We start from the raw sequence: 57671 nt of genomic DNA, 5'->3' as shown, positions 1-57671 counted from the left end.
GGCCACGGCGGCATGCACCATTCCCTGCTCATTCCTTCCCTGGTAGACCATCAAGTCTCCTGGGGCGCTCTCCAGTGCCTGACCGAGTCCCAGCACATTGCCGTGGCCAAACACGGTGAACACTCCTTTTACAAAGCGTTCGGCCCCATCCTCATGCACAGCATGCTGCTGAGCAGCTGCATTCGTCTGTGTATGTCCCTGATCCGTCTCAACATATTGGTTGTTCAAAAATCTGACCAATGCCTGCGCTGTTGTCAATCGAATCGTTTCCAAGGAACTACCGCCTTTCATCCGAATTTGCATTAAGTGATTCCTAGCCAGCAATCCAACAGGCTATCAATCTACAATCTATCAATGACCTTCCAATGCTGCTTTATCTTACTGCCAGCGGGCCGTAACCATCTTCTTGCGAGTATAGAATTCCACCCCATCTGTGCCGTTCGCATGGAGGTCACCATAGAAGGAGTCCTTCCAGCCAGAGAACGGGAAGAAGGCCATCGGTGCTGGGACACCCACATTCACACCCAACATGCCAGCCTCTATATTCTCACGGAAATAGCGAACCTTGCCGCCGTCATTCGTGAAGATACACGCCCCGTTCGCAAAGCGTGAGGCATTGGCAATGTCTACAGCCTCCTCTACGTCCTTGACCCGAATGATCGACAGTACAGGAGCAAACACCTCTTCCTGCCAAATCTTCATCTGTTGTGTAACCTCGTCAAAAATCGTCGGGCCGACAAAATATCCATCCCCTGCCACGGCCTTGTCCTTGCGGCCATCTCTCAGCAGTCTCGCTCCTTCCGCTACACCTTGTTCAATATAGGAAATGGTTCTGTCTTTATGACTTTCGCGAATCACCGGGCCGAGGAAGGTATCCTCATGCAGACCGTTGCCAATCGTCATGGTGTCACATGCCTGCAGCAGCAGCTCCAGCAGCCTGTCGGCCACTTCCTCCTGCACCGTTACGACGGAGCAAGCCATACAACGCTCGCCAGCCGAGCCGAAGGCTGCGTTGACGATCTGGGTAGCCGTCGCTTCCAGTTCAGCATCCTGCAGGACGATGGAATGATTTTTGGCTCCGGCAAGCGCCTGTACACGCTTGGCATGAGATGTGCCTTTTTGATACACATACTCAGCTACAGGCTGCGAGCCGACGAAGGAAATCGCCTTCACATCCGGGTGCTCCAGCAGGCCATTCACGACATCCTTTGCCCCGTTGACGAGGTTGAATACCCCCGCGGGCAAGCCCGCTTTCTCCAATAGTTCTACAAGTCTTGCTGCCAGCAGCGGAGTACGCTCGGAGGGCTTCAGCACGAACGTATTGCCACAGGCGATCGCAAGCGGGAACATCCAGCAGGGTACCATCATCGGGAAATTAAACGGGGTAATTCCCCCCACGACGCCTACGGGGTAACGGTACATTCCGGATTCAATACCTGTAGCAATGTCCGGCAGCTGTCTGCCCATCATTAATGTCGGGGCTCCGGCAGCGAATTCCACACATTCAATCCCGCGCTGTACCTCACCATAGGCTTCGTTGTAGCTTTTACCGTTCTCCAGCGTAATCAGCCGGGCTAGCTCCTCCCAATGCTCTACCAGTAGCTGCTGGTACCTGAACATGATCCGAGCGCGACGTGGCACCGGCGTGCTGGACCAGCCTGTGAATGCTTCCTTCGCTGCCGCTACGGCGCGATCCAGCTCCTCCCGCGTAGACAAGGGTACCTCTCCCAGTACTTCTCCGGTAGCGGGGTTGAATACGGTCTCGGTCTGCGATGCCTCTGCTTGCACCCATTGTCCATTGATATAATTCCTGAGCACCTCTACTCCCTGCTTCTCCATGTCCTCTCTCCTCCGGTTCGTGTATTGGTTATATAGAATCACACAAGCTCTTTTATCTCCTCATTCTCCTGCAGAAAAGTGTTCAGCTCTTCCAGCGTAGGCATGGCATCCGAGCAGCTATGCCTTGAAATGACGATTGAGGCTGATGCACTGCCGCGCTTCATGGCCTCTCCAACTGTCTCGCCTATCATGAGTCCGTAAATGAAGGCTGACGCATAGGAGTCACCAGCTCCGAATGTCTTCAGTACCTTCGTGCGGAAGATCCCGCTACGGTGTGACTGTCCGTCTGACGTGTAAGCGATGGAGCCACTGCCACCATGCTTGATGACGACCAGCTTCGCCCGATGCCCGAACCAGCGTTCGGCTGTCACCTGATCATCCGATGCCGCTTCATTGAACAACTGCTCCATCCTATCGAATTCCTCGCGAGTACCAATGATGCAGTCGCATTTCTCGGCAGCCAGATTGTAGTACATGGCCGTCTCCGCATCCGACTTCCAGGTATAGGAGCGATAGTCAAGATCAAAGAACACCGTAACCCCATGCTTGACTGCTAGCTCCAGTGTCAGAAATACCGCTTCCCTGGATGGACTCTTCGCGAGCGCGGTTCCGGATATGAGCAAGGCTTTGGTCTGGCGAATGTAGTCCTCGGAGATATCCGCCGTAGTCAGCAGCAGATCAGCAACATTGTCACGATACATCAAAATGCTGCACTCCTGTGGACTCTTGATTTCGGTGAAGGCTAATCCAGTTACGGCTCCCGTATGATCATCTACAACCTGACTATCATCCACATAGTTCACTTGCAGATAGCGCCGGATGAAGCGGCCCATCTGGTCGGAAGCAATTTTGCCGATAAATCCACTCTTCAAGCCCAGCCTTGCCGCACCGATCGCAATGTTCGCCGGGGAGCCTCCTACATATTTCGTAAAAGTCATCGTATCCTCCATGGGACATCCTGTCTCATTGGCATTCAGATCAATGCAGAGACGGCCCACGGATACCAGATCCATCGGGCGTGTAGCATCAAAAGCAAGCGGTCGTACCGGATCAAATGCAGGCTGCCCATTGTGAAGTAATGCCTCTCCATTCATAGTGCTTCCTCCTTGAAGGTAGAATCAACTAGCTACTTAAAGAATCACGTGACATGCGAAAGTAGACCAGACTCATAATATATTTCTCCCAAGTAAATTTCTTGCACAATATCTTGGTTAACTACCTTGCTAATAGCTTGAATTTTGGAGTCAGGCTCAGGATCAAGGTCAGGGTCAGGGTCAGGGTCATGCTCTTGCTAAAGATTTGGTTAACACTTTAGGTTAAGCGCTTAACCTAACTGTAAAGCCTATTATAGTAGAGATGTAAGCGCTTATCAATTACATTTTTCGGAATCCTGCAAGTGAAAAATAGTGCGTAGTAGCGCATGAGGAAAAAGGTCCCTTTCTCCCGGAGAACAGTCATATTAATCGGGAGCGGGACCTGTGGATTGACGGATAACGAGTTCTGGCTGGATCAGCACCTTATCCTTAGCAGCATCGGGATCAGCGATGCAGTCCATTAGCTGCTGCATGGATTGTCTGGTCATATCGCGCAGGGGTTGAGCGATACTGGTGAGAGAGGGATGGCAAATATCTGCCAGCAATGTATTATCGAAGCCGACGACAGACAAGTCCCGGGGAACATCCAGCCCAACGTAGCTGGCCTCCTGCAGTACGCCGATGGCCAACAGATCGTTGCAGGCAAATATGGCAGTTGGCCGTCTATCTGTAGGGATGGATAACATCGTGCGTGCCGCAATCCGACCATTCTCCAGCGTGGCAGAGGTCTGGATCATGCATTCAGACTCATCCGGCTGCAGTCCCGCTTCGGTTAATGCCTCTATGAAGCCTTGCTCCCGCAAACGGCTACCAGACAGACTGTCCGAAATAATCCCTAGCCGGCGGTGCCCAAGTGACAACAGATATTTCGTGGCCTCATAGCCCCCCTGATAATCATCAATGGTGACGCTGTTACAGGCTAGCGAACGAATATCCGCAGAGAACAGTACCGTCGGAATTCGGTCGGTCAGCAGACGGGCTACCCGCTCCGGCGGACCTGTGTGCGAGGCGATGATCAACCCGTCTACACGCTTACGCAGCAGAGACGAGATATATCGCTCCGCCTTCGTATCATCACGATCGGTGCTACAGATCACCAGATCATTTCCCGCTTGCTGGGCATGATCCTCGAAATGACGGGCTGCTTCTGCGAAGAAGGGATTGGCAATGTCCGGAATCATCAGGCCAATTGTGCCTGTTCGCTGGCTCGTAAGCGCGGAAGCCACCATACTCGGCTGATAGTTCAATTGCTCCATGATGCGCGTCACCTTCTGCCGTGTCTTGTCACTGATACGACCGTTATGATTCAGCACTTTGGAGACGGTAGCAATCGAGACGCCTGCTTCTCTGGCTACATCGTAAATGGTTGGTTTGCTCATTTTTATATTCACCTTTGCTTAAAATAACCGCCTTGTATTTACTCCTTTTTTTGCTTCTTCCCTGCTTCTTCTTTGCTTCTTCTTTGCTTTTCTATTTTTCAATCTATTCTTTTTCTGATGCTATGATTTGACGCTATTATAAGTAATTTATCTGGATATGGCAAAGACAGGCGCTCACTACGGAGATTGCAGCCTGTCTTTGCCATTGTGACAACGGAGCCGGCTCCAGTCACCAATATATTGTTCTATCTTACGGATATCAACCGAGCCTAGTCATCCCCACGTGCTCAACTAGTCTTCAGGCCAGCCCTCCAGAACCATGTTCTCGCTATCTGTCAGATCAACAGCTTGGGCATAATCTGGCAGAGCTCCGCTATGGAGCAGCCAGAGCTCATGCAATGCCCGCGTACAGCCTACATACAGTAGCTTCGCATCTCCGGCATTGCTCAGATAATGCTCTGTATCTGCATCCGCAACAACGACCGCGTCGAATTCCAGCCCCTTAGAGAGATAGACAGGAAGGACAGAGTGACCGCCTGTGTACTGCTTTTTGCTGCCGTCAATCAGATTCAGCTCCCAGCCTTGCTTGGCAAGCTCCGCATGCAATTCAACGGCCTCGCTTAATGTACGTGTCAGAATGGCAACGGTGCGGTAATCCTTCCCGGTCAAATGTCGCAACGCACGTTCCAGATCCATACTGCGCTTCTGCGTCGGGTGAGCAATGACCCGGACCGGATCACCACTACGAAACACCGGGATCGCAGTAATACCGCTCTTCACGCCGCGCTCCAGAATAATGTTGGCATAATCTATGATCTCCATAGTCGAACGATAACTGCGTGTCAGTGCATAATAAGCATGATGCTCAGCAGGAAAGAGACTGCTCATCTCATCCCAGGTGTGGACCCCGCGATACTCATGAATGCCTTGGGACAGGTCTCCCAGGATCGTGAAGGAGTGCCCTTTGACGAACAAATCCAACAAGGCTACATGAAATGGAGAGAAATCCTGTGCTTCATCAATGACGATATGGTCGAACCGCTGTCCACCATCAATATCATGGATTAACGCATGGATGTACACCAACGCAGGCAGATCCTCCTCACGGATGATATTCTGCTTCAAATCCGTAGCCGTCTGCTTCACGATCGAGCGTGGAAGCTGAGCATGGATCTCGTCAGGGACACTCCCTCCCTTGACAGTCTTAAATAGCTGCTTGTACATCGTTAGCGGCTCATATTGTGGCCATTTCTTGGCATAGGCCTTCTCGCGCGTGGCTGCCTTCTTCTTACATTCCTTGCGCAGGGCTTCCGATTTCAGCTGCTTCAGCTCCATCTCAATCCAGCGATGAATCCGTGCCATGACGCGCTCCTTGCGCTTCGCAAGAGGATAATGTCTATATTCCTCGCTGAACCAGCGCTCAATCTCGGATCTGGTCAGCACAGCCCCATCCCACGGTATGAAGTCTGCCTCTGGTACAGCGTCACTCTCCAGTCCGGATAGCCATTCCTTCAGCAAAGTCATGAATCGGATCGAGCCCTTGTAGCGTCCCGGCACCTCATCACTAAGCTTCGGACGGTTATTCGGGTCCTCGAACCAGAGATTCAACGTCTCACTTGCATTTGCAATCGGAAGCTCAATCTCAAGTAGCTGGACAGCCCAATCCGTGAATGTGCTCTGCTGAATATCTCCAACACCCAGCTCAGGCAGCACATCCGAAATATAGTCCAAAAACATATGGTTGGGGGCAAAAATGATCATACGCTCAGCCGCAACCTGCTCCTTGTACTGATACAGCAGGAAAGCAAGCCGATGCAAGGCCACAGTCGTCTTACCCGAGCCTGCTACACCCTGAATAATCAAGGCTGTATCCCGCTGCGCCCGAATAATCTGGTCCTGCTCGGCCTGGATCGTGGAGACGATATCACGTAGCTTGTTGTCCTTATTCTCCCCGAGTCGGTATACGAGAAATTCATCGGACACCGCTGGTTGGTCACTATCCCGGTTGAAGGTATCCGCAATCCTCTCCAGCATTCGCTGGCGAATAACCACGTTCCGCTTCAGGTATACCAACCCTTCAATCAGACCCTCCGGAGCTTCATAGGTGGCTGGGCCCTCACCCCCAGTGAAGGAGTAGAACAGGCTGGCTACGGGCGCACGCCAGTCAATGACCAACGGATGATCCCCTACCTCTTCCCGATCCACACCGACCTTACCGATGTAGAGCGGCTTTCGGTTATCCGTTCCCGATTCTTCAAAATCCAGCCGCCCGAAATAAGGCTCCTTAGAGCTTTTCGCCAAGGCAACTCGTCGTTCTTCACGCTGGGCCTCAAGAACCTGCTCCGTGAAGTCATGACCTGTATAGATCGGTATTCCTCGCAGTCGTTCCAGCTGCTGGTCCACTGTCTCCATGGTCCGCTTCAGTCGATCAACTTCTTCTTGATAGGCACTTTGAAAGCTTTGTGACATGTTTCAGTTACCTCCTAAGAATATTCTCTTATGGTCAATCGCTGACAACACAAAAGGATTACCAATATACCACATTCCTCCAACGAAAGCTATAAGAAGCCCAACATGAACCCGCTTTCCCGAACCCTGCAGTTCCCCATAAGAACAGCCGATCATTCCTTTTGGTGCCACATCATTTTTTCGGCAAGAGCTTTTGACTGTCCAGTGGTTTTAATACATTATCATTCTAAAAAAGATGCCGTAAGCTCAGCTAATTCCTTTGATTTAGTATGATGTAAATAGTGTCCTCCCTCTATGATTTGAATAGCTGACTTGTCACTATTCTTAACCATGTCTTGATGAATCCTCAACCAGTTATCATTAGAATCCATGCTTTCTGTTGCCAAGAAATACATAACGGGCAGACTTTTAGGGTACTGTATCTCAGCCGTTTTATTAAAATTCTCCAGCATGGATTTGCCTTCATTCATTGTTGCTTTTGATCCTATATTTTTTAGAGACAAATATTTATATTGCTCGGCTAATTTATCTCCCACATCTGGAATGTTCAGCATGTCGGTGTTCATATTTGAGAGTACACGATACAGTCCCGATTTACTTAAAAGCTCAATGGCCCCCGCTATATTATCATCGGCTCCCCCTTGTGAAGGAAGGCTGCTATCAATTCCTATAAAGGCTTCAACCTCATTAGGATATTTTTTAATATACTCAAGAGAGTAGACCCCCGTAATTGAATGGCCCATAATCGTATACTTTTTGATTCCCTGCTTAACCAACACCTCATGTATTTCGTCGGTTATATTTTCAACAGATCTTTCCTTATCCGTATCATCACTTAGACCATATCCAAAGGGTTCTATCGCAATAACTCGATAGTTTTTTTCTAACTCACTAATCAGTTGCTTGAAATCAATGATCGGTGCAGCTGTCATATAGCCCGGTAATAAAACGATTGTCTTTTCACCTGTCCCGGAGATCTGGAAGTTCATGTTTTCTCCATCTATAGCAACAGTTTCGCCGTAAGAAGCTATCTTCTTTTCTTCACGACTTAGTTGAATTTTATTGTTAATAAACACTCCTGCAAAAAACAAGACAATAATGATTAGTATGGATAGTAAAATAATCCCCGTAATTTTCAATGTTTTTTTCATTACTTGCTCCTTTTTGTAGTAGCACCTGTTAGTTCTTTGACAATCGTTGAGAAGACTTCATCACTTATAACGTTTACTCCACTTTCCTTTAACACATACTGAGCAGCTTTTAATTTTTCAAAAAACGTCTCCATTGTATTTGGGAATAATGCTTGGATGAACCAGGTACTTGTTAATAAAATAATGATTTCAGCCATTTGTTCTGGATATGCTACCTTAATAGAGCCATCCTCATTACCTGCATGAATGTAGTTTACTATTTTGGGAGCCAGAATTTCGCATATTTGTGTGTTATAAATCGAGCTGAAAGTGGGATCGTTTAGTAAGGCTAATGAAGCTGCTGTGGATTGAGTAATATCCTCATTAAACATCGCTTCAAGTAAAATATTTTGAATTTTTTCTAGACCACTTAAATCCTCTCGTTCATCAATAGAATCTAATAAATCCTGATCCGGTATAAACCTTTTTGCGATTCCTACAATAATCTGATATTTGGATTCAAAATGATGGTAAATCGCACCGCGAGTAAGTCCATCCAATCCGGCAACAATTTCACTGATTGAAGTCTGCTCATACCCTTTCTCAATAAATAAAACAGAAGCAGTGTCTAGTATTAAGTTTCTGACTTCCTTTGCTGTATACTTCTTCCTCAAATTATCCCTCCCAAAAAAACATTCAATCGGTATGTTTTTATTCAATTTAAAGCAAAAGCATATAAATATCAATTCTTTTTTAATCTTTCTTGATCACTAGTACAGCTTATATCGAATTGTGTCTAAATATATTATTAATGAGTTGTGATAAACAAAAACCACTGACTACCTGAGAATACAAAAAAGCCTCTGAACCCATATGACTAAGGTTCAGAGACTTCTAAAAGATCCGGTTGCGTTCAGACTACTGCATGCAGGACGAAATTGGCAAGGAACAGGATAGCAATGACATACAGCACGAGTGGCACTTCTTTACCTTTTCCCGCTGCAAGCTTCGCCAAGGGGTATGCGATGAAGCCAAATGCCATTCCATCCACAATGCTGTAGGTGAACGGAATCATGACCATGATCAGGAAAGCTGGAAATGCGTCTGCAAAATCCGCAAAGTTCATTTCCTTCACATTCTGCACCATCAAGCCACCGATAATAATCAGCACAGGAGCAATAGCACTATCTGGAATGTATGTCAGCAGCGGAATGAAGAAGAAGGTCAGACCAAACATGATCGCTGTCACGAGTGGCGTAACACCTGTTCGACCTCCTGCCGCAATCCCGGCAGTGGATTCCGCCGCGGCCACGGTAGGGCTTGTACCGAACAGTCCAGCAAAAATATTACTGATGGCCAGCGCACGCAGACTGCCTTTGAATGCCTCCGGCTTGCCAATCATCGCGGTCTGACCCGCAACAAGGCCAATGTTCTCAAAGACCACAATGAGCAGTAGTAGGAAGACGGCGATCCAGAACGCGATCGTAACGAAGCCTGAAGCTGTAAAGTGCGCGAAGAGCTCACCATATTGCCGCACAGTCTCCTCACTCTTCACAGCAGCCTGTGGGTGCACCGCCCCCAGCAAATATGCCAGCCCCGTACCTACCAGCATGCTGATCAACAGCCCGCCTTGCACATTTCGAATAAACAAAATCAAGGCCAGAATCAACGTCACACAAGCGGTAATAACCCCAGGATCACTAAAATGTCCAATAGCAACAAAGGTCGTCTGATGAGCAATCACGATCCCGCTCTTTTGCAGACCAATGAAGGTCAGGAACAGCCCGATCCCAACGGTAATGCCGTGCTGGAGATTATGAGGAATCGCCTCGCTAATCTTGCGATATAGGGAAGTGAACGCCACGATCGCGAACAGCACACCCGTGATGGATACGACCGTCAGCGCTTCCTGCCAGCTCAGCTTCATGGAGTGAACAAGTGTATAGGTGAAGAACGCATTGATCCCCATCCCGGGCACCACAATAATCGGAGATTTACCACCAAAGGCCATCAGCAGACAGCCTGCCACCGAAGTAAGCAGTGTCGCCAGCATAGCACCCTGCAAGGGCATGCCAGCATCAGACAGAATCGTTGCATTGACCAAAATAATATAGACTACGGAGAAGTAAGACAGCAGCCCCGCCGTAATTTCCTTCTTCCATTGGTGCTCGGGTGTGAAGCCAAGCGTACGGGAAAACATCCCTCGGTTCATAAACGTGCAGCCTCCAAATCGTTAACATAAGATGTCATGATAAAAAGCAAACATTACCCATCATACACTCCTTTCGCACCTTTCACAAGGCTTTCACAATAGTTTCAGATCCCTTTTCATTCCCCCTCCAAAGACTGCTCCACGCCCGACCTCCGACTGAATCCAATCATTCCAAAATCACAAAACAACGGACCTCTACCATTTGAGCAGAGTTCCGTTATTCTGGACTTAATTCTTATTTAGTTCGTTTCTGATGCGGCTAGCTTGGATGGTATCCTGTTATTAGTCCAGTTATGTCCTGTCCATTACCACACTATTCAGACAATACGATTTAGACAATATTATTTAGACAATACTATTCGGACAAAATTCGTTTCTGTCCTTCCAAGGCACGAATGGGCGCAACATTCTGCGTAAATTCCAATGTCCCCAGATAACGACCATCTGCATCACGGACAGCGAAGTAGCGAATCAGGATGAATTTGTCCTTCATTGTAATCCAGAAATCCTCAGCATCCTTCTTCCCGGCTTTGAAGTCCTCCAGCAGCTTCTCTACGACATGTACGCTTTGTGGTGGATGACAATTTTGCACTGTACGGCCAATTACGGCTTTTGTACGGGCGAAGATCCGTTCTTTACCATGAGAGAAGTAGCGAACAACATCATTCTCATCAATAAAGGTTAGATCCACTGGCAAGTGATTCATGATCAGCTCCAGCTGCTGCATGGATAGAATTCCCGTCTCAAAGCGGATGAAGCCCTGTGGAGTCGCACCTTCAGTCTGCGCTGTGCCATCTTGCCCTGTAGCCGTCTGCGCACCGTGAAAGTCTGCTTGGGCTCCTTCTGGCTCCGCTGCTCTATGAGGAATCCATTCCTGCTCTGGGGCTGTTAGGCAAAAGCCAATTTCCGGGCTTTCATGCGCAATCTTGACCCATTCATCCTCAGTCAGCTTACCTAGAGCCATCGGGAGCAAGATGTTCTCTTCCTTGAAAATCATCTCGTTGACCTCGCGGATCGCTTGCTCCAGCGTGTCCACTACCTCTTGTTGATTGCCCGTATAGTTAGTCAGCATCGCTTTGGCGCCCTTGATCATCGCCCGAATGCCGTCATCAATTCCCCACATCACCTTTGTTGGCCCAAAAATTCCGTAGCGCTCCAGGTAAGGGAAGAGCAGATTCTCCTTACGGCTATAGTGCTTGTCGATGTCCAGCAGCAGATTGAGATCCTCCAGCAGCTTGTATCTGATCTCGTCACTATCCTGTCTGGCGAACTTGTCCTTGTGTAGATCAATCTGGAAATTGACCAGCTTCTCAATTTCGCGATTTTCCAGCTTGAAGGTGTGTACCGGGTGACCTGGCTGCTCTTCAGGCTTCTCAGACCGGTGAATGTCCTGGATCGATCCCTTGAAGATGGCTGTATGCACAGAGCAAAGGCGTTGCACCTCGGATACAGGAATGCCCTCCTCCGTCATCAAGGCGTGCTCCAATTCGGAAATCTCCGCCACCGTCACATCACCGACCGCCTCTTCGAAGCGAGCCTTGACCTCGTCGACACTTTTACCAGCATGCAGTTCCTTGATAATCTCCTTCAGCAGCTCCTGACGCTCCGACCGTTCTTTTCCCATCATTTCACGATTATTAATCAATTCACTCATCTTCGCTCGCCCCTCTATTCTTCAAGTGCAAAGCCCTGCATGGCAAAGGCTTGCCGAACCGTATCTACATCCATCTTTTTCAGCTTCATACCTTTGTTCAAGGTCATGTAACGACCTGCCGTCTGCAGCATGCCTGGAATGGCGATATCACGAAAGCCCAGTTCGATCATGATGTCCTTCACTTCAGGATAACGCTCCACAAGGTGCAATATTGGCTCATTCATGCTTAACGTACGACCCATCTCATCACTCCTGGCTAGCTACCGTATTACGGCAGTCGATATTGGGTTTAACTTTGACTGTCTTTTGTGACTTGAATTAATTGCTTGATGGCTTGCATTCGTTGAGAACATTTCTCACTAACAACTTAACATACGGTGATAAGGTCGATTGTGATTACAATCACAAGTTTTTAGAAATCACAATTTGCACTAAACTGTCGGTTTCACAAGAATATAAGGCTTGGACATGCGGAGGTTAGACATAACAAAGCTCTTGCACAGCATACAGGAAAAGAAGACGGGCATAGTTCAAGGAGAAGGAATACGTACGTAGGGATGAAACTATAGAGATCGAGCTATAGAGACAGAGCTTTAGAGATGTAACCTTAGAGACGGAGCCTTAGATGGTTACATAAAAAAAGCCCGCAGACAGCAATGAAGATGCTATCTACGGACCAGCCAGTGCACAGGTGCAACCGGGCATTAATGTTGAGTATGCAAATGGAGTCTTGCATGCTAGCCTTGCACGCTTAACCATAAGGAAGGCAACGGCCCCTAGTTTAAGCTACAAGTTATAAGGAAGCTCTATGCAAGCAGTTCCTTCACCGCGACACTGACCATGATCAAGCCAGCAACAGGCGGTACGAATGCATTGCTTGCAGGAGGCTGTTTGGCTTTACGGATTGCTGGAGCATTTTCCGGCACGATCTTCTTCGTGATATCCTCACGCGGCTTGATCGGCTCCTCCGTGGAAAAGACCACCTTAACGCCTTTCTTGATGCCTTCCTTGCGCAGCTTCGTTCGAATGACACGAGCCATCGGGTCCATCGAAGTTTTGGAAATATCCGCTACCTGGAACTTGGTCGGGTCCATCCGGTTCGCTGCGCCCATGCTTGAAATGATGGGAACCTTGCGCTCCAGACACTGCTTGATCAGATGGATCTTGTAAGAGATCGTGTCGGAAGCATCAATGACATAATCCAACTCGAATTTGAACAGCTCCTCATAGGTCTCTTCTGTATAGAACATGTTAAGAGCTATCGCTTCGCATTCAGGATTAATCAGCTTCACACGATCTACCATCAGATCGGCCTTCTTCTGTCCAATCGTGCTGGTAAGCGCGTGGATCTGACGGTTAATGTTGGTGATATCCACGACATCCTTGTCGATCAGGATGATCCGGCCAACTCCGCTGCGAGCTAGAGCCTCTACCGCAATCGATCCTACACCGCCTATGCCAAGCACAGCGACTGTGCTATTTTTTAACTTCTCAAGTCCTTCGGAGCCAATAGCCAGCTCAGTACGGGAGAACTGATTCAGCATACCCGTCGATGACCTCCTTTGTCATGCTGTGATATTAAGCCTTGCTTGCAGCCGGCTTCGGTGCGAGACGAATATGCAGCTGCTCCAGCTGCGACTGATCCACCCCAGACGGTGCGTTCATGAGCAGATCGGTAGCACTCGCTGTTTTCGGGAAGGCAATTGTCTCTCTCAGATTCGTGCGACCCGTAAGCAGCATCACCAGACGGTCGAAACCAAAGGCGATACCACCGTGAGGAGGCGTTCCGTAATCGAAGGCATCGAGCAGATAGCCGAATTTATCGTTGGCTTCCTCTGGAGACAGGCCGATTGCGTTGAACATTTTCTCCTGCACATCACGCTTATAGATCCGCATGGAGCCGCCACCAACTTCGTAGCCGTTCAGGACGATGTCATAGGCTTGGGCACGAATTTGTCCCGGGTCAGTATCGAACAGCGCCAGATCCTCATCCTTTGGACGAGTGAACGGATGATGCTCCGCTACATAACGTTTTTGATCCTCATCATAACCGAGCAGCGGGAAGTCTACCACCCACACGAACTTGAATTTGCTGTCATCGATCAGCCCCAGTTGGCGCCCAATCTTCAGACGCAAGGCACCGAGTACATCCGCTACGACCTTCTTCGTGTCTGCCGAGAACAGCAGCAAGTCGCCTTCTTCGGCTCCCGTGCGCTCTTTGACAGCTTCGATCTCTTCCGGCGTAAAGAACTTCACGATTGGCCCCTTGAATTCGCCGTCCTTGACTTGAATCCACGCCAGACCCTTCGCACCATAGCGTGCAGCATATGGTCCAAGATCGTCAATCTCTTTACGTGTCCATGTTCCGCAGCCCTTCGCATTCAGGACCTTCACTTCTCCACCCTTCTCAATGACCGAAGCGAACACCTTCACACCGCTAGTCGCTACAATATCGTTCATCTCGATCAACTCCATACCAAAGCGCAGATCCGGCTTATCTGAGCCGTATTTACCCATGGCATCAGCATAAGTAATGCGTTGGAATGGCAGCTCCAATTCTACACCGACCGTCTCGCGGAGCAATCTGGCCATCAATTGTTCCATCATGCCCATGAGGTCATCCTGCTGAAGGAAGGATGTCTCAATATCGACTTGAGTAAATTCTGGCTGACGATCTGCACGAAGGTCTTCGTCACGGAAGCAGCGAGCAATTTGATAGTAACGCTCAAGGCCACCTACCATCAGCAGCTGCTTGTAGATTTGCGGCGATTGTGGCAGAGCGAAGAATTCACCCTCATGCACACGGCTTGGTACCAGATAGTCACGCGCACCCTCTGGCGAGCTCTTCGTCAGGATTGGTGTCTCTACCTCAATGAAGTCTTCTCCATCCAGGAAGTCGCGGAAGATCTTCGCAGCCTTGGAACGCAGCTTGAGTGTGTTATACATTTCTGGACGACGCAGATCCAGATAGCGGTATTTGAGACGCAGGGACTCATCCACCTCTACTCCATCTTCGATGAAGAACGGAGGAGTCTTGGCTGCATTCAATACTTCGATCTCGGTAATCTGTACTTCAATCTCCCCTGTCGCCAGGTTCGGGTTAATCGTCTCTGCGTCACGCTTCACCACTGTACCTTTGACAGCAATGACGTATTCACTACGCACACGGTCAGCAATGCCCAGAGCATCACCAGAAAATGCGGGATTAAATACAACTTGAACGATTCCGCTGCGGTCGCGGAGATCGATGAACAACACGCCACCCAGGTCACGACGGGTCTGTACCCAGCCGTTCAGGGTTACTGTCTCTCCAATATGCGCTGTTGTCAGGGTGCCGCATTGATGACTCCTATTCATGATCATTCTCCTTTAAAATGTATATTTTCTATTTAAATTGAACGTAAGCTTACATGTTTAAGTTCAACTTATATAATCAGCCTATATCAGTGCATCCTTAAGCTCATCCAGACGAACGGTGCGTTGCTCTCCTGTAGCCATTGCTTTCAGGGCAATCTCGCCGCGCTCCAGCTCGTCATCACCCAAAATAGCTGTATAACGTGTGTGCAGTCGGTCTGCAGCTTTCATCTGAGCCTTCATTTTACGATTCAGATAATCGCGCTCGGCAGCAATCCCGGCTTGACGCAACAGGAACAGTTGCTTGGTGACCTCGCGTTCGGCGGCTTCCCCAAGTGGAATCAGGTACACATCGAGTGGCTTAGACGTATCTGCTGCAATTCCCTGATGCTCCAGAATCAGTTGAATCCGCTCCAGCCCCATGCCGAAGCCGATACCTGGCTGATCTGGTCCTCCGAGGTCTCCGACAAGCCCGTTGTAGCGTCCCCCCCCGCCGATCGTATCAATGGCGCCGATGCCCTGCGCCTTGAATTCGAAGGCAGTCATCGTGTAGTAATCTAGTCCTCGTACAAGGCGGGAATTCAAGGTAAACTCCACATTCATATCATTGAGATACGATTGAACCTTGGCAAAATGTGTGCTGCATTCCTCATCCAGACTATCCAGTATGGAAGGCGCATCCGTGAATTTATCCTGATCCACCTTGCAGTCCAGCACTCGGAGCGGGTTACGCTCGATGCGGGATTGACAATCCTTGCACAGGGTATCCTTCATCGGAAGCAGGAAATCCAGCAGGCGTTGGCGATAAGCCGCACGGCTAGACGCATTGCCGACCGAGTTCACCTCGACACGGACATCCTTCAGGCCCAGCTCCACACAGAGCTGGTAGCCCATAGCAATCACTTCAGCATCAATCGCAGGATCAGTCGCTCCCAGCGCCTCAATCCCGAATTGGTGGAACTGGCGCTGCCGACCCGCCTGAGGTCGCTCATAGCGGAACATAGGTCCCACATAGTACAGCTTGGTTACGTCGGGTTCGCCGTACAGCTTATTCTCGACAAAAGACCGGACCACGCCTGCGGTTCCCTCCGGGCGAAGAGTCATGCTGCGGTCGCCCTTGTCCTTGAAGGTGTACATTTCCTTCTCGACCACATCGGTGGTCTCTCCTACACCACGAACGAACAACTCTGTCTGCTCGAAGATCGGTGTACGAATTTCACGGTAGTTGAAGCGGCGGCTAATATCCCGCACTTTCTCCTCTACGTACTGCCATTTCTCGACGGTACCGGGCAGCAGATCCTGCGTCCCTGTCGGTTTTTGAAAGGCCATTTCGTTTCCCTCCATTATCTCTGCAATTCAATATGAACAGCTTGCCATATACAACAAAAAAATCCCTCGCCCTGTCTGTAACAAACAGGGACGAGAGATTGTCGTTTACGATCACCCGTGGTACCACCCACATTCCGATAACGCACCTCGGATTCAGAAATCCGCAGTCCGTATCGCTCAACACGTGTAACGCCCGCACAGCGCAAATCAGCTACTAATCGCACAGCAGGATACTGCCATACTCTTGTTCGCTGTTTGTTCTCGGGGAAGTCATTCGTCCGTTCATCAAGAGAGCTCTTCCAGCCAAGGAGCTCCTCTCTGTACTTGTGGGTGCCGGATTACTTGGTCCCGTCATCAAATCCATATTGTAATTATTTTTTGATTTTAATGAACTAAATTGTCAAAGTCAAGACAAAACAATCTACTTGGGTACATTTCAATCGTATTTCTACATGATTCCACACTTTTTTCATTCGAGTTCAAATGTTATCTGTTTCAATTTTCTGATGGACCTGATTCGCTATTGATCCGACTAATTGGCTTCCCATGTAATTCCAAACGACTCCTGAAGGCCCGCTCTGCCCTCCAAAGTGATGTCTACAGCACGACTGTCCGGACGGGTACGAATCCACCCTAGGTCTAGCAGACGGTTCAGCAGCTTCTCTCCCAGCACACCTGCAACATGGTAGCGACGTTCGCTCCAATCGAGACATTGGCGTGCTATAGCCCGGCGTGATGAGGAAGAATTTGTCCATTCAATCCCGAAAGACTTAAGCCAGGTATAGCCCTCCGCTGTAATCTCGTAATTCCGCTCCTCCCCTGCTGCTGGCTCCTTCAGAACTCCTTTTACAAGCAACGCTTCGCAGATGGCAATGCCTAGTTGCCCCGCCAGATGACGATAGCAGGTACGAGCACCGCTTAGTCGTCTTAACTGCTCAGACTGCCTCAGAGATCGAATCTGTACAGGTGGCGCCAAGTTAGCCATCGTTTCGACAAGTCGTGCCACTTCCGGTCCCGCTATCCGGTAATAGCGATGACGTCCTTGGGGCTCGACCGTAAGCAAGCCTCCCTCTACCAGCTTGGCAAGATGGCTGCTGGCCGTCTGGGGCGAGACACTCGCCATATAAGCTAATTCACCTGCTGGAAGAGCCCTTCCGTCCAATAGGGACTCCAGAAATATCGCCCTGCTCGGATCAGCAATCAATGAGGCTACGACAGCTATATTCGGATATGCATTCATATTTCGATCATATATGAAATATCTGCGCGATACAATACAGGTAATCTTGATACATAGCTGTTAATAAGGAGAGATGAGCCAAATGAATTCCCACGTTAGCATCCAGCCCAACATATTGTATTATGGCATGCCAATCCTTTTGCTGAGCACCTCTAATGAAGACGGATCTACGAATCTGTCTCCCTTGTCCTCTTCCTGGGCGCTTGGTGACTGCATTGTCCTCGGTATGGGTATCCAGGGACAAGCCTACGCGAATATTATGCGCCTGCCGCAATGTGTCATTAATTTGCCAGAGGCTGGCTCATGGGAGCAAGTCGAACAGATCGCATCTTATACGGGAATGAATCCTGTACCCGAAGCCAAGCAGCAGCTCGGATTTCGATATAGGAAGGACAAATTCAGCGCCGGAGGATGGACACCACAAACATCTGCTCAGGTTGGACCCATGCGTGTAGCGGAGTGCCCCCTTCAATTGGAGGCTGAGGTGCACCATATCCGTGTTCCCGAACATACGCCGTACATGGCTATTGTGGAAGTCAAAGTAGTACATGTGCACGCCCATCCACACATTCTGCAGGCTGACCATAAGATTGATCCTTTGAAATGGCAGCCACTCATCTACAATTTCCGCCATTATTTTGGTCTGGGTGACCAGAAAGGCGCAAGCTACCGTGCGAAAAACTAGAATGTAGGTGTTCCTACAGTAGCAGTACAGTAGCGGCAGAGTAGCGATAGAGTAGCGATAGAGTAGCGATAGAGTAGCGATAGAGTAGCGATAGAGTAGCCGCAAAGTCACAACACATAAAGGTAGTTTTTTTATGTTAGATCCATGTCATAGATGCTAGAACGATTAGTCAGTGATTGCAGTTCCTAGAACGTACCTTTTCCTTACTGTGTCCTGCAAGGGAGATAGCTTGTGACATAGTTTGAGGGCCGACTAAATCATGCTTATAGAGAAGCCGGGTACGTAGTTCGTAGCCTTGGGACGGACTGTAATCGCTGAATGGCCCCAGAGTCGAGCAGTTAAGTAATTCCATTCCCGAAAAAGTCTAACGTAGCAAAATTGCGAAAAAAACTCCCGTCACACATAACATAAATTTTTTTTTGGCCTTTTCGAGCCACATGCAGCACTCGGTGATTGGTCCAAGCAGTCTTCTCATCTAGCTATGAGTACACGTATGTATTGTGTCATGTTACCTGTAACGTTATGTGTACGGCTTATACATCCTGACTCAGCTGAATATGGCCCGTATCCGCCAGGTCTAATGGCGCCCCCACCCATCGTCGAATCTCACAAGCCCAAGAAAGTGTAGCATTTTTGCAAATCAAATATGAGCTTCTCCAGACTCTCACTCAGCTCTACTGAATTCCCCTTATTAGGCCAAGACATTGATGCCTCTAAGTCTCGTTTTGAAGCTCTATAGTATACATCCCCATTATGCTTCCCTCCTTGCCATCCTGAATTCCCCTTCTCTATTCTGTGCTTTTCGACCTCTTCACCTTCATTCTATTCGCAATTTTGCTACACTTTCTCACCTCTTTCCGGAGCAATTAGGCCCCTGTTGACGAGAAAAAAAACACGCACTATGATTCAAGTGAAAGTAATCACAAGTAATTCCGGAGTGAAAGTGAATGTTTTCACAAAATAATGCGAGACTTACTTAATCTACTTTTCTATTAGTCTACTTTCTTATTTGTCTACTTATTCCGTAATGACGCCAATGAGCCTGCACATGAGACCAGAAAGTTTGCCTCATGCAGCAGATTACCTATTACGTAGCAGTATGCCAGCACTTAGATACAACTTTTAATCAAGGTTACTTCTATTTTATTCATTCAATTCATCTCAACATCTTATCTCATCGAGGGAGTGAACACTCATGTCCAAAATCATTACAGCGAGTGAAGCAGCAGCACTAATTCCGGATGGAGCCACCATAGCCGCAAGCGGCTTCGGTCTCTCCTGCTGGGCTGAGGAAATGGGCATCGCCATTGAAGAACGATTCTTGGAATCTGGTCATCCTCGTAACCTGACAGTCGTTCATGCCAGTGCGGTTGGCGATCGCCGGACCAAGGGAATGAGTCATCTGGGCCATGAAGGTCTGATCAAACGCTGGATCGGTGGCATCGCGATTGCATCCCCCGCTATGGCTAAGCTTATCGAGGACAATAAATGTGAAGCCTACAATCTGCCACAAGGCGTAATTACACAGCTATTCCGTGAAATTGCGGCCAAGCGTCCAGGAGTCATCACCAAGGTTGGTATGGAGACCTTTGTCGATCCTCGTGTAGAAGGCGGTAAAATGTCAGCCTGTACGACAGAGGAGATCGTCAAGCTGATTGAGCTGGAAGGCGAAGAATGGCTGTTCTATAAGAGCTTCCCAATTCAGGTCGCATTGATCCGTGGTACTGTGGCTGACGAAAATGGAAATTTGACGCTGGAAAAGGAAGGCTTGCATATGGAGGTTCTGCAGATTGCTCAAGCCGTGCGCAATTCTGGCGGTATCGTGATTGCTCAGGTAGAGACCGTAGCCAAGAACGGTACACTGCATCCAAAGGATGTCAGAGTGCCTGGTATCCTGATCGATCATCTGATCATCTCCGAACCGCAAAATCATTTCCAGACCGAAAATACGCAATACAATCCTGCCTTCGCCGGGCATGTGAAGGTACCGATGGATGCCATGGAAGTGATCCCACTCGACGAGCGTAAAATTATCTCACGTCGCTCGGCTGCCGAGCTGGTACCAAATACAGTGCTTAATCTTGGCGTCGGCATTCCGGTCTGTGTAGCTACAGTGGCCGCAGAGGAAGGCGTCAGTGACCAATTAATTCTAACAACCGAGGCAGGCTCGGTCGGCGGTGTCCCAGCAGGCATCAAGGATTTTGGGCATGCCTACAACTCCGAGGCCATCGTGGATCATGTGTCCCAGTTTGACTTTTACGACGGCGGCGGTATTGATCTCTCCGTGCTGGGGCTGGCTCAGACCGACGAATCCGGGAACGTCAATGTCAGCAAGTTCGGTACCCGTGTAGCAGGCTGCGGCGGATTTATCAACATTTCGCAATCGGCCAAAAAGCTCGTCTTTGCTGGAACCTTCACCGCGGGAGGGCTGCAAATTGCTGTTGAGGACGGCAAGCTTCAGATCGTGCAAGAGGGTAAAGCCAAGAAATTCCTGAAGAAGGTCCAACAAATTACCTTCAGCGGCTCCTACGCCACTAAGGTCAAGCAGCGGGTCGTCTATGTGACAGAACGTGCGGTATTTGAGCTGCAGGATGGAAAAATGACACTAACAGAGATCGCCCCTGGCATTGATTTACAGACCCAAATTCTCGATCAGATGGAGTTCATGCCTGTCATCTCGTCAAAGCTGAAGGAAATGGATGCCGCTATGTTCTGTGAGCATTGGGGCAAGCTGCGTGACGTGATCACAGCCAAGGGTAGCGAGCAAGCGAAGCATGAGATACTAGATGCTGTGGCTACTGTATAAGCGCAGGCCAAGAGAATATAGGCACTTGTCAGAAGTATCAACTGATCACAAGGACTGACAGAGATGAATGATCGAATGAATGAAAGTCATGATATAGCGAAATTAATAGCGGGAGCATTGCCCTCTCTTCACCCGCACTGATCCTGCATCAGAAAGGACCAACATCCTATGGAAAATGTACAATTGAATCGCTGGCGCATTCTAATCGCCGCGACCCTGATCAATATTTGCGTCGGCTCTATTTATGCCTTCAGTATTTTTGCACTTCCACTCAGTAAAGTGTTCTCGGCAAGCATGCCTGAAATTATGATGGCCTTTACGATTAATGGTGCCATTTCACCCATCCCGATGATTTTGGGCGGGAAGCTCGTAGACCGGGGTGGGGCAAGAACCGCGATCTTCCTCGGCGGCGCGATGTTTGGACTTGGCTTCATCTTGTCAGGTCTTGCCACAGCCCCCTGGATGCTCTATGTGACCTACGGGGTGATCGCTGGCCTCGGGCAGGGGATCGTCTACTCAGCTACCATCGGGAATACCGTGAAGCTCTTTCCGGATAAGCGTGGCCTCGCCGCCGGGATTGTAACCGCAGGTTATGGCGGCGGTACGATTATCATCGCTCCGCTGGCGAATGCCTTGATTACTAGCTCTGGCGTGCAGACAACTATGATGATGCTTGGCACAGCCTTCCTGATCGTCATTATGGCTGGCGGACTATTCACCAAAGCCTGTCCGGCAGGGTACACACCTGCTGGCTGGTCACCACCGCAGACAGCAGGCGCACGTCCAGGCTCAGTCAATCTGAACTGGCGACAAATGCTTAAGCAGCCACTGTTCTACGTCATTGCTTGCCTGTTCCTGATTGGTGCCTTATCCGGTATGATGGTTACCTCCAATGCCTCGGTCATTGGCCAGACAATGTTCGGTCTGTCCGCTGGTGTAGCCGCTCTGTTCGTAAGTCTTTACTCCCTTAGTAACTGCCTGGGACGCATCTTTTGGGGAGCCGTATCGGACCGAATTGGCCAATTACGCTGTCTCATGATGATCTACCTTGTGATTGCTGTCATGATGCTGACGCTGGCATTGTCCAGCTCTGTCGCTGGCTTTGCCGTCGCCATTATCGGCATTGGCCTATGCTTCGGCGGCACGATGGGTGTCTTCCCTTCGATCGTCGGACAGAAGTTCGGCATGAAATATTACGGTGTCAATTATGGCGTAACCTTCATCGGCTACTCGGGTGCTGCCTTTTTCGGACCGCGAATTGCCAATTCCGTCGCAGCGGCGAATAACGGCATGTTCACCAACGCCTTTTACATCGCGCTCGTCATTGCCCTGGTAGGCTTCGCGCTGACCTTCCTCTACAAAGCTTTGGAGAGTAGCAATAGACCTGCACCTACCACTGTCGAAGCAGCATGATCTGCTTTAAGAAGCTATTTAGCTAGAAATATGGGCTTGAGCCAGGAATATGAATTATGAAATGTGAATTATAATTTGTATGACTCTGTATGACTGTATGACTCTGAATCCTATTGATGGATCACATATTATAATAAGATTATTGGAGGAACTAATCATGACTATTACACAACTGCTTGGTATTAAATATCCTATTTTCCAAGGCGCTATGGCCCAAATTGCCCGTGAACCACTCGTAAGTGCTGTATCCAATGCTGGCGGACTTGGCATTATTGGCTCTGGCGGGATGTCCGCTGAGGTGCTTCGTGAAGAGATTCGCAAGGTTCGTGCAGCCACCAGCAAGCCGTTTGCCGTGAATCTGATGCTAATGATGCATAACATTCCCGAATTGATTGAGGTTATCGTCGAGGAGAAAGTCAAGATCGTGACGACTGGCGCGGGTACACCAGCCCCGTATATGCCGATCTTCAAGGAGCATGGCATTAAAGTAATAGCCGTTATTCCTTCTGTCAAGATTGCGAAAAAAATGGAGGCTCTCGGCGTGCACGCTGTCGTTGCCGAAGGTACCGAAGCTGGTGGTCATGTCGGTGAGACAACTACGATGGCACTCGTTCCACAGGTCGTTAGTAGTGTGTCCATTCCTGTCGTTGCCGCAGGTGGCGTTGCCGATGGGCGTGGCATTGCAGCTGCCTTTGCACTGGGTGCCCAAGGTGTCCAGGTCGGGACTCGCTTCCTTACTACCGTCGAATGTCCTACACATGACAACTTCAAGCAAGCTGTCATCGACGCTGACGATACCAGCACTACAGTTACCGGACGTAGCCTTGGCGGGCCTGTACGCAGCATTAAAAACAGCATGATTGCTGAATATCTGAAGCTGGAGCAGGAGCATGCCACCCGTGAGGAGCTGGAGAAGATCAGCCTTGGCTCTCTGCGCAAAGCCGTCTTCGAAGGTGACACTGATCGCGGTTCGGTCATGGCTGGACAAATTTGCGGCCTGTGTAACGAGATAACTACGGTCGAGCAAATGATTACGACCATGTTCAACGAAGCACAAGAACTGCTAAATCGTCTTGGACAGACTCAGATTACCGGTGAGCAGGTAGCATCCGTGTAACCATTCCAATGTGACAATGAAAGGCCGGGTGTATCCCTCTTTGCAGGAGATGATCCGGCCTTTCTAATAGCTCTATTGTTCATTTCTACAGAGGCCATATAGTAAGGTATAATCAAGGAGATAACCAGCTATTATTTCGATTATACAAAAGTGAGTTGATCGATCATGACCAGACATACAGATAAACGAGCCCCCGGAGGTAGCAACCAGTCTCCTGCCACGCTGTTCGTCACAGACGCGAAAGGCAATATCCTGATCTCCAATGAATTCACCGCCTTGACGATTGGTATCCCGCTTGATGAGCTGCTTCGTTACAATGTGCAGGACCTCGTGAAAGCAGGCTACTACAGTGAATCTATCACGATGAAAGCGATTCAGTCCAAGCAGAAGGTGACTCAATATATTAATACCGTACAAGGCTTCAAGGTCAAGTCGACAGCTGTGCCCATTCTCGATAATACAGGTGAGGTGCAGCTAATCGTTACCAGCTCCAGCGGCTATAGAGGAGGATCCTCCATCCTTGCTGGGACTGCGCTACCACCTGCCCATGAGAACAGCAAACGCTCAGCCACTGCCGCCTCTGTACTCAAGAATAATGGCGTCGTTGCGGAGAGTCTGGCGATGAAGCAAATTATTCAGGTGTGTGACCAGATTGCCTCTTACGATAGCAAGGTACTGATTCTGGGTGAATCGGGGACAGGCAAGTCAGTCATTGCCAAATATATTCACCGCCAGAGCACGAAGTGGAACGGTCCATTCATTCCAATTAATAGTGCCGCTATTCCAGCCGCCTTATTCGAATATGAGCTGTTCGGATATGTTCAGGGGGCGATGCCCGGCTTAATGGATGAGAAGCAGGGCTTGTTTGAGGTAGCCAGAGGCGGCGTACTGTTCTTTGATGAGGTCGCTGAGCTGCCAGTGGAAATACAGGCCAAGCTGCTTGATGTGCTTGAGCGTGGGGAGTTCAGACGTGTGGGGAGCACCGAGGCTATCCCGATTCAATGTCGGATGATCTTTGCTACGAATCGTGATTTGTGGAATATGGTGAAAAAAGGATTGTTCCGCGAGGACCTGTACTATCGAATCAATGTTATCCCGATCCATATCCCGCCGCTGCGCAGTCGCAGACTGGATCTCGTCGGACTGATCTCCAGCTTTATTGCTCATTTCAATAAGGTGTATGACAAAAAGTATGTATTGCCAGCCGATGAATTTCAAACAATGCTAGCCGAGCCATGGCACGGAAATGCACGCGAGCTTCGCAATTATATCGAACGACTGATTGTAACAGATCAGACGGGGCTATGCCAGCAGCAGCCCATCGAGCAGGTCACAGACTGGTTCACACTGGATCATTTCATCCAGGCCAACCGCAGTCGACTGAACGGGCTAAAGGAATATACGGCGTTAACCGAGGGACGATACATTCAGCAGATGCTGCAGGTCTGTGGCGGCAATAGTGCCGAAGCAGCCAGACAGCTAGGAATTGACCGCTCTGCCGTCTATCGCAAGCTGAAGAAGATGGAGGACATTCTGGCAAATCTGGAGGTCTGATTATAAAGCTCAAAGCATGAACCCCTTCTTACTCATTATTCCCCCCACATGATTATATGACTAAAAAAAAGACCTGCGGAAACGGTCCGCAGGTCCAAAAGGTATATTAAAAGGGGGTCATGCTCTTATTATAGACACGATATGTTAACGGACTGTGATGCTAATATTACATTTGTATTACAGATAGAGATTTTGTCATTATATGCTGGGCATACACGGAAAAGCCGGGAAAACGGCGACATGCGCAGTCCTCCCGGCGTATTATGTCTATACTGCATCTTAATCAAATTTCTCAATGAACGCATGACCTGCCCGCAGCTTGCTTACGACTTGATCATAATCGCTCTCTGCGACCTTGACGGATAGCACATAGCGCAGATCATCATTGTGCTCTGAGGAATACACATCATCCGCATCGAGCAGCACCGGATTGGATGACACCTCATCATCCCGATCATCATCACGACTTCTGGCTTCTTTGAAATCATTAGTATTCACAACAGATACAGAATCCGGTCCTGTGGAGCCTGGTGCAGAGATGCCTCCCACAGCCCCTCCAGTCATGGAGCCGGTAGTGTTATAAGGAACAATCGGAATGAGTAGCCTCTTATCCCTGCCTAGCGCACTTTCCAGCGCCCCTACCTCCACGTCACTCGTTTGGTATGCCTGCAGTGAATACCTGGCGGCTTCTGCCTCATCCTCTGTTCGGAAATAAGCCTGAATTAACTTTGACATGTCAAACCCCTCCTTCTGGATTTTGTCTGACGTTTGCTTTACTGCTTCCCGTATGCTGTGAAGCTCTTGCGAAACTGTTAGATATACTTACAGTGCCCTAAGAATCTCACGTACGAAGGCTGGCTCATCCTGTGGTGTACGTGACGTGATGAAGTTCTCGTCCACAACAGCCTCATGATCTCTGAACTCTGCTCCGGCATTGATCATATCGTCCTTCAGTGGAGGATATGCAGTGATGGTGCGTCCCTTCAGAAGATCTGCACTAGCCAAAATTTGTGGACCATGACAGATAGCAGCAATAGGCTTCTTCTCCGCATTCGCTTCTGTGACGAATGTCAGAATATCCGAATTCAGGCGCAGATTCTCTGGGGATGATCCACCTGGGATGACTACGGCATCATAATCAGCCGCCTGCACCTCGCTAATCGCCTTGTCTGTCGTGTAGGTCGCTTTGCCGTTCTTACCAGTTAAGCTCTCACCCTGTTTCAGGCCAATGATAATAGCTTCATGACCGGCCTTCCTTACTTCATCGTATGGAACTTGCATCTCGGAATCCTCGAATTGATCAGCTAATAAGAATGCGATTTTGCTCATGATCAGCTCTCCTCTCCGGTATAGTAACCACTTTCTTGTATTACCCTCTTAAGACTGTTTTATAACAAGTGAATTCTTGCAGAAATCTCCATATTTCCGCCTCGGGCAACAGGAACAGGGCACCCCCTCACGCTATATGCGATAAGGAGCTGCCCTGTACGGCTTTATCTTATTTGTCTGTGCTCTATTAAGAACAGATTCTTTGGCTGAAGCTCTTCCCTACGATCATCGAATTGTTCAGATCCGCTAAGAACTTATAGATTCTCTTATCTTAACATGTAGCATAAGACTCAGACTTCACCCTTGGTTACTTTATATTGGATTGGAGGCTGCCTCACGCAGCGCCTCGACATATACCGTAGCAAGCTTGGATAGTGCCGCACTCTTATGGCTAATCCAGCCCACATTCATCGTCTCCTCGCAGTCCAGCGGTACAGGAATAATATCCCGTCCGTTCAGCTCAGCACTCAGCACCCCCGTAGATATGGTATAGCCATTGAGACCAATGAGAAGATTGAACAATGTTGCCCGATCATTCACACGAATACTCTTGGGGTGGGACAGCGTGCTAAGAATCTCCTCGGAGAAATGGAAGGAGTTATACTCGCCCTGCTCGAACGAAAGGTAGGGATAAGGCTCAAGCTGATGAATACTGACCACATCCTGCTTAGCGAGCGGGTTGTTCACACTGATGAAAATATGCGGCTTCGCAATGAACAGACTGTGGAACTCCAGATTAGCATCCTTCAGCAGACGCCTCATTACCTTCTCATTGAATTCATTCAAATACAGTATGCCGATCTCGCTACGCAGAGTACGTACGTCCTGAATGATTTCATGGGTCTTGGTCTCCCGCAAGGCCAGCTCATACTCCTCTTGTCCGTATTCCTGCACCAGCTTGACGAAGGCGTTCACGGCAAAGGCATAATGCTGAGTGGACACAGCAAAGTGCTGTGGTGAAGGCTTAGCGTTAAGATAGCGGCCCTCTAGCAGCTCTGCCTGCTCCACTACCTGCCTAGCATAGCTAAGGAACTCAACGCCTTCTTTCGACAGCGAGATGCCCTTATTGGTGCGCTCAAAGATCGTGATTCGCAGCTCCTGCTCCAACTCACGAATCGCATTCGACAGACTGGGCTGAGACACGAATAGCCGCTTGGCAGCTTCATTCATGGAGCCTCGTGTGGCAATCTCAATAACATACTTCAACTGCTGTAGCGTCAATCTGCTTCCCCTCCAAGTGATTTCATCATAGATCTCCACACATGATTACAGCTTCAGAGTCTTACATTGCATTCGAAGGATACTTATCTATATATGCAAAAGCGTCCACAGCCTGTCAGCTGGAGGCTTTCTCCGTTTCTGACAGTGTGAACGCTATCTAATGCTACTACAGGTACCTCAACAACTATCCTGCAAGACCTATGCCTGGCTATCTAAAATCAGCGTAACTGGTCCCCAGTTCGTGAGAGAGACATCCATCATGGCTCCGAAGCGGCCCGTCTCGACGGTTAGTCCACGACTACGTAGCTGCCGATTGAACGCCTCATAGAGCTGCTCAGCAGGCTCTGGTCTGGCCGCAGCCATAAAGTTCGGACGTCTGCCTTTGCGACAATCCCCATAAAGAGTGAACTGGGAGACTGACAGCACAGCACCACCGATGTCAAGGACGCTGTGGTTCATTTTACCCTGCTCGTCCTCGAAGATCCGAAGGTCTGCTGCCTTGTCCGCCAAATATACAGCATCTGCCTCAGTATCCTCGTGGGTCACGCCAACAAGAATCATCAGTCCCTGCTCGATCTGTCCTACTACCTGCTCATCTACTGTGACAGAGGCCCGTTTACAACGCTGTATCACAATTTTCATCAGTATTGCTACTCCATTCTGCAATTGCTACATAATCAAGGGATATCCCTGCTTCAATTCAGTATTCATACTGCATGCCGGCTCCTCATAGCTACCACAGCCGTTGCAGGATGCTCCTGAATTCAACTATTGCATGATCCGATGCACCGTATACACATCCTTGACCCGCTTGATCCGTTCCACCACAGAATGCAGGTGGTCTGTATTGCGGATCAGAATCGTAATATGCATCATCGCCATCTTGTTCTTGTCTGAGCGTCCGGTTACCGCCGCGAGGCCGGTCTTGCTCTCCGAGATCGCCTGCAGTACCTCGTTCATGAGTCCGTTGCGATCATGTCCGGTGATCTCGATATCAACGCTGTAATTCGCTTCTACTTCCTCTTCCCACTCGACCTCAATGACCCGAGCCTGCTCTTCACCTTCACCACTTGGAATGTTAGGACAGTCTGTACGGTGGACAGAGACACCTCTACCACGTGTGACATAACCGATAATCTCGTCGCCTGGTACCGGATTGCAACAGCGTGCAAAACGCACCAGCAGATTGTCTATGCCCTTCACGCGCACGCCATTCGTCGGGCGATTCTTGCGCTCCGCCGCTGGCTTGATCTCCTTAAGCTCTGAAGTCAGCTCCAGCAGCTTGGCCTCTTCCTGCTCCTTGCGGAGCTTCTCAGTCAGACGGGTACATACCTGAGCGGCTGTGATGCCTCCAAAGCCAATGGCTGATAGCATGTCATCCACGTCATGGAACGAGAACTTTGTCGCTACTTCCTGAAGCTTGTCATCACTCATCCAGGCAGATGGCTCGATGCCCATGCGCTTCAGCTCGCGCTCCAGATTCTCGCGACCCTTCTCCATGTTCTCCTCGCGCTTTTCCTTCTTGAACCATTGCTTGATCTTGCTGCGCGCATGAGAGGATTGGGCAATCTTCAGCCAGTCCTGGCTAGGGCCATAAGAATGCTTGGAGGTCATAATCTCCACGATATCTCCGGTCTTCAGCCGATAATCAAGCGGAACAATTCTTCCGTTCACCTTGGAACCAATTGTTCGGTTACCGACCTCTGTATGGATACGATAGGCGAAGTCGAGCGGCACAGATCCGGCTGGCAGCTCGATGACCTCACCTTTGGGTGTAAATACGAATACAAGATCAGAGAAGAAATCCATCTTGAGCGACTCTACGAACTCGGAAGCATCCTTCGCTTCATTTTGCAGCTCCAGAATCTCTCGGAAGAATGTAATCTTATCCTCCAGATTGCCGTTCGCATTGTTGCCTTCCTTATATGCCCAGTGTGCCGCAATACCAAATTCTGCAGTACGATGCATATCCGATGTGCGGATCTGCACCTCGGTAGGCTCTCCGTTAGGTCCTACTACCGTGGTATGCAATGATTGATACATGTTCGCTTTGGGCATAGCAATATAATCCTTGAAGCGCCCAGGCATCGGCTTCCACAAGGTATGAATAATGCCAAGCGTGGCATAACAATCCTTAATATTATCCACAATAATACGAATCGCCAGCAGATCATATATTTCGTTGAATTGCTTGTTCTTGGTGGTCATCTTCTTGAAGACACTATAAATATGCTTCGGACGACCAGACAGGTCCGCATGAACGCCCATCTCACCCAGCTTCTCACTGATTCGCGCAATGACATTATCAATGAATTGCTCACGCTCTGCGCGCTTCTTGTGCATCAAATTCGCAATTCGGTAATACTGCTGCGGATTCAGATATCGCAGGGCGATATCCTCCATCTCCCACTTGATGGCCGAGATCCCGAGCCGATTCGCGATCGGACAGAAAATCTCCAGTGTCTCATAAGCAATTCTGCGCTGACTCTCCTCAGACTGGTACTTGAGGGTCCGCATATTGTGCAGTCGATCAGCAAGCTTAATGACAATGACACGAATATCCTGTGCCATCGCAATGAACATTTTGCGGTAATTCTCGTTCTGCTGCTCTTCTTTGGAACGGAACTGAATACGCTCAAGCTTAGTCAAGCCATCGACGAGCATAGCGCAATTATCGCCAAAGCGCTCGCGAATCTGATCCAGAGAGACGGTCGTATCCTCAACCACATCATGCAAAAGAGCAGCAATAATAGACATCGTATCCATCTGCATGTTTACGACAATATCTGCTACCGCCAGCGGGTGCAAAATATAAGGTTCTCCGGACTTCCGCGTCTGGCCATGATGAGCCTGGTCTGCAAAATCATAAGCTTCCCGTATGCGAAGAAGATCAGGTTGTCTGATATAGGCTCCGGCCTTTTCAAGTAATTGCTCAATGCCCATTCTGCTCTATTCCGTGTCCTTTCTATACAAAATGGAACCCGACGTAATTCTTGATCGCACAGGTTCCGCATAAGTAATTTCCTCTAATTATGACGCTTGTAAGCTCTAACGTCAACTGCCTGCAAGCATTGGAAGAATGTTATTGCTAAATTTGACGAAACTCATTAATGTATATAAGAATGACTGGTCGCTCACAGAGCGAACAATGTAGCGAATAATGTTAGGAGTGAACCCAAGTTGCAACGTGAAATTCAAGTGCATGAGAAGCTTCCCGTGGTGCCGGGATTCTTACTGAGTCTGCAGCATCTCTTTGCCATGTTCGGTAGTACGGTGCTGGTGCCAACCATTTTCGGCGTCGATCCAGGTATGATTCTATTGATGAACGGAATTGGTACCCTACTGTATCTATTCTTGTGTCGTGGTAAAATACCTGCCTATCTCGGCTCTAGCTTTGCATTCATTGGCCCTGTCGGCCTGGTGCTGGCTGCGAATCCCGAGAACGGCTACTCCATGGCACTAAGTGCCTTTATCGTGACTGGTGTTGTATTTTGCATCGTCGCCCTGATCGTCAAGCTCGCTGGGGCCAACTGGCTGAATGTTGTATTTCCCCCTGCGGTCATGGGTGCCATCGTCGCTCTGATCGGCCTGGAGCTCGTGCCAGTAGCAGCAGGCATGGCCGGACTGATCAACTCCAATCCGTTAGAGCCATGGACACCTGATTCCAAGACGATTATCCTGTCCATGATTACCCTTGGCGTAACTGCACTCGGCGCTGTTCTGTTCCGCGGATTCGCCAAAATCATCCACATTCTACTTGGCATTGTGGTCGGCTATATACTGGCCTATTACATGGGAATGGTAGACACCGCAAATATCGCTAACTCTTCCTTCCTCGCTATGCCAACGGTAACGACACCTACATGGAACATGTCGGCTATTCTAACCATCCTTCCGGTAGCGCTGGTAGTCATCGTAGAGCATATCGGGCATCTATTGGTAACAAGCAACATCGTCGGCAAAGATCTGTCCAAGGACCCTGGTCTGCATCGTTCCCTGCTAGGTAATGGTGTATCCACCATCATGTCAGGCTTTGTAGGTTCGACTCCGAATACCACTTATGGTGAGAACATCGGCGTCATGGCTTTGACGAAGGTCTACTCCGTCTGGGTTATCGGCGGTGCAGCAATTATTGCAATCCTGCTGTCCTTCTCCGGTACATTCTCGGCTCTGATCATGAATATTCCTTCTCCTGTCATGGGCGGCGTATCACTCCTGCTATTCGGTGTCATTGCAGCCTCAGGCCTGCGCATCTTCGTAGAGCAGAAAGTTGATTTTTCCAAAGCGAGCAACATCATCCTTACAACCATTGTGTTGATTACGGGAATCAGTGGTGTAAAACTGACGCTTGGAGCCGTAGAGCTTAAAGGAATGGCACTGGCTACGATTGTAGGTATCGCACTGAGTCTGATCTTCAAGCTTATTGAGATCACGGGACTATCCAACGATGGCCCGGATGAGAAGCTAACAGAGAAGACTCCAGATTGATATAGTACGTCTATCCAGACATACTGATGTTATCATCATTCATTCAGTGGCAGCATATGCCTGACCCTAGCTCATATATGCCAAAAGGCATCCTTCAAGCCAGCAAGTCTGGTTCGAGGGATGCCTTTTTCATATAGAATATAAGGTTATCAGCAACGCTGATTCCTTCAGTAACCGCAAGAAGACGTCTCAAGCCTGTGTATACTTCCATATCCTATCTTCGGTGCCGTACAACGAAAGACGTATTTTACCAACTGATCATTCCCCTTATTTCCCGGGAAAAGTCACTGGTGCGTCTCACATACTCACAGCTACTTACCTGTCGCCTGCACAGACCATGCTTCTCCTAAGCTGAAGGAGTAACAGGCTGCTCGCAGAGCAAAAAATGCTGGTGACTTAGTAAGTCATCAAGGTGAACACTTCTACATCAGGAAGCTTGGCACGTCCATTCAGTTCAAGCAGTTCAATGAAAAATGCAGCTCCTACAACATTACCACCCAGCTGTTGAACAAGATTGATTGAGGTCGCGATCGTGCCACCAGTAGCGAGCAGGTCATCTGCAATCAGCACATTTTGCCCCTTCTCAATGGCATCGCTATGCATTGCGAGCTTATCCTTGCCATACTCCAAAGCATAATCCGCTTCAATCGTCTGACCTGGCAGCTTGCCACTCTTACGAATCGGCACAAATCCCACACCCAGAGCATATGCAAGTGGTGCTCCCACTACAAAGCCGCGTGCCTCTGGTCCGGCAATCACATCAATCTTCAGTTCCTCAACCATCTTTTTCATATCATTGATGGCTTGACGGTAGATACCTCCGTCTCTCATCAAGGTCGTAATGTCTTTGAAGCTGATCCCCGGCTGAGGGAAATCGGGAATTACCCGAATGAACTGTTTGTAATCCAATATAGGTCCTCCTACCTGATCATGATCTCATGATTCTAATCTTAAGCAGCTAAGCTGGCACAACCTCTGCCAATTCATCCGCTTTTACATTGTACCGCGAACGTGTTCAAAATCAAGCTTCAAACTGTAAAATCGTTCTAAGAAGCTCCTTTGAGCACAGCTTTCATCCAATTCGTGAGTTGTCCCGTCTCTGCATCCAGCAGCATTTGCTCCATTTCAGCCCCCTGGTGCAGCTCCTGATATCTGCTGGATGTCGTCAAATCTTGCTTAGGGGGATTCGCAACAATACTGAGCTGGCCATCCGCTCTCATCACAAAGCCTAGCTCTTGGAATACATCAAGCATCCCTGTCAGCATTCTTACAGAGCAGGATGTCTGTCTACTGAGTGTAGGCAGAATCTTCTGCTCCTCCAAGGGGCCTGGCCCCAAAGCCCTTAGCTGGACATAGATGCGCTTGAACTGCTCTCTACTCGGAATCTGCAAGCGACCTTGGAAGGAGTGCGTGGCATGCAGCACGAAGATATTGTCCACATTGGAAAAGACAGTACGCAATCTCCGCATTTGCTCTGCACTTTCCGGAGGATCGAGCAGAAATAGCGAGCGTACCTCCGAAGGGGCTATAGCGGTTAGCTTGCGCTCCCCGTCCCCATAGGGCCGTACCCCCTCCTGCTGATCATATATCCAGATACTATCTTTGTTCATTGCATCGGGCTGGTACACCGAGGAATTGCTGCGCATCGTAATAGCATAGGACCTGCTGTTCTCCAGCCCAGGGTGAACATTGCGCACGCATCGTTCAAACACGGCCAAGGGGTTCGATTGACCACGGAAATCAAAAATTTGAAACCCATGCGCTCTTAAGTCCTTCAGCATCAGTTGAACTGTCCTTCTGCCATTCCATTCATTGATGGATAGCTCGCCTAATACATCCACCGCCTGGCCAGGCTCCAGATAGTCAGCCAGTTCGCCTCGGCCAAAAGCTACCGCATCCAATGTACGACCGTCCTGCTCCAGAATGAGCTTCAAATGATTCTTTTCCTTCCCCATCTTCCGTGCCTCCCGCAGCTTCAACTGCGGTAATACGAATGTAGGAGCAGGATTGTCCATTCCAAAGGGCTGTAATTGCTCCAATTGCTCCACAGCCTCCAGATTCAGCTCTGCAAGCCGGCAATTCCCATCTGCTGCAACAGACTGAACCAGCTGTTCAGCCTGTAGCTCTTGACTGGCGTATACATTCAACTGCTCATCGAACTTCTGCAGTTGCTCACGGTGAAGGCTCATTCCTGCGGCAGAATGATGTCCACCGAAATGGTCCATCCATTCCCGACAGGTCGTTAATGCAGTGTAGATGTCGAATTCAGGAATGGAGCGGGCAGAACCCTTGCACATCCCCGTCTCCGAATCAATGCCTAATATAATCGTTGGCCTGTAATAGCGATCCAGAATACGGGACGCTACGATGCCGATGACTCCCGGATTCCAGCCTTCTCCTGCCAGCACGATGACAGAGGGAAGCTCCTTGTCCTGTATCTTCTCTTCCAGCATAGCAACAGCTTCATCATAGATCCGATTGACCAGCTGCTGCCGTTCCTTATTCAGCAAATCCAGTTCATAAGCGATCCGATCTGCCTCGTCAGGGCTATCTGCCGTCATCAGAGCTACAGCCTTGCCGGCGTGCTCCATTCTGCCTGCCGCATTAATGCGTGGTGCCAACGAGAATGCAATATTGGTGGAGGTCACTTGGTCCGGCTGCACACCGGCGACCCCGAGTAATGCCTTGATGCCTATAAGCGTATCCACACGCATAGAAGCAACTCCTCTTCGCACAATCGAGCGGTTCTCATCGTGAAGGGGCATGAGATCAGCTACGGTGCCAACCGCAGCAATTTGCAGCCATTCCTCAGGGACTTCCTCTCCCAGAAGTCCCTGTGCGAGCTTAAGAGCCACTCCGACACCCGCCAATCCCTTGAAGGGATATGTACAGGTTGGAATTTTGGGATTCACCAGCGTATAGGCATCGGGCAGCACCTCTGGTGGCTCATGATGGTCTGTTACGATGACATCTATTCCCAAGGTACGAGCATAAGCAATCTGGTCAACCGCGCTAATCCCCGTATCTACCGTAATAACTAGCGTAACTCCCTGTTGCTGGGCCCAATCCAGGACATGATTATGCAGACCATAGCCTTCATTGGTGCGATGTGGGATATAGAAATCAAAGGATGCCTCAAGCTTGCGCATCAATTGAATCATCAAGGAAGTACTGGACACCCCGTCCGCATCGTAATCTCCATAGACCAAGATATGTTCTCCCTGCTCCAACGCTTGCCGAATACGCGACACGGCTTCTTGCAAGCCTGACAGCAGGAAAGGATCATGCTGGATGTCCTCAGCTTCGTATAAGAACCTGTGGGCTGCCGAAGAGGTATGAATCCCTCTATTCAAGAGCAGGCCCGCCAAGAGGGGAGATATCCCGCAGTCCTTAGCTAACAGGCCCGCCTCATCCGTGTTCGTATTGGGTAATTTCCATTGATATTGAGCGTGCAGCACTTTCCGTTCACCTTACCTTCCTTCCCCTGGAGCGCTACTGGATAATGGATGGGGTATGACTCTCCGGCAGCTCATAATTAGACTTGTATGGATAGCTTGAATGATATGGGGTGAAATGAATAGTCACATCCGTAACCTGAGTAAAGCGACTTAATAGCAACAATTTAGCTCGGTCTGCAATCTCCTGTGCATCCTGAACCGTGATCCGTGGCCCGACGCTAATCATGACATGGATGCTGACCGTCTTAGCTTGGGCCATCGCTTTAAGGCTCTCCACTGTTACAATTCCGTGAACCCGCTGGATCGTCTCCATATATTGCTGCAGCTCATGAGCGCCAAGCTCACGTACTCTCGGTCCATATACGGATTGTACAATTAATCCATAGCCCTTGCGCAGCACAAAACAGGAGATCAGCAGCCCCGCTGCTGCGTCCATATACAGAAGCCAGCCGAAATTCAGGGCATTCCCAGCCATTGCACCAATCATCCCAAGCAGAGCCGTCAAAGAGCAATACAGAGAGAAACGATGCTCTCCGACATTCTTTTGAGCCTGCTGCTTATCTATTTTTTTAATATGACGGTATTCGTATTGAAAAAGACTTTCCTTCAGCACCAAAGCTGCAAAGGCGACCACAAGCACGTATAGTCGAGGTGCTGTCGGCTCAGATCCGGCCATCGACATCACTGAACTGACAGCCAACTGCAATGCACTCATAATGAGTAGAATGGCAAAAACAACCGACACCGCTGGCCCTCTTGCTTCTTGTGATTGAGATCTGACTCCCATACCTTGCTTCTCGCGGAAAGAAAAACGCTGCGACAAAGCGGACGCTGCATCGGATGCTGCATACAGCGCATCTCCCAATAAAGCCTTGCTATTGGAAAAATAGCCTACAATCCCCTTCAGAAGAGCCAGCCCCAAATTTCCGATCATGGACGACCAGTACACTCTCTCAGCTGACAGACTCCGTTTGCTGTTCACTACAAATCTCCTCTCATTTCCATCCAGACCGTAGCTTACCCCGGATTGATTCCAAGCTCCGGGCACTACTTACTTTGCTCTACAAGAAGAAATGGGTGCCGCCATAAGATGGTATGCACCCTTGTCCTACTACTTTGTAAGATTATGAAGCCGCGCCAAAGCTGGACGCGGCTCCACAGAAACATCAATATTACGTGCTAATCAAGTTGCTCCGAAACGATCTATGCCTTGCTAGCAGTAGAAGCTGGCTTTTGTCTGACTTTCAGAGCCAGCCAGAGCGGTGCAGCGATGAATATCGAAGAATACGCACCAAAGAGCAAACCAATAGTCATTGCCAGTGAGAACATGCGAATCGATGCTCCACCGAAGATTAACAGACACACAGCAGCAACAAATACGGTAAATACAGTTGCGAGTGTACGTGTCATCGTCTGGGCAATACTGTTATTTACAATCTCCTTCAAAGAGTCTGGAGATTTCTTCTTCGTGAAGCGCGCATTCTCACGAATCCGGTCAAATACCACGATTGTATCGTTAATTGAGAAGCCGATGATCGTCAGTATCGCAGTGATAAAGATAAGCCCAATCTCCAACTGGAAGATGGAAAACACGGCAATGACGAGAATAGCATCATGCAGCAGCGATACAATGGCCGCAATGGCAAAGCGCCATTCGAAACGGATAGATACATAGATAGCGATTGCCACACAAGCGATCAGAACAGCGAGCATCGCATTGCGCTCAAGCTCTTTAGCCATTTCGGCATCTACTGTGTTGACCTCAAAGGCTGCACTTGGATCCAGCTTTTCATGGAACGCTGTCTGGATCTTATTCACCTGTTGATCTGTCAAGTTGTTGGCAAATCGGATACTGACCCGCTCATTACCGGGGCGGAAATCAATCTCTTCATCGATTCCCTGCTCAGCTAGTAACGATTGAATCTCAGCCTGACTAACCTGCTTGGTCATATTGATATCCATATTGGTACCAGAGCGGAAATCTACTCCGTAGTTCAGACCAAAAATGGAACCAAATAAAATCCCTGCCAAGGTGATGACAATAGAAGCTATAATAAAAATTTTGCTGTGCTTAATATAATCCCATTTCCAATTAAAGCGCACGAATGTCACTCTCCTTCACTCCGAAGTATTTCGGCTTCTTGATGGCATCCGCCTTAATCAGGAGATTCAGCAAGAAACGGGAGAAGTAGATATTCGTCAGGATACTCACAACAATGTCCACGATCAATACGAGAGCAAAGCCTCTAACTGAGCCTGTACCCAGGAAGAACATGACCCCAGCTGCGATCATGGTCGTAATGTTAGCATCCATTACGGTCCGGAAGGAATGCTTACCACCAGCAATCATCGAAGAACGAATGGATTTGCCTGTGAGCATCTCTTCTTTGATACGTTCATAGGTGATAATATTCGCATCGACCGCCATCCCGATCCCCAGCACGAAGGCTGCGATACCTGGAAGAGTCAATACAAAATCCCCTAGATAGAAAATAGCCAGTACGAGCCATGTGTGCACAATGAGACAGAAGCTGGCAATTAAGCCTGGCACACGATACATAGCAACCATAAAGATCAGAATAATGACAGAACCGATCAGACCTGCACGAATCGTCTGCTCCAATGAGATCTGACCAAGTGTTGCACCCACACTCTGAGAGTATTTCTCCGTCAATTTCAACGGGAGAGCACCCAGGTTGATCGTATCAGCCAATTGGTTCGCTTCGTCACGCGTATAGTTACCGCTAATCGAGGCGCTACCATCCGTCAATGCTTGTCGTACTTCGGGAGCAGACAGCAGCTCCTCATCCAGATAGATAGCCAATGGTTTTCCGATTAAACGCTGTGTAATTTCAGCAAACTTTTCTTTATCCTTTACCTTGATGCTAATCTCTGGTTGGTTAATGTTGTTGCTGTACACGGTAGCTGCATTCTCGACAAAGTCATTCCCGCGCAGCTCAATCTTGCTGTACGTGCCAGGTGCATCTCCCTCTGCCGCACTGCGGAAAGTCAGATCCGCCGGTTTCTTGAGCAGCTCACGTACTTCAGATTCATTCGTGACCCCTGCGAGTCTTACCCGAATCCGATTCGTACCTTCTGTTGTAATCTCAGGTTCAGTCGTTCCCAGCGCATTAATTCTGCGTTCCAGACTTTGTGCTGTCTGAATCAGAGATTGACGGGTAACAGTTTGTCCAGCTTCCAGAGGCTCCGCTTCATATAAAATTTCAAAGCCTCCCTTAAGATCGAGGCCTAATTTTAGACTGTTCAGCAAGCCTGGGCTCGTCCCAATCATAACCCCAGTAGTAATGAGTACGACCAAGATGAAACTTAAAACTCTCTTCATGTCGTCCCTTGTTCCCCCTTCATTCTCAATATTCCTATTATAGCTACCCTGTAAAACACAGTCAATTTACACACAAAAAAGACCCGCTTTCTATTCGAAAGAGGATCCACGGAGCGCGGACATGGTCAAAAAGTTCATGAATTTGGTGGCCTTGAGGGAAAGGATATCATTCACTAGCTTATGCAAAGGGGGAACTCCTTCTTTCTCGTACCCGCTACTGATACAATCCCATACATCCTGGCTTGTAACGTACTCGTATCCTACCAATCGAAGCTCTTCAGCCTTGCTCTGACACAGCATCTCAATCGCTTCTTCCCAATCCTGCTCATTCAATTCCTCCGTCATTACTACGCGCCTCCTCCCTTGTGCATACGACCGTCTGCGAGCTTCACTATCGAAGCTGCACGAAGCACATACGTATTACCTGCACGTACCTGTCCAAGCAAACAATAGCTTGATTCCAGCTCCACGTCAATAGCATATGTTACCTCCACTCAAACAAAGGGCAGACCAAAACCATTTATTCTGCTGGTCAAGCAGTCATGAAATCGGACAGGTATTGCATATCCATGTTAATAACCGCTCGTTACAGTACCGGAGCAGTTCAAAATGGACGGAAGAGGGAGTTGCGGTTGAAAAAGCAAACATTTATCCAAGGCGCCATCATTCTCTTGGCTGCGGGCATTATCAACCGACTGCTCGGTTTTATTCCCCGCATTGCTCTGCCCCGCATTATCGGAGCAGAGGGAGTGGGGCTGTATCAGCAAGGATATCCATTTTTTATCGTGCTGGTTACGCTCATTACAGGTGGAATTCCACTAGCTGTCGCCAAGCTGGTAGCTGAAGCAGAGAGCGCTGGTATGCCGGACAGATCCAAGCGAATTCTGAATATCAGCCTGCGCTTCACTCTGGCCTTTGGCTTGCTGATGCTAGTGCTATGCCTTGTTTTTGCCTCATGGATAACGACACATATTTTAACGGACAACCGAGTGTACTACACATTTGTAAGTATGAGCCCCATGCTGGTCATTATCGCCGTATCTTCCGTATATCGCGGATATTTTCAAGGAAAGCAAAATATGATCCCTTCGGCCGCCTCATCTGTTGCCGAAAGCCTGATTCGCATTTTTTGCGTCATCTGGTTCTCATATTTGCTGCTCCCCAAAGGACTAGCCTTCGGCGCGGCAGGTGCGATGCTTGGAACGATGGTCGGGGAATTGGCAGGGATGTTTGTGCTGTTATGGCAATATAGCAGACATCACCATCAACCACAGGCAGATACGCCTGCTATCGTCAAGGGAGTATCCCAGCCCCCCATTTTCCGGCCGCTGATGAAGCTTTCCATTCCAGTAACAGCAAGCAGACTTGTAGGCTCCTTCTCTTATTTGCTGGAATCCATCGTGCTGATGCGTTGTCTTGCATTTGCGGGGATCGCGACTGTCGTGGCTACTTCCCAATACGGGGCTCTGCAAGGGATGATTATTCCAATTCTGCTGTTGCCTGGCGCGCTCACCACGTCGCTGGCAGTATCGCTCGTCCCTTCCTTGTCTGAGGCTGCAGCACAGGGGAACATCTCTACAATTCACAAAAGGCTTCATCAGGCCATTCGATTGTCACTTGTCGCTGGTGCACCCTTTGCTGTCATCATGTATGTTCTGGCAGAGCCACTGTGTATGCTGCTTTATAAGCAGACCGACATTGCGGCCATGCTCAAGGTCATGGCTCCATTCGCCCTTTTTATCTACATTCAATCTCCCTTACAGGCAGCACTGCAAGCGCTCGATCGCCCGGGTCAGGCCCTCATTAATACTGCCGTAGGTGCTGCCATCAAGATCGCGTTGATCGTACTGCTCGCCTCCAATCCAGACTACGGAATCTATGGTGCGGTCATGGCCATCTGCATCAACAGTGCGGCTGTCACCATCATGCACGCTCATAGTGTACGCAGACTATTGCAATTCCGAATTCAGCTTAAGGATATCGGCAAGACTGCGGTAGGTATGGTCATTATGGCGGCGGGTCTGATGCTTTCGTATCAACGACTCCCCTTCGAGGAGGTGATCTGGCTTCAATTCGTGAGCTCTTCCGCACTGGGGATGCTGCTTTATCTCCTGATCATGACCTTGTGCCGCATGATACGCTGGAAGAACCTGCATCGTTTTCCTCTGCTGCGACGATGGCTAGGTCCCTGAGCTAATGAACAGCTTTCCGTTATGGTCCATGGAGCAAAGGAACACTTCCTTGAAATCCTTATATCCTTGCTGCTTCAGCTGATCCTTCAGCCAGAATCTCGTCTTGCCTAGACGCTCCAGATTTTCATCCTGGACCTTACCATCCATAATGAGCGGAATTGGCAAGCCCTCATATCTGAATTGATGTATGGTCTCACTACGCTGCTTGATATCCATCTTCTCAGCTAGTCGCTGATTGGAAAGTGCTTTGGAACGTCGTGGGCTCTGGACAGCGCCTTGATTTCCGCCAGCATTGCTCTCTTCCTTAGGTATGACGGTTAACTTGCCGGATGTCTCAAGGATTGCGAATTCGACCTTGGCCAGATCATCAATCTGCTGCTCTCTTAGCTGAAGCATCAGATCATCCAGATTGTAGCGCTGGCTAGCCATCTCTTCACGATTCAGCTTGCCATTCTGTACAAGAACATTGGGCTTCCCCTCAAACCATATACGAAGCTTACGGCTCTTCAGAGTGATGTAGGCCATGCCGATCTGCAGGACCACTAACACTACCAAAGGTATAATTCCGTCATACAATGGCCGCTTGAGATCTTCCAGCACCAGCACGGCGATCTCAGCCATCATGAACGAGATAATCAGATCGAAGATGGACAGCTTGCCAATCTCTCTTTTACCCATCATCCGCATTAATGCATACATCACTACATACATCAGCAAGGTGCGAAAAATATGGTTCAATATGTGATCAAGCATCATGACCCTCCTCATTCCTGTATTCACATGAATTTGACAGGCGTAATGCTATTCTCACCCTGCCTATAGCAGGTCATTCGGAGGACAGAAGCTTAATTAATGGAAAACATGAAATAGGAGGAATTGAAATGGAAACCATCCGCCGCTGGTCATCAGCACGCATGTCTCACCCCCTTCTCTCAGGTGTTCTTCATGCCTTCATTTGGATGCTGATTGGTTCTCTGATCTTATCGACCCTACTATGGCTGACTCATTTGAAGGAGCAGGATTTGTCGTTATACACGTATCTCGTGCACGGGATATCCTTATTTGCTGGTGGGTTCATGTCAGGTAAGCGATCTGGTCAGAAGGGATGGTATCAGGGTGGATTAACAGCGCTGCTGTATGGGGTCATTGTACTGCTAGTGGGCTTTTTGGCACTGGATGCCGCTGTGGGCTTGCAGGACATGCTGCATATGGCTGTTGCCTTCTGCATTGGGGCGGTTGGAGGCATGATTGGTGTGAACATGAGCCATTCTCAATCCTGAGTAATATCACTATAGCGAAAACGCAAACAGCGATGCTCCTGAAGACAGGTCATCGCTGTTTATGTATATCTATGGAGGCTAAGTATTATTTGGATACCTCAGCAACCTTCTCACCAGTTGTAACCTTGCCGCTGATCGCACTACGATCGAATGTCAGCTTGGTGACATCGTTTACACGCAGAATGACAATATCATCGGTGATGTCTACGATTGTACCGTGAAGGCCTCCAATCGTAACCACCTTATCACCTTTATCCAAGGCATTCAGCATCGAAGTACGCTGCTTCTGTTTCTTCTGCTGTGGGCGAATCAACAAGAAGTAGAAGATAGCAAACATCAGGACGAATGGCAAAATAAGACCCAAAAGCCCGCCTTGCCCTTGACCGGCTGTGGCCGTAGCAAATTGCATCATGTATAGTTTCCCCCCTTTCATGAACTATATTACAACTTAAAGATTGCATTCACTTCTTGTCATCTAGAAACCCCTGGAATTCTCATGCAGACCATATTGCGCAAAGAACTCATCTCTGAAGTCCAACAGTCGGTCATCCATGATGGCCTGCCTTACATCTCTCATAAGATTGAGCAAGAAATGTAGGTTATGGTAGGTCGTAAGCCGCAATCCGAATGTCTCGTCAGCTTTGATCAGATGTCGTAAATAGGCACGCGAATAGTTGCGGCACGTATAGCAGTCGCAAGTCGGGTCCACTGGACCAAAATCACGGGCAAACTGCGCATTCCGAATAACAAGTCTTCCCTGACTCGTCATCAAGGTCCCGTTACGTGCAATGCGTGTCGGCAATACGCAATCGAACATATCCACTCCACGGATAGCACCTTCAATCAATGCATCGGGAGAGCCTACACCCATTAAGTATCTCGGCTTACCAAAAGGCAGGAGCGGAACCGTATAGTCCAGCACCTCATACATCAAATGCTTGGGCTCGCCTACACTCAGTCCACCAATAGCATACCCCGGGAAATCCATGGAAGTCAAATCAGCTGCGCTCTGCTTACGTAAATCCTCATGCATACCACCCTGAACGATGGCGAACAGCCCTTGATCATGTGGACGAGCATGGCTTTCCAGACAACGCTCGGCCCAGCGGCTGGTGCGTTCCAGAGACTTTTTTACATATTCATATTCGGCAGGATAAGGCGGACATTCGTCAAAAGCCATCATGATGTCGGAGCCTAGCGAATTTTGTATCTCCATGGCCACCTCAGGCGATAAAAACTTCTTATCCCCATTGAGATGAGAACGGAAATGTACCCCTTCCTCCGTAATCTTGCGCATTTCACTAAGAGAGAAGACTTGAAACCCTCCACTGTCGGTCAGGATGGGTCGATCCCAGTTCATGAATTTGTGCAGGCCACCCGCCTCACGAACAATATCATGGCCGGGACGCAGGAACAAATGATAGGTGTTGCTCAGAATGATCTGCGCATCCATCTGCTTCAGCTCTTCGGGACTCATCGTCTTGACAGTAGCTTGTGTTCCCACAGGCATAAATGTCGGCGTCTCAATGACCCCATGAGGCGTATGAACCCGACCAAGACGGGCTCCTGATTGCTTACAGGTCTTAATGTGTTCATAGGTTATTGCTGCTGACATGCGTAACATTCCTCCGCTCAATAAATAAACATGGCATCACCGAAGCTGAAAAACCGATATTTCTGATCAATCGCTTCCTGGTATGCTGCCATGATTCGTTCTCTGCCTGCCAGAGCGCTAACTAGCATCACCAGCGTGGACTTTGGCAGATGAAAATTCGTAATCAATGCATCGACGACCTTGAACTCGTAGCCTGGATACATAAAAATCTGGGTCCAGCCACTGCTGGCTTTGAAAGGTGCACCCTTCAACTCATTGCCTACCGTCTCCAGGGTCCGGCAGCTCGTCGTACCCACGGCAATAATACGTCCGCCACGTGCTTTGGTCTCATTCAAGATCTGAGCCGTCTCCTCAGACAGCTGATAGAACTCCTCATGCATAACATGATCCTCGACGACATCCACCGACATCGGTCGGAAGGTCCCAAGTCCCACATGCAGGGTCACAAAAGCAATCTCGACTCCCTTTGCACGAACCTGCTCCAATAGCTCCTCGGTAAAATGAAGTCCAGCTGTAGGAGCTGCGGCTGATCCCTCATGCTTCGCGTATACAGTCTGGTAGCGCTCGCGATCTTCAAGCTTCTCCTTAATATAGGGTGGCAGTGGCATCTGGCCCAAGCGATCAAGAATCTCGTTGAATACTCCATCGTAAGAGAACGACAGAATTCGCGCACCAGACTCCCCTTCTTCGACAATCTCTGCCTTAAGCTCATCACTGAATACGATGACTGCACCTTTGTGCAATCTTTTGCCTGGCTTGACAAGTGCCTCCCAGCAGTCTCCCTCTGTATTCTTCAGCAGAAGTACCTCTGCCTTTGCTCCCGTATCCTCCTTGACCCCGAACAAGCGGGCGGGCAATACACGTGTATCATTCAGTACAAGCGTATCTCCAGCCTTCAGGTAATCGAGGATAGCTGTAAAAGTATGATGGCTGATCTCTCCTGTGTCCTTGTTGAGGGTTAACAATCTGGAGGAACTGCGCTCCAGTAATGGAGTCTGAGCAATTAGCTGCTCCGGTAAATGAAAATCATATAAGTTTACATCCATGTGTGGTTGTCATTCCTTAACTATAGATACATTCTGGTAATAGTGTTGCAGAATATCCCTGTAATCATACCCTTCATCTGCCATTCCTTTAGCTCCCCACTGTGACAGACCCAGCCCATGGCCATTGCCTTGTCCAGTGAATAGGAAGCCTTCATTTCGATCAACGACTCGCGCCTGTCGTTCTCCATTCATGATGACCAGATTGGAGCTTGCAGCACGGGAACTGCCGCTTGCAGACATGATAGCTGCCCCGTCGGCGCCGCTAACATTTCCCTTTACGCCTCCAGCGCCTAATACAGTATAGCTTCCGGTCCCGCTAATATCAAATTTCGTGCTCGGTAAGCCACCGAATGCTGATCGGAATTGATCCGGATACTTGACGGACAAGGTCTGACCGTTCGCCTGTACCTCTAATACGCGCCCCGAAGGCCCACGCTTGGTTACATCCAGGAACTGAATCGCTGAAGGAAGAGAGCTGGACACCTTGCCGTTCAAGAATTTAAGAACCTCTGCTGAGGTATATGGGCCTCTGACCCAGGAATACGTACCTGAGCCTGGCACCTTGTCCAGCACTACTGCCGCCTCTCCCGGAACCATCTGTGCCACAGCTGCCACTCCAGACTGAATCTGTGGAATCGGGCGCACATTGGTTTTGTCAGCAGTCACTGTCATTTGGGACAGTCCAGCGGTTGTGACACCCTCAAGCATCCTGGCATTATCCTCGCGAACGTACCCTGTCTTCCCATTGTCTAGCAGCACGTGATACCACATGAAGCCATCGCTATTGGCGGAGGCATCTCCTGGGCTCTCCACGCTGGCAAACAACGTCCCGCCTCCGTTCCATACTTCAGATGGATCAGCCGTCATGCCTCCTGCGTTGGAGGAAAACACTGCTTCAATGATCTTGTCGCCGCTCTTCAGCACCTCACCTGTTGTAGCATCCACAGCACGGTTCACACTGGAGCTTTCCGAGGCGACACCGTTATAGGCTTGACTTAGCGTGGTGTCGACTACGTCTGCGATCTTGAACTTGTTGTTCTGAAATAGTGCATAGCTTCTCGCCGCAACAGCCTGTGCTTTCAACGACTCGGCTGGCCATGAGGCTGGTACCTCTGCCCCTACCACAGAATACAGATATTGTTCTACGGCCAGTACATTGACTAGAGCGAGCTGACCGGATTGCTTGCTGATCTCGAAATCACCACGATAGCTTCTAGCTGAGCGCTCTACAACCTGGATGCTCTCGCCGCTAGTCTGTACAGTCAGTTTGGCGGATTCTGGTCCACTGAGCATGTAATGACGAACGGTCTGCGCGCTCGCTCCAAGACCTGCATCCTGTCTGATTAGGATAGCAGGCTCACTCATATTGGCAGGACTCCAGGTCAGACCGGGTACGACATCTCTAACCTCCGCTCGAACTCCTGACAATTGGGACTCACTCGCGGCCTCTCCAATCCAGACCGAATAACGATCCCCGGACTGCAATACAGTGAACGCATCATATCCGGCTGCATTAATAGTAGCACGAGTCAGATTCGCCTCCTGCTCGCTGACGAAGCTGCCTGCGGACAAATATTTATTACCCGCCACTACAGGCATTTGTTCACCCAGTTGGGCAGCAGCTGTAGTGGCAGTTCTCGCAGCAGCTGAGGAAGCAGCCTGTTCACTGGCATACATACCTGTATATACCTGATACACTACCCGTCCATTCTTCGAACCCTGAATAATGAAAGGCTTATCGCTCGTTGCTTGCAGAGCCTTGGCTGCTGCTGAGGCCGTAGCGAAGTTAGTGGTCTCCAGCACCTTGACCCTGTAGCCATCCACACTGAATTTTATCGTCTGACCTGGAGAAAGGAATAGCCACGGCCGGTGACTGTCACCTGTATCCTGGCCGATAGTCCAGCTATCACCTGATTTCAGGGTAACGGCAGGTATCGTTGATTTATAAGTACTTCCCAAGTCCGCATACATCGCTACGCGAATGGTCTGGTCTGCCTCTGCAGCAAATGACGGGGACTGCACAATGCCACTTGTCATCATTACAGTCAGTCCCATTGCGGCACACGCAATCTTCTTGTAAATACCTCTGTACACGTTACTCCTCCTTAACACTTATCGCTTATCGTCAGTATCTTGAGCCAGATCAATTATGAGTGTTGATCCGCTACAAGCGGCGAGCCCTGTCAATCACTGTCTATAGCTAAAAATTAGCTAGCCGTTCACATCAGGCATCGGAATACCCAGATGAGCATAAGCCGACGGTGTAGCTACTCTGCCGCGTGGAGTGCGCTGCAGCAATCCTACCTGCAACAGATAAGGCTCATACACATCCTCTATGGTCTGACTCTCTTCTCCGATGGTAGCTGCTATCGTATCCAGGCCAACCGGCCCTCCTCGGAATTGATGGATCATGGCTTTCAGCATCTTGTGATCAATATCATCCAGACCAAGCGGATCAATGCGTAAGCGCTGCAGGGCATCCTCAGCCAGGTCAGCATGTATGATGCCATCTCCTTGTACCTGGGCAAAGTCTCTTACCCGCTTCAGCAGTCGATTTGCAATCCGCGGGGTTCCACGTGAGCGGAGTGCAATCTCTTCGGCAGCATTTCCAATAATCTCTATGCCAAGAATATCCGCGCCTCGGGATACGATATAGGCCAATTCATCCTTCGTGTAGAATTCAAGGCGGCTAATAACCCCGAAGCGGTCCCGCAAGGGCGCCGACAATAATCCTGCACGCGTCGTTGCTCCTATCAGTGTGAACGGTGGAAGGTCCAGTCTTACGGATCTCGCACTGGGACCTTTCCCGATCATAATATCCAGCGCAAAGTCTTCCATTGCGGGGTACATGACTTCCTCGACCGTCCGATGCAAACGGTGAATTTCATCAATGAACAGCACGTCGCCTTCCTGCAGGTTGGTCAGCAATGCAGCCAGATCGCCTGGACGTTCAATCGCTGGACCTGAGGTAGTACGCAGATTCACACCCAACTCATTCGCAATGATGTTGGCAAGCGTCGTCTTACCGAGCCCGGGAGGCCCGTACAGCAAGACATGATCAAGCGCCTCGGACCGCATTTTTGCAGCTTCTATATAAATTTTAAGATTTTCCTTGACCTGATTCTGGCCAATATATTCATTCAGGAACCGGGGACGCAGACTTAGCTCTACGGTCTGATCCTCCATCATAAGATTCGCTGATATTAAGCGGTCTTCCATTACTAATCGCTCCTCTGTATCCCATTGCACCTATACAGCAGGTGGCTTTATCCTATAACGAATGCCTGTTAACAGGCTCTGTTCTAGCCAGCATACAGGAGCTTAAGCGCTCGTTTGACAAGCACGTCCGCAGTCTCATCTGCTGTAGTCTCCTGCTTCATACGGCTCCATGCCTGATCAAGCTCTGCATCCGTATAGCCCAATCCCTTCAATGCTTCCCTTGCTTCCGCCCAAGCGCTGCTGTCTGTCTCCACAAGCTCCGGCGGTGCGAATAATCCTGTTGCCATCGCTGCCGCACCAATACCATCCAGCTTGTCCTTCAGATCCAGAATCATCCGCTGCGCCGTCTTCTTCCCGATCCCTGGCAGCTTCGTCAGGAATGTAATATTCTCCTGATAGATCGCATTAACCACATGCGCAGGAGTACCACCGCCCAGAATGCCCAAAGCTACCTTCGGACCGATACCTGAGACGTCGATCAGCTTGCGAAACAACTGTTGCTCCTCCCGTGTCGGGAAGCCGAACAACAGGATCGCGTCCTCTCTGACGTGATGGTGAATATATACGGTCACTGCTCCATCCATCTTGGCAAAGGCATAGGGATTGGGGCAAAACACCCGGTAGCCCACGCCTTGTACATCCAGCACTACATATTCACCTTCCAGATGAACTACAGGACCTCGTAGAAAATCAATCATTTTCGCAATACCTCATTTAACTTGGAATTAAGTGTATAAGAATGCGCATGGCAGATCGCTACAGCGAGCGCATCCGCCACATCATCCGGCTTGGGAACAGCCTGCAGGCGCAGGTACATCCGCACCATCTCCTGAACCTGCTTCTTCTCTGCCTTACCGTAACCGACGATGGCCTGCTTGACCTGCATTGGAGTATATTCAGCAATCGGCAGCCCGCGCTGCGCCGCAGCGAGAATCAATACCCCACGAGCCTGACTGACCGACATCGCTGTCGTTACATTGCGGTTGAAGAACAGTTTCTCGAAAGCTACCGCTTCCGGTTTGTACTGATCTATAAGCTGAAGCATACCTTCATACACATGAAGCAGACGCTCCTCATCGGGGGTATGTGCCTCTGTCTGAATCGAGCCATACTGCACCGGCGTAATCTTGCTCCCGACCTTGTCGACCAACCCGAACCCGACAATGGCTATACCGGGGTCGATCCCTAAAATACGCAAAAACCATCTCTCCCTTGTCGTCCAGAGCGAACATATGTATCGTTTCATTTCATTATAACAAAAGATTAGGGGGTGGAGAGAAAAAGTTTAGAGGCTTAAATCCCTTGCTATTGGTGCAACAAAAACTGCCAAAACAATAGGCCAACCAGAAGTTTCCGGCTGACCTGGTAATACGAAAAAGGACCAGCCTCTATGATGGCTGATCCTGCATTCAGAATTCCTGACCCATAACCTTCCTAGTATGCTCGATTGCAAAATCGCTGAAGGTTGATAACACACTATAATACTCCTGCAAGTCTTGAACCCGAATTCCATCCATAAGCTGCTGGTATACTCCCTCGGGCAAATTCGTCTCCATGGTGCCGATATCCAGCTGAAAAAATGTTCGGATCACCTTGTCCTTCTTGGGAGGTCCCTCGAAAAGCGTTAACTGCCCTTCCCTATTCATGCCCATGTATGCCTGCTTCTTGCACAAGGGGGACAAGTCTTCCACCTGTCTCTCAACCCAGAGCTCTCCTTTGGTATTCAAGCGACCGTGCCAGTCCGGATGCTGCTCTAGCAGCTCAGCTATGGAGCCAGCCTTCAATTGTCCCATTCTGGTGGTCTCTGTCCCACAAATAAATGTTGTTGTCATGTGTACTTCACGTTCAAGACCTGAATCACGAATATGATCAATGAGCTTTTTTTGCTCCAGTCCAAGCAGCTCTTGTGTATCTTGTCCTTCATCCATACTGGCTACTGCCATGACAGCCGTGGAGGTGTTCTGGCGTGTCAACAATTGCTCCATATACTGCGGCATCATTGTACCTGCCAAGCACCAGGCAGCGGCCCCTACTGCGATAAATACCCAGACGGCTTTTTTCCAGAATCTAAGCTGCTGCCGTATTTTTCTCCTTAATCTTGTTCGATTCAATGATATCCCCTTCTATCCGCTTTTTGCGTTATTGTACCCATGGGACTTTCATTTATACAGATCTAAGAGAATAACAACAAAAAAAGAATCGCCTAAGCGATTCTCTTCGAAAAAATGATCGGGATGACACGATTTGAACATGCGACCCCCTGGTCCCAAACCAGGTGCTCTACCAAGCTGAGCTACATCCCGTTATGACATTATACACTCAATAACTTTCAAGTCACTTCTCATATATTAGCACTATATCAGCAGAAAAGTCAATCGTTTTTTATCCTAATGAGCTGCATCGAATGAAATATAAGGTTTGCTAATATCGCTATGAGGGACTATAATACTGAATCAGCGTTCAGTATTATTTTCTCGACATAAGACATCCGTTCTCGGAGAAAATAGTAATTCATGATTAGAGGTGAAGCTTAATGAATAAAAAGCAACTGCAGAGCGAGCAGACCAAAAAGAGAATTGCTGATGCCGCCCGTGCATTATTCATACAAAAGGGATACAACGCCACTTCCATTGAAGACATAGTCAAGGAGACAAATTGCAGTCCGGGGAACATTTATTATCATTTCAAGAGTAAAGAAGGGCTTTTTTTACATTTGATCGAGGAATCTGATAAGGAATGGGAGCAGCAATGGCTCGCGAAGGAATCTTCTTACGCTACTACAGCTGAGAAGCTATATGCTATGGCTGAGTATTTATCGCAGGAGCAGTTGAATCAGCCACTTGTCAAAGCCACGGATGAATTCTTTAACAATTCGGAGAAGATGTCCGATGCGAACGAACGAATCCAGCAGCTCGTAGCCAATTATGTTCATTTTAACGAGGAATTACTGCAAAAAGGAATGGAGCGCGGAGAGTTCCGGAATATGGATCTTAACCGGCTGGCAGTAATCATGGATAGTCTGCTGTATGGGTTAAGCCAGCACTCTCGTGGTATGGATCAGGACGAGTCACAGGCGCTCTACCGTCTCGCTATGGATATTTTTCTTTACGGAATTGCTGAGCCGCAGGTTTAGCTTTCTCAGGTCATAATTTAGAATGAACATTCAGTATTCGGAAAGTTAACAGGAGGATAAACATGTCTATCTTATTAAAAAATCGGGGGTCTATGCTAATTCTAATGCTCAATCTGTTTCTCGTCTTTACGGGAATCGGATTGATCATCCCCATTATGCCTACTTTCATGAATGATCTGGGTATCGGCGGGAGCATTATCGGCCTCTTGGTCGCTACCTTTTCGTTAACACAGTTTCTCTTCTCGCCCTTTGCAGGTCGACAAGCGGATATTTGGGGCAGAAAGCGCATGATTGTCATCGGTATGCTCATCTTTGCCTTCTCTGAGTGGTTATTCGGGATTGCGACCTCTCCGGTGTTATTGTTCGTATCACGTATGCTGGGCGGAGTAAGTGCTGCCATGATTATGCCTGCGGTTATGGCTTATGCGGCCGACATTACGACCAAGGAAGAACGTGCGGCCGGAATGGGCTTTATTAACGCATCCATTACTACAGGATTTATTATTGGACCCGGCATTGGAGGGTATATTGCAGAATTCGGCATACGCGTCCCTTTCTATACGGCAGCCATCGCAGGATTGGTCGCTGCATTCATTACCTGGTTCACACTACGCGAATCACTACCTGCCAAGATAGAAGCTACAGATGCAGATGCACATACACCGGCTGTGATGAAGCAGCGGAGCAATCTACTTACACAGCTCATGAACTCTTACCGCGAGCCATACTTCTTAAGTCTGGTCATCGTATTCGTGATGTCTTTTGGCTTGGCGAACTTTGAGACTGTATTTGGACTGTTCGTGGATCATAAATTTGGCTTTTCACCAAAAGACATCGCTTTTATTATTACATTCGGCTCCATCGCTGGAGCTGTAATTCAGGCTACCGCCTTCAGTTGGATTCTGAATCGCTTCGGTACAAGACGCGTAATATTGTTGTGCCTTCTTTTTGCTGGCGTGTTCATTTTGCTCACCTTATTTGTTCATACCTTCTGGTTGATCTTTGCCGTAACCTTTATCGTTTTTCTGGCGATCGACATACTGCGTCCAGCCATTGGTACCCAGATGTCCATGCTTGCGAAGGATGAGCAAGGCTATGTTGCGGGTCTGAACTCGGCCTTCACCAGTCTTGGCAACATTGCAGGGCCTATCGTAGCTGGTCTCTTGTTCGATATCAATATTAATTATCCATATATGCTTGCGTGCCTCGTCCTTGTCCTTTGCTTCGCCTTTTCATTAAGCGTTGGACGACGCAATTACGCTATGGAGTCTGAATCCCGCGTGTGACTTCTTACAGCGTTAAGTCAACCTCATACGCAAAACATGATACGCGAACTTTAACCTGATACTGAAAATTCATACTGAAAATTCAAGAGCCCTGCCTTCATTCATCCGACAACTAAAATACAATAACTAAGCACGATAACTAAATACGATAACAACGATACCCATCTCTCTGTATGCAACAACAAAGCGGGTTATACGCAGCACTGACACACACGTACGACCCGCTCTTTTGTGGAGAGACCCGCCTTACCTCTTCACCCCAAGAGTTTCAATATCCCATTATCTCTGACTCCCTATAACCTCCTAATCTACATATGCCAACTATTATTCGTCATACAGTCGTCAAACATGATCCTTCCATCGTTCCTCCGTTAGGTCTGCTACGACGCCCATAGCTGCTTTGCTGCCAGAGGCGGCTGCATAAATCAATTGAGAAGGCATAACATAGGCGGAGTCGCCCGCTGCATAGATTCCCTGAACAGTCGTTCTCCCCATCGGATCGGTTACTACCGCCCCATTCTCGGCTATTTGATAGCCTAGTGCATCAGCAAAATGAGCATGATTCGGTATGAGTGCAGGCGACAGGAATCCCCCACTACGCTCAACGCTACTGCCATCTGTAAAATGAACTCGTTCAAGTATGCCATTTTGCCCCGAAAATGAGGCAACAGGCGTATCAATCGTTCGGACCCCTTTAAAAGCAAGGACTTGGATTTGCTCAGGTGTCAAGGCAGGACCACCACTCGTGCATACGATCAGGTCTCGGCTCCAATTTAACAGCAGCTTCGCCCGATGAAACGCATCACCTGTGTTTGACACAATGACCAGCGGTTGATCCCGCAGCTCCCAGCCATCGCAGAATGGGCAGTTGAAGAGGCTTTTCCCATAAAATTCTTGGGCTCCTTCTATATCAGGTAGCTCCTCACGTAAGCCCGCGGCCATAATGATCTTATGTCCCTGTATATGTCCTCCTATAGCAGTGTGGAGATCAAAGCCTTGCTCCGAGCTCTGAATGTCCACTACCTCCTCCTGGATATGATGAACGGTCGGATATTGTAATACTTCCTCCAACGCAATCCGTCGAAACTCGGCGGGCTGAATACCATCTCGTGTAATAAAACCGTGTGACGCATGAGTTACAGCATTCCTTGGTCGACCATGGTCTATGAGCGCTACTGTACGTCTGGCTCTTCCAAGCACTAACGCTGCATTTAATCCTGCTGGGCCACCGCCTATAATGACACAATCGTATTTCATTTTTTTAATCCCCTATACCGTTAGATTTGTTCATCGCTGCTGTACATGTGTTGTCTCTCCAACTGAACGAGCACTTTGCCGAATCTTCCTCCCTGACGAATGCTTACTTCATCTGAAGGGTACGCTTTCTCCAGGTAATCAGACACGATGTTACGAACCCGTTCATCACACGACACCCCGAATAACGACAACTTGGTCATGGCTTCATCGAAGGCCTTTGCTCTGGATACGGTCTTCGTCGTTATCTCACGGGTAATTAGCGATTGATAGGCGTAGCCCTTGAGTAATAATAAATTTATCAGGTAAGCCATCTCCAAATGCTCTGAGCCTCGCGGCTGATCACTTACTAAAGGCCATATCTCATCAATGAGACTATTTTCGTGAGGACCGACGGACAAGCTCATATAGCAATATTTCCGAGCAACGCTCAGCACCCTCTCCACACTTTCCCAATCAACGAGGACCGGACACATAGACACAAAGACAAGATCATAAGCCTTCTCCCAGCCTTTGGCCTGCAGGTCGATTTGCTCAAAGGGCTCAGCTACGATTTCTACGGCTCCACTTGTGAGGCTCGATATATTTCCCTTCATCAGTTCAATAAGCGGTAATGAGGTTTCTACAGCTGTAACCTTGGCTCCCTCCTTGGCAAAAGGTACTGTAAAGCCACCAGAAGCAGCACCAATGTCCAGGATCGAAGCATCCTTAAAAACCACTCCCTGATGCTCCAGCCAGCTCATGATACGCTTAGCTCTACGCCTTCCTTCGTCACTAAAGGCCTGCTCATTGAACGCCTTGGCCCTTTGATCCATCACATGCGCCGGGTCCATGCCGGCTCTCTTCATTCTGTTGACTGCTGTATGCGCATCCTCCCTCCACGCTTTCTCCCAGCTTGCTGTATTGAACCATTCTTTATTGCTCATGGTCATTTCTCCTTTCATTTATTTATAGATTTAAAAGACTCTCAATATCCGTAATACAAACAAAAAAATAATCATTCTTCATAAATAGTCATCTCTGTAGTTCTCCTTTCTCTATAATAAATTAAAAGATTTAAAAGACTCTTTATATCCTTAATACGATTAAAAAAATAGGTTTGAAAACAGCGCTTGTTACAGCGAAATCTTAACGGAATTAGCCAAGTCAGACATCTTCTTGTTCTTCAGACACGTCTCCATCGCCCTTCGGCCTTAATCACTGAACTTGACCCATGGCAGAATTTTAGATAGGTACGTAGAGGAGATCTATTGACGACGCTCTGCCAGCTGCTGGACACGGATACGTTTGTCTGGAGTAGTTGCCACAAGAAAAAGCATCGTCTGGAGTGCATAGTTCGTTACTAGTTCGTTACTAATTCGTTGATAGTTCGCTGCTTTTGAGAAATTCGCAAGCTGTTTTCAGTTTATTACAGATTATATATATCTACAATAACTCTTATTCATTTTAATGTCAACATGCCTGAAGCAGTCATTGTCATAATAACGTACAGGCTCAAAGAAAGTACGAACATAAATAGTACAGACATAAAAAGCACAGACACAAAAAGCACAGACACAAAAAAGGGGGTGTCCCAAAAGCCATGAAATGGCTGCTTGGGACACCCTTTGGTTTTAGAGTAGGATATACTTAGGCACTTCGAGAGGACGCTCCGTGAACGGACCGTTGTTCCAATCGCTGTTGTCCCCAGATTTTATTTATTTTCCTAAGCGGTGAAAATCCGGGGACAAAGGCGACCGCTACCGCTTTTCCACAATCAGTCCGTCCTCTCCACTGTTTAAGCGGGAGAATCATTTTCAATTCTTTTAAAAATACAAAAAAAGAAACCATTCTTTGGTAAAATGGAAGTGTCGAGCAACCATTTCAAAGGAGGGTTTCTTTTGTACATTCAATATACCATGGACCAACTTTGCTTGCCAATGGATCTGGAAGAAGATATTCCAGAACACCACCTCGTTCGTGTCGTGAATGCGGCCGTCAATCGGCTGGACGACGCCATTTTTGACGCGGCCTACCCTGGCGGTGGCCGTGACAGCTATCACCCTAAAATGCTTACCAAAGTCATCATTTACGCCTACACTCAGCGTATATATTCCTCCCGCCAAATCGCCAAATCCATCCGGGAGAACATCCTCTTCATGTGGCTCGCCGGACGGCAGCGGCCAGACTTTCGGACCCTTAACCGCTTCCGCTCCGAGCGGATGAAGAGCGTTCTCGAAGCCGTATTTACCGCCGTGCTTCAGTTTCTGGCTGACGAAAAATACGTTTCTTTGGAGCAGTACTTTGTGGACGGAACCAAAATCGAGGCCAATGCTAACCGTTATACGTTTGTGTGGGGCAAAGCCGTCAGCAAACACAAAGCCAAACTGCAGGAAAAGGTACATGCCCTGTTCGCTGACATTGAAGCGGCACAAGAGCAGGAAGACCAAGAGAATCAAGGGAAAGATCTTGCTGAACTCGGCACAGGTTTCGAAGTGAGCAGTGTAAAACTCGAACAAGCCGTGGAAAAGCTTGAAGCTCAGCTTGCCCTAAAACCGAAAGACAAGCCCCTAAAAAAGGCAGTTCGGAGGCTACGGAAGGATTTGCTTCCTCGGCTGCTAAAGTACGAGCAGTACCAAAAGCTGCTTGGTGACCGAAATAGTTTCAGTAAAACAGACTCAGACGCGACGTTTATGCGAATGAAAGAAGACCACATGCGAAATGGCCAGCTGAAACCAGGCTACAATGTACAGATTGGGACCGAAAACCAGTTTATTTTAGCCTACAGTCTACACCAAAGAGCGACCGACACCCGCTGTTTACAACCGCACATGGAAAAAGCAAGGCAGATCCTTGGGAAACTTCCAAAGACCGTAATTGCGGATGCCGGCTACGGCAGCGAAGAAAACTACGCCTACCTGGAAAAGAAAGAGATTCAGGCGGTAGTGAAATATGGCAGCTACCACAAGGAAAAGAGCAAAGCCTGGAAAGCGAATGTCGGAAAGATGGAGAACTGGATGTACAACGAAGCCGAGGATCACTGGATATGCACGGCTGGACAAACGCTGTATTTCCGCAAAGAGAGTAAGGAAATCGTAGAGAGCGGATACGAAATTCGGAAGCGTCATTACCGAAGTCAGAGCTGCGAAGGATGTCCGCTAAAAGAAAGCTGCACGAAGGCAAGGGGAAATCGGGAAGTCGTGGTGAGCTTGGAACGATTACGGTACCAGAAGCAGGCTCGGGAAACGCTGCAAAGCGAGGAAGGATATCTCTTATCCGTACGCCGAATGACGGAGCCAGAAAGCGTATTTGGACAACTGAAGAACAACCGGGGCTTCCGGCGATTTCTGCTTCGCGGCATCGAAAAAGTGACGCTGGAGGTCGGCTGGCTTTCGCTCGCCCATAATCTATTGAAGCAAGCTGTAAATGACCAAAAACGCAGAGCAGCGATTCTCCAATAACGGGAGAATCGCTGCTCTGTTGACGTTTTAAGCTTTTGAGAACACAGAGGGCCTGTCTCCGCCAGTAGAATATCTACTTATGGGACAGCCTC

The 57671-nt window shown here is 48.9% G+C and carries 47 protein-coding genes and 1 tRNA gene (1 of these 48 running past the window's edge); 11 read left to right on the top strand and 37 right to left on the bottom strand.

The genetic code is table 11. The features are described 5' to 3' along the window. From iolD to K331_RS0108455, 14 genes are all read right to left on the bottom strand, one after another. Positions 1-273, bottom strand: partial view of a 3D-(3,5/4)-trihydroxycyclohexane-1,2-dione acylhydrolase (decyclizing) gene (gene iolD, locus K331_RS0108520; protein ID WP_028589963.1) — the beginning only. It extends 1710 nt beyond the left edge of the window; only the first 273 of its 1983 coding nucleotides appear in the window; the start codon lies at positions 271-273; its stop codon lies off the left edge, out of view. Positions 274-378: 105 nt separating this feature from the next. Beyond that, positions 379-1839 (bottom strand): CoA-acylating methylmalonate-semialdehyde dehydrogenase, encoded by a 1461-nt coding sequence (locus K331_RS0108515; protein WP_028589962.1) that lies wholly within the window; start codon positions 1837-1839, stop codon positions 379-381. A 38-nt stretch (positions 1840-1877) separates the two neighbouring features. Beyond that, positions 1878-2933 carry a 5-dehydro-2-deoxygluconokinase gene (gene iolC / locus K331_RS0108510; protein WP_051289721.1) on the bottom strand — a complete coding sequence of 352 codons (1056 nt, stop codon included), beginning with the start codon at positions 2931-2933 and terminating at the stop codon, positions 1878-1880. Positions 2934-3298: 365 nt separating this feature from the next. Further along, positions 3299-4312: a LacI family DNA-binding transcriptional regulator gene (locus K331_RS0108505; RefSeq protein WP_028589960.1), complete on the bottom strand. Its 1014-nt coding sequence runs from the start codon at positions 4310-4312 to the stop codon at positions 3299-3301. Between the two features lie 291 nt (positions 4313-4603). Next, positions 4604-6781: a HelD family protein gene (locus K331_RS0108500; RefSeq protein WP_028589959.1), complete on the bottom strand. Its 2178-nt coding sequence runs from the start codon at positions 6779-6781 to the stop codon at positions 4604-4606. Between the two features lie 221 nt (positions 6782-7002). After that, positions 7003-7932: an alpha/beta fold hydrolase gene (locus K331_RS0108495; protein ID WP_028589958.1), complete on the bottom strand. Its 930-nt coding sequence runs from the start codon at positions 7930-7932 to the stop codon at positions 7003-7005. Then, positions 7932-8585 (bottom strand): TetR/AcrR family transcriptional regulator, encoded by a 654-nt coding sequence (locus tag K331_RS0108490; RefSeq protein ID WP_028589957.1) that lies wholly within the window; start codon positions 8583-8585, stop codon positions 7932-7934. The genes K331_RS0108495 and K331_RS0108490 overlap by 1 nt, the downstream gene beginning before the upstream one ends. Before the next feature lie 239 nt (positions 8586-8824). Continuing rightward, a complete protein-coding gene (locus K331_RS0108485) occupies positions 8825-10123 on the bottom strand; it encodes an NCS2 family permease (RefSeq protein WP_028589956.1) in 1299 nt (432 codons plus the stop codon). Between the two features lie 355 nt (positions 10124-10478). Further along, on the bottom strand, positions 10479-11777 hold the full coding sequence (locus K331_RS0108480; protein ID WP_028589955.1) for a DUF438 domain-containing protein: 1299 nt from the start codon (positions 11775-11777) through the stop codon (positions 10479-10481). Positions 11778-11791: 14 nt separating this feature from the next. Beyond that, the gene (locus tag K331_RS0108475; RefSeq protein ID WP_028589954.1) at positions 11792-12019 is read right to left on the bottom strand and encodes a DUF1858 domain-containing protein; all 228 of its coding nucleotides are present in this window, start codon (positions 12017-12019) and stop codon (positions 11792-11794) included. A 564-nt stretch (positions 12020-12583) separates the two neighbouring features. Then, positions 12584-13321, bottom strand: a complete 738-nt coding sequence (locus K331_RS0108470; RefSeq protein ID WP_028589953.1) for a tRNA threonylcarbamoyladenosine dehydratase — start codon at positions 13319-13321, stop codon at positions 12584-12586. Between the two features lie 34 nt (positions 13322-13355). Continuing rightward, positions 13356-15134 carry an aspartate--tRNA ligase gene (gene aspS / locus K331_RS0108465; RefSeq protein ID WP_028589952.1) on the bottom strand — a complete coding sequence of 593 codons (1779 nt, stop codon included), beginning with the start codon at positions 15132-15134 and terminating at the stop codon, positions 13356-13358. Between the two features lie 81 nt (positions 15135-15215). Further along, positions 15216-16460, bottom strand: coding sequence for a histidine--tRNA ligase (gene hisS, locus K331_RS0108460; RefSeq protein ID WP_028589951.1), 1245 nt, complete (start codon positions 16458-16460; stop codon positions 15216-15218). 532 nt (positions 16461-16992) lie between these two features. Beyond that, entirely contained in the window at positions 16993-17700 is a 708-nt protein-coding gene (locus K331_RS0108455; RefSeq protein WP_028589950.1) for an ArsR/SmtB family transcription factor, read from the bottom strand. A gap of 82 nt (positions 17701-17782) precedes the next feature. On the opposite strand from K331_RS0108455, the gene K331_RS0108450 reads away from it, so the two are divergent. The 5 genes from K331_RS0108450 (at position 17783) to K331_RS0108430 (ending at position 25275) form a co-directional block, all read left to right on the top strand. Continuing rightward, complete coding sequence (locus K331_RS0108450) at positions 17783-18385, top strand: flavin reductase family protein (RefSeq protein ID WP_084165404.1); 603 nt, start codon at positions 17783-17785, stop codon at positions 18383-18385. A gap of 1195 nt (positions 18386-19580) precedes the next feature. Then, the gene (locus K331_RS0108445) at positions 19581-21191 is read left to right on the top strand and encodes an acyl CoA:acetate/3-ketoacid CoA transferase (RefSeq protein WP_028589948.1); all 1611 of its coding nucleotides are present in this window, start codon (positions 19581-19583) and stop codon (positions 21189-21191) included. Positions 21192-21359: 168 nt separating this feature from the next. Then, the gene (locus K331_RS0108440) at positions 21360-22604 is read left to right on the top strand and encodes an L-lactate MFS transporter (protein ID WP_028589947.1); all 1245 of its coding nucleotides are present in this window, start codon (positions 21360-21362) and stop codon (positions 22602-22604) included. A gap of 157 nt (positions 22605-22761) precedes the next feature. Then, on the top strand, positions 22762-23721 hold the full coding sequence (locus K331_RS0108435; RefSeq protein WP_018887756.1) for a nitronate monooxygenase: 960 nt from the start codon (positions 22762-22764) through the stop codon (positions 23719-23721). Positions 23722-23886: 165 nt separating this feature from the next. Further along, complete coding sequence (locus tag K331_RS0108430) at positions 23887-25275, top strand: sigma-54 interaction domain-containing protein (protein WP_028589946.1); 1389 nt, start codon at positions 23887-23889, stop codon at positions 25273-25275. A gap of 279 nt (positions 25276-25554) precedes the next feature. Here K331_RS0108430 and K331_RS0108425 read toward each other — a convergent pair whose 3' ends face one another. The 5 genes from K331_RS0108425 to K331_RS0108405 form a co-directional block, all read right to left on the bottom strand. Then, positions 25555-26010 (bottom strand): hypothetical protein, encoded by a 456-nt coding sequence (locus tag K331_RS0108425; RefSeq protein ID WP_028589945.1) that lies wholly within the window; start codon positions 26008-26010, stop codon positions 25555-25557. Between the two features lie 87 nt (positions 26011-26097). Continuing rightward, positions 26098-26604 (bottom strand): type 1 glutamine amidotransferase domain-containing protein, encoded by a 507-nt coding sequence (locus K331_RS0108420; RefSeq protein WP_018887753.1) that lies wholly within the window; start codon positions 26602-26604, stop codon positions 26098-26100. 312 nt (positions 26605-26916) lie between these two features. Continuing rightward, positions 26917-27825, bottom strand: coding sequence for a LysR family transcriptional regulator (locus tag K331_RS0108415; RefSeq protein ID WP_028589944.1), 909 nt, complete (start codon positions 27823-27825; stop codon positions 26917-26919). 198 nt (positions 27826-28023) lie between these two features. Next, complete coding sequence (gene dtd / locus K331_RS0108410) at positions 28024-28467, bottom strand: D-aminoacyl-tRNA deacylase (protein ID WP_028589943.1); 444 nt, start codon at positions 28465-28467, stop codon at positions 28024-28026. Between the two features lie 126 nt (positions 28468-28593). Then, positions 28594-30768 carry a RelA/SpoT family protein gene (locus K331_RS0108405; protein ID WP_028589942.1) on the bottom strand — a complete coding sequence of 725 codons (2175 nt, stop codon included), beginning with the start codon at positions 30766-30768 and terminating at the stop codon, positions 28594-28596. A 237-nt stretch (positions 30769-31005) separates the two neighbouring features. Here K331_RS0108405 and uraA point away from each other — a divergent pair, with 237 nt between their 5' ends. Continuing rightward, entirely contained in the window at positions 31006-32313 is a 1308-nt protein-coding gene (gene uraA / locus K331_RS0108400; RefSeq protein WP_028589941.1) for a uracil permease, read from the top strand. 396 nt (positions 32314-32709) lie between these two features. Here the strand turns inward: uraA and K331_RS0108395 are convergent, their stop codons facing one another. From K331_RS0108395 to K331_RS0108375, 6 genes are all read right to left on the bottom strand, one after another. Next, complete coding sequence (locus K331_RS0108395; RefSeq protein ID WP_018887748.1) at positions 32710-33222, bottom strand: adenine phosphoribosyltransferase; 513 nt, start codon at positions 33220-33222, stop codon at positions 32710-32712. Positions 33223-33359: 137 nt separating this feature from the next. Next, positions 33360-35771, bottom strand: a complete 2412-nt coding sequence (gene recJ, locus K331_RS0108390; RefSeq protein ID WP_028589940.1) for a single-stranded-DNA-specific exonuclease RecJ — start codon at positions 35769-35771, stop codon at positions 33360-33362. Between the two features lie 34 nt (positions 35772-35805). Further along, complete coding sequence (locus tag K331_RS0108385; protein ID WP_028589939.1) at positions 35806-36753, bottom strand: cation diffusion facilitator family transporter; 948 nt, start codon at positions 36751-36753, stop codon at positions 35806-35808. Between the two features lie 221 nt (positions 36754-36974). Then, positions 36975-37874, bottom strand: a complete 900-nt coding sequence (gene secF, locus K331_RS29125; protein WP_036634461.1) for a protein translocase subunit SecF — start codon at positions 37872-37874, stop codon at positions 36975-36977. Continuing rightward, entirely contained in the window at positions 37864-39114 is a 1251-nt protein-coding gene (secD, locus tag K331_RS29120) for a protein translocase subunit SecD (RefSeq protein ID WP_036634458.1), read from the bottom strand. The genes secF and secD overlap by 11 nt, the downstream gene beginning before the upstream one ends. Positions 39115-39204: 90 nt before the next feature. Beyond that, the gene (locus tag K331_RS0108375; protein ID WP_018887743.1) at positions 39205-39459 is read right to left on the bottom strand and encodes a post-transcriptional regulator; all 255 of its coding nucleotides are present in this window, start codon (positions 39457-39459) and stop codon (positions 39205-39207) included. 287 nt (positions 39460-39746) lie between these two features. Between K331_RS0108375 and spoVB the strand changes: the two genes are divergently transcribed. Further along, positions 39747-41306 (top strand): stage V sporulation protein B, encoded by a 1560-nt coding sequence (spoVB, locus tag K331_RS0108365; RefSeq protein ID WP_028589938.1) that lies wholly within the window; start codon positions 39747-39749, stop codon positions 41304-41306. On the opposite strand, the gene K331_RS0108360 is transcribed toward spoVB, so the two are convergent. After that, positions 41295-42059: a DUF421 domain-containing protein gene (locus K331_RS0108360; protein WP_028589937.1), complete on the bottom strand. Its 765-nt coding sequence runs from the start codon at positions 42057-42059 to the stop codon at positions 41295-41297. The two genes, spoVB and K331_RS0108360, sit on opposite strands and share 12 nt — an antisense overlap. Positions 42060-42187: 128 nt before the next feature. Between K331_RS0108360 and K331_RS0108355 the strand changes: the two genes are divergently transcribed. Next, positions 42188-42586: a TIGR04086 family membrane protein gene (locus tag K331_RS0108355; protein ID WP_028589936.1), complete on the top strand. Its 399-nt coding sequence runs from the start codon at positions 42188-42190 to the stop codon at positions 42584-42586. An 85-nt stretch (positions 42587-42671) separates the two neighbouring features. On the opposite strand, the gene yajC is transcribed toward K331_RS0108355, so the two are convergent. The 9 genes from yajC to K331_RS0108310 form a co-directional block, all read right to left on the bottom strand. Beyond that, entirely contained in the window at positions 42672-42998 is a 327-nt protein-coding gene (yajC, locus tag K331_RS0108350) for a preprotein translocase subunit YajC (protein WP_028589935.1), read from the bottom strand. 63 nt (positions 42999-43061) lie between these two features. Then, positions 43062-44201 carry a tRNA guanosine(34) transglycosylase Tgt gene (gene tgt, locus K331_RS0108345; protein ID WP_018887737.1) on the bottom strand — a complete coding sequence of 380 codons (1140 nt, stop codon included), beginning with the start codon at positions 44199-44201 and terminating at the stop codon, positions 43062-43064. 17 nt (positions 44202-44218) lie between these two features. Then, on the bottom strand, positions 44219-45247 hold the full coding sequence (gene queA, locus K331_RS0108340) for a tRNA preQ1(34) S-adenosylmethionine ribosyltransferase-isomerase QueA (RefSeq protein WP_028589934.1): 1029 nt from the start codon (positions 45245-45247) through the stop codon (positions 44219-44221). Between the two features lie 9 nt (positions 45248-45256). Continuing rightward, on the bottom strand, positions 45257-47302 hold the full coding sequence (locus K331_RS0108335) for a SpoIID/LytB domain-containing protein (protein WP_051289747.1): 2046 nt from the start codon (positions 47300-47302) through the stop codon (positions 45257-45259). 156 nt (positions 47303-47458) lie between these two features. Then, positions 47459-48466 (bottom strand): Holliday junction branch migration DNA helicase RuvB, encoded by a 1008-nt coding sequence (ruvB, locus tag K331_RS0108330; protein WP_018887734.1) that lies wholly within the window; start codon positions 48464-48466, stop codon positions 47459-47461. Between the two features lie 83 nt (positions 48467-48549). Beyond that, positions 48550-49164, bottom strand: coding sequence for a Holliday junction branch migration protein RuvA (gene ruvA / locus K331_RS0108325; protein WP_018887733.1), 615 nt, complete (start codon positions 49162-49164; stop codon positions 48550-48552). After that, the gene (gene ruvC / locus K331_RS0108320; RefSeq protein WP_018887732.1) at positions 49161-49664 is read right to left on the bottom strand and encodes a crossover junction endodeoxyribonuclease RuvC; all 504 of its coding nucleotides are present in this window, start codon (positions 49662-49664) and stop codon (positions 49161-49163) included. Before ruvC ends, ruvA begins: the two co-directional genes overlap by 4 nt. Before the next feature lie 211 nt (positions 49665-49875). Further along, entirely contained in the window at positions 49876-50577 is a 702-nt protein-coding gene (locus K331_RS0108315; protein WP_028589932.1) for a BofC C-terminal domain-containing protein, read from the bottom strand. Between the two features lie 118 nt (positions 50578-50695). Beyond that, positions 50696-50769: transfer RNA gene (locus K331_RS0108310), tRNA-Pro, on the bottom strand. Positions 50770-50999: 230 nt separating this feature from the next. On the opposite strand from K331_RS0108310, the gene K331_RS0108305 reads away from it, so the two are divergent. Then, a complete protein-coding gene (locus K331_RS0108305) occupies positions 51000-51599 on the top strand; it encodes a TetR/AcrR family transcriptional regulator (protein WP_028589931.1) in 600 nt (199 codons plus the stop codon). Positions 51600-51661: 62 nt separating this feature from the next. Further along, positions 51662-52885: an MFS transporter gene (locus K331_RS0108300; RefSeq protein WP_028589930.1), complete on the top strand. Its 1224-nt coding sequence runs from the start codon at positions 51662-51664 to the stop codon at positions 52883-52885. Positions 52886-53227: 342 nt separating this feature from the next. On the opposite strand, the gene K331_RS0108295 is transcribed toward K331_RS0108300, so the two are convergent. Then, complete coding sequence (locus tag K331_RS0108295) at positions 53228-54142, bottom strand: NAD(P)/FAD-dependent oxidoreductase (RefSeq protein ID WP_028589929.1); 915 nt, start codon at positions 54140-54142, stop codon at positions 53228-53230. Between the two features lie 20 nt (positions 54143-54162). Further along, entirely contained in the window at positions 54163-55065 is a 903-nt protein-coding gene (locus K331_RS0108290) for a class I SAM-dependent methyltransferase (RefSeq protein WP_028589928.1), read from the bottom strand. Positions 55066-56019: 954 nt separating this feature from the next. Here K331_RS0108290 and K331_RS0108285 point away from each other — a divergent pair. After that, a complete protein-coding gene (locus tag K331_RS0108285; RefSeq protein ID WP_028589927.1) occupies positions 56020-57579 on the top strand; it encodes an IS1182 family transposase in 1560 nt (519 codons plus the stop codon). Positions 57580-57671 lie beyond the last annotated feature (92 nt).

Origin of the sequence: Paenibacillus massiliensis subsp. panacisoli DSM 21345, from assembly GCF_000426545.1 — a bacterium.
GTDB lineage: Bacteria > Bacillota > Bacilli > Paenibacillales > Paenibacillaceae > Paenibacillus > Paenibacillus panacisoli.
This window is presented reverse-complemented; position numbering and strand designations above follow the sequence as displayed.

Excerpts from the sequence above, each read along its gene's own strand:
- K331_RS0108505 (WP_028589960.1), bottom strand. The coding sequence starts at position 4,312 with ATGAGCAAACCAACCATTTACGATGTAGCCAGAGAAGCAGGCGTCTCG.
- K331_RS0108475 (WP_028589954.1), bottom strand. The coding sequence starts at position 12,019 with ATGGGTCGTACGTTAAGCATGAATGAGCCAATATTGCACCTTGTGGAG.
- K331_RS0108515 (WP_028589962.1), bottom strand. The coding sequence starts at position 1,839 with ATGGAGAAGCAGGGAGTAGAGGTGCTCAGGAATTATATCAATGGACAA.
- K331_RS0108360 (WP_028589937.1), bottom strand. The coding sequence starts at position 42,059 with ATGCTTGATCACATATTGAACCATATTTTTCGCACCTTGCTGATGTAT.
- tgt (WP_018887737.1), bottom strand. The coding sequence starts at position 44,201 with ATGTCAGCAGCAATAACCTATGAACACATTAAGACCTGTAAGCAATCA.
- K331_RS0108450 (WP_084165404.1), top strand. The coding sequence starts at position 17,783 with ATGAATTCCCACGTTAGCATCCAGCCCAACATATTGTATTATGGCATG.
- ruvB (WP_018887734.1), bottom strand. The coding sequence starts at position 48,466 with ATGGAAGACCGCTTAATATCAGCGAATCTTATGATGGAGGATCAGACC.
- K331_RS0108455 (WP_028589950.1), bottom strand. The coding sequence starts at position 17,700 with ATGAATGCATATCCGAATATAGCTGTCGTAGCCTCATTGATTGCTGAT.
- K331_RS0108425 (WP_028589945.1), bottom strand. The coding sequence starts at position 26,010 with ATGTCAAAGTTAATTCAGGCTTATTTCCGAACAGAGGATGAGGCAGAA.
- K331_RS0108430 (WP_028589946.1), top strand. The coding sequence starts at position 23,887 with ATGACCAGACATACAGATAAACGAGCCCCCGGAGGTAGCAACCAGTCT.
- K331_RS0108480 (WP_028589955.1), bottom strand. The coding sequence starts at position 11,777 with ATGAGTGAATTGATTAATAATCGTGAAATGATGGGAAAAGAACGGTCG.
- K331_RS0108420 (WP_018887753.1), bottom strand. The coding sequence starts at position 26,604 with ATGAGCAAAATCGCATTCTTATTAGCTGATCAATTCGAGGATTCCGAG.
- K331_RS0108375 (WP_018887743.1), bottom strand. The coding sequence starts at position 39,459 with ATGACGGAGGAATTGAATGAGCAGGATTGGGAAGAAGCGATTGAGATG.
- dtd (WP_028589943.1), bottom strand. The coding sequence starts at position 28,467 with ATGAAAATTGTGATACAGCGTTGTAAACGGGCCTCTGTCACAGTAGAT.
- K331_RS0108470 (WP_028589953.1), bottom strand. The coding sequence starts at position 13,321 with ATGCTGAATCAGTTCTCCCGTACTGAGCTGGCTATTGGCTCCGAAGGA.
- aspS (WP_028589952.1), bottom strand. The coding sequence starts at position 15,134 with ATGAATAGGAGTCATCAATGCGGCACCCTGACAACAGCGCATATTGGA.
- K331_RS0108445 (WP_028589948.1), top strand. The coding sequence starts at position 19,581 with ATGTCCAAAATCATTACAGCGAGTGAAGCAGCAGCACTAATTCCGGAT.
- K331_RS0108435 (WP_018887756.1), top strand. The coding sequence starts at position 22,762 with ATGACTATTACACAACTGCTTGGTATTAAATATCCTATTTTCCAAGGC.
- K331_RS0108500 (WP_028589959.1), bottom strand. The coding sequence starts at position 6,781 with ATGTCACAAAGCTTTCAAAGTGCCTATCAAGAAGAAGTTGATCGACTG.
- K331_RS0108355 (WP_028589936.1), top strand. The coding sequence starts at position 42,188 with ATGGAAACCATCCGCCGCTGGTCATCAGCACGCATGTCTCACCCCCTT.
- secD (WP_036634458.1), bottom strand. The coding sequence starts at position 39,114 with ATGAAGAGAGTTTTAAGTTTCATCTTGGTCGTACTCATTACTACTGGG.
- K331_RS0108300 (WP_028589930.1), top strand. The coding sequence starts at position 51,662 with ATGTCTATCTTATTAAAAAATCGGGGGTCTATGCTAATTCTAATGCTC.
- K331_RS0108295 (WP_028589929.1), bottom strand. The coding sequence starts at position 54,142 with ATGAAATACGATTGTGTCATTATAGGCGGTGGCCCAGCAGGATTAAAT.
- yajC (WP_028589935.1), bottom strand. The coding sequence starts at position 42,998 with ATGATGCAATTTGCTACGGCCACAGCCGGTCAAGGGCAAGGCGGGCTT.
- ruvA (WP_018887733.1), bottom strand. The coding sequence starts at position 49,164 with ATGATTGATTTTCTACGAGGTCCTGTAGTTCATCTGGAAGGTGAATAT.
- queA (WP_028589934.1), bottom strand. The coding sequence starts at position 45,247 with ATGGATGTAAACTTATATGATTTTCATTTACCGGAGCAGCTAATTGCT.
- iolC (WP_051289721.1), bottom strand. The coding sequence starts at position 2,933 with ATGAATGGAGAGGCATTACTTCACAATGGGCAGCCTGCATTTGATCCG.
- K331_RS0108290 (WP_028589928.1), bottom strand. The coding sequence starts at position 55,065 with ATGAGCAATAAAGAATGGTTCAATACAGCAAGCTGGGAGAAAGCGTGG.
- K331_RS0108335 (WP_051289747.1), bottom strand. The coding sequence starts at position 47,302 with ATGGGACTGACTGTAATGATGACAAGTGGCATTGTGCAGTCCCCGTCA.
- K331_RS0108495 (WP_028589958.1), bottom strand. The coding sequence starts at position 7,932 with ATGAAAAAAACATTGAAAATTACGGGGATTATTTTACTATCCATACTA.
- hisS (WP_028589951.1), bottom strand. The coding sequence starts at position 16,460 with ATGGCCTTTCAAAAACCGACAGGGACGCAGGATCTGCTGCCCGGTACC.
- K331_RS0108485 (WP_028589956.1), bottom strand. The coding sequence starts at position 10,123 with ATGAACCGAGGGATGTTTTCCCGTACGCTTGGCTTCACACCCGAGCAC.
- K331_RS0108440 (WP_028589947.1), top strand. The coding sequence starts at position 21,360 with ATGGAAAATGTACAATTGAATCGCTGGCGCATTCTAATCGCCGCGACC.
- K331_RS0108305 (WP_028589931.1), top strand. The coding sequence starts at position 51,000 with ATGAATAAAAAGCAACTGCAGAGCGAGCAGACCAAAAAGAGAATTGCT.
- K331_RS0108405 (WP_028589942.1), bottom strand. The coding sequence starts at position 30,768 with ATGGGCATTGAGCAATTACTTGAAAAGGCCGGAGCCTATATCAGACAA.